General features: G+C 64.7%; 49 protein-coding genes and 1 tRNA gene (2 of these 50 only partly in view). 41 read left to right on the forward strand and 9 right to left on the reverse strand.

The features are described from left to right. The 11 genes from hisS to KHO22_RS00570 all read left to right on the forward strand — a co-directional run. Positions 1–212: the final stretch of a histidine--tRNA ligase gene (gene hisS / locus KHO22_RS00520; RefSeq protein WP_420839563.1), read on the forward strand. Its footprint begins 1,171 nt before the window's first position; only the last 212 of its 1,383 coding nucleotides appear in the window; its start codon lies off the left edge, out of view; it ends in the stop codon at positions 210–212. A 96-nt stretch (positions 213–308) separates the two neighbouring features. Continuing rightward, the gene (locus KHO22_RS00525; RefSeq protein WP_211945140.1) at positions 309–938 is read left to right on the forward strand and encodes a YfgM family protein; all 630 of its coding nucleotides are present in this window, start codon (positions 309–311) and stop codon (positions 936–938) included. Between the two features lie 58 nt (positions 939–996). Continuing rightward, positions 997–2,175 (forward strand): outer membrane protein assembly factor BamB, encoded by a 1,179-nt coding sequence (gene bamB / locus KHO22_RS00530; RefSeq protein WP_420839564.1) that lies wholly within the window; start codon positions 997–999, stop codon positions 2,173–2,175. Positions 2,176–2,399: 224 nt separating this feature from the next. Continuing rightward, positions 2,400–3,743, forward strand: coding sequence for a ribosome biogenesis GTPase Der (gene der, locus KHO22_RS00535; protein ID WP_211945141.1), 1,344 nt, complete (start codon positions 2,400–2,402; stop codon positions 3,741–3,743). Positions 3,744–3,952: 209 nt separating this feature from the next. After that, positions 3,953–4,192 (forward strand): RNA chaperone Hfq, encoded by a 240-nt coding sequence (hfq, locus tag KHO22_RS00540; protein ID WP_211945142.1) that lies wholly within the window; start codon positions 3,953–3,955, stop codon positions 4,190–4,192. Positions 4,193–4,446: 254 nt separating this feature from the next. Further along, positions 4,447–5,682, forward strand: a complete 1,236-nt coding sequence (gene hflX / locus KHO22_RS00545; protein WP_211945143.1) for a GTPase HflX — start codon at positions 4,447–4,449, stop codon at positions 5,680–5,682. 105 nt (positions 5,683–5,787) lie between these two features. Continuing rightward, positions 5,788–7,167, forward strand: a complete 1,380-nt coding sequence (gene hflK, locus KHO22_RS00550; RefSeq protein WP_211945144.1) for an FtsH protease activity modulator HflK — start codon at positions 5,788–5,790, stop codon at positions 7,165–7,167. A 10-nt stretch (positions 7,168–7,177) separates the two neighbouring features. Further along, entirely contained in the window at positions 7,178–8,089 is a 912-nt protein-coding gene (gene hflC / locus KHO22_RS00555; protein ID WP_211945145.1) for a protease modulator HflC, read from the forward strand. 172 nt (positions 8,090–8,261) lie between these two features. Further along, entirely contained in the window at positions 8,262–9,413 is a 1,152-nt protein-coding gene (locus KHO22_RS00560) for an ATP phosphoribosyltransferase regulatory subunit (RefSeq protein ID WP_211945146.1), read from the forward strand. Positions 9,414–9,499: 86 nt separating this feature from the next. Next, complete coding sequence (locus tag KHO22_RS00565) at positions 9,500–10,840, forward strand: adenylosuccinate synthase (RefSeq protein WP_211945147.1); 1,341 nt, start codon at positions 9,500–9,502, stop codon at positions 10,838–10,840. Between the two features lie 122 nt (positions 10,841–10,962). After that, on the forward strand, positions 10,963–11,526 hold the full coding sequence (locus KHO22_RS00570; protein WP_211945148.1) for a phosphoribosyltransferase: 564 nt from the start codon (positions 10,963–10,965) through the stop codon (positions 11,524–11,526). Positions 11,527–11,577: 51 nt separating this feature from the next. Here KHO22_RS00570 and KHO22_RS00575 read toward each other — a convergent pair whose 3' ends face one another. The 3 genes from KHO22_RS00575 to KHO22_RS00585 form a co-directional block, all read right to left on the reverse strand. After that, positions 11,578–12,189, reverse strand: coding sequence for an NAD(P)-dependent oxidoreductase (locus KHO22_RS00575; RefSeq protein ID WP_211945149.1), 612 nt, complete (start codon positions 12,187–12,189; stop codon positions 11,578–11,580). A 114-nt stretch (positions 12,190–12,303) separates the two neighbouring features. Beyond that, positions 12,304–12,738 carry an Rrf2 family transcriptional regulator gene (locus tag KHO22_RS00580; RefSeq protein ID WP_211945150.1) on the reverse strand — a complete coding sequence of 145 codons (435 nt, stop codon included), beginning with the start codon at positions 12,736–12,738 and terminating at the stop codon, positions 12,304–12,306. A gap of 323 nt (positions 12,739–13,061) precedes the next feature. Further along, positions 13,062–13,148 (reverse strand) — tRNA-Leu (locus KHO22_RS00585). Between the two features lie 70 nt (positions 13,149–13,218). Between KHO22_RS00585 and rnr the strand changes: the two genes are divergently transcribed. Beyond that, the gene (gene rnr / locus KHO22_RS00590; protein WP_211945151.1) at positions 13,219–15,807 is read left to right on the forward strand and encodes a ribonuclease R; all 2,589 of its coding nucleotides are present in this window, start codon (positions 13,219–13,221) and stop codon (positions 15,805–15,807) included. A 93-nt stretch (positions 15,808–15,900) separates the two neighbouring features. Beyond that, entirely contained in the window at positions 15,901–16,641 is a 741-nt protein-coding gene (gene rlmB / locus KHO22_RS00595; protein WP_211945152.1) for a 23S rRNA (guanosine(2251)-2'-O)-methyltransferase RlmB, read from the forward strand. Between the two features lie 74 nt (positions 16,642–16,715). Here the strand turns inward: rlmB and hmpA are convergent, their stop codons facing one another. Then, a complete protein-coding gene (gene hmpA, locus KHO22_RS00600; RefSeq protein WP_211945153.1) occupies positions 16,716–17,927 on the reverse strand; it encodes an NO-inducible flavohemoprotein in 1,212 nt (403 codons plus the stop codon). A 363-nt stretch (positions 17,928–18,290) separates the two neighbouring features. Between hmpA and KHO22_RS00605 the strand changes: the two genes are divergently transcribed. Beyond that, complete coding sequence (locus tag KHO22_RS00605) at positions 18,291–19,073, forward strand: SIR2 family NAD-dependent protein deacylase (protein WP_211945154.1); 783 nt, start codon at positions 18,291–18,293, stop codon at positions 19,071–19,073. Between the two features lie 10 nt (positions 19,074–19,083). Here KHO22_RS00605 and tal read toward each other — a convergent pair whose 3' ends face one another. After that, a complete protein-coding gene (gene tal / locus KHO22_RS00610; RefSeq protein WP_211945155.1) occupies positions 19,084–20,040 on the reverse strand; it encodes a transaldolase in 957 nt (318 codons plus the stop codon). A 158-nt stretch (positions 20,041–20,198) separates the two neighbouring features. Here tal and rpiA point away from each other — a divergent pair, with 158 nt between their 5' ends. Beyond that, positions 20,199–20,885 (forward strand): ribose-5-phosphate isomerase RpiA, encoded by a 687-nt coding sequence (gene rpiA / locus KHO22_RS00615; protein ID WP_211945156.1) that lies wholly within the window; start codon positions 20,199–20,201, stop codon positions 20,883–20,885. Between the two features lie 74 nt (positions 20,886–20,959). Here rpiA and KHO22_RS00620 read toward each other — a convergent pair whose 3' ends face one another. Both KHO22_RS00620 and argA read right to left on the reverse strand, forming a co-directional pair. Beyond that, the gene (locus KHO22_RS00620) at positions 20,960–21,232 is read right to left on the reverse strand and encodes an oxidative damage protection protein (RefSeq protein WP_211945157.1); all 273 of its coding nucleotides are present in this window, start codon (positions 21,230–21,232) and stop codon (positions 20,960–20,962) included. Positions 21,233–21,386: 154 nt separating this feature from the next. After that, positions 21,387–22,820 (reverse strand): amino-acid N-acetyltransferase, encoded by a 1,434-nt coding sequence (argA, locus tag KHO22_RS00625; protein ID WP_211945158.1) that lies wholly within the window; start codon positions 22,818–22,820, stop codon positions 21,387–21,389. A gap of 23 nt (positions 22,821–22,843) precedes the next feature. Between argA and hrpA the strand changes: the two genes are divergently transcribed. The 6 genes from hrpA (at position 22,844) to KHO22_RS00655 (ending at position 31,596) form a co-directional block, all read left to right on the forward strand. Next, the gene (gene hrpA, locus KHO22_RS00630) at positions 22,844–26,815 is read left to right on the forward strand and encodes an ATP-dependent RNA helicase HrpA (RefSeq protein ID WP_211945159.1); all 3,972 of its coding nucleotides are present in this window, start codon (positions 22,844–22,846) and stop codon (positions 26,813–26,815) included. Positions 26,816–26,963: 148 nt separating this feature from the next. Beyond that, entirely contained in the window at positions 26,964–27,950 is a 987-nt protein-coding gene (locus KHO22_RS00635) for a YVTN family beta-propeller repeat protein (protein ID WP_211945160.1), read from the forward strand. A gap of 23 nt (positions 27,951–27,973) precedes the next feature. Beyond that, entirely contained in the window at positions 27,974–28,819 is an 846-nt protein-coding gene (locus KHO22_RS00640; RefSeq protein WP_211945161.1) for a polysaccharide deacetylase family protein, read from the forward strand. After that, entirely contained in the window at positions 28,819–29,793 is a 975-nt protein-coding gene (locus KHO22_RS00645) for a sterol desaturase family protein (RefSeq protein ID WP_211945162.1), read from the forward strand. Before KHO22_RS00640 ends, KHO22_RS00645 begins: the two co-directional genes overlap by 1 nt. Before the next feature lie 90 nt (positions 29,794–29,883). Then, a complete protein-coding gene (locus KHO22_RS00650; RefSeq protein WP_211945163.1) occupies positions 29,884–30,762 on the forward strand; it encodes an EI24 domain-containing protein in 879 nt (292 codons plus the stop codon). Between the two features lie 12 nt (positions 30,763–30,774). After that, a complete protein-coding gene (locus KHO22_RS00655; protein WP_211945164.1) occupies positions 30,775–31,596 on the forward strand; it encodes a competence/damage-inducible protein A in 822 nt (273 codons plus the stop codon). Positions 31,597–31,655: 59 nt separating this feature from the next. On the opposite strand, the gene KHO22_RS00660 is transcribed toward KHO22_RS00655, so the two are convergent. After that, complete coding sequence (locus tag KHO22_RS00660; RefSeq protein WP_211945165.1) at positions 31,656–32,120, reverse strand: rhodanese-like domain-containing protein; 465 nt, start codon at positions 32,118–32,120, stop codon at positions 31,656–31,658. Between the two features lie 490 nt (positions 32,121–32,610). Between KHO22_RS00660 and KHO22_RS00665 the strand changes: the two genes are divergently transcribed. The 4 genes from KHO22_RS00665 (at position 32,611) to ntrC (ending at position 37,571) form a co-directional block, all read left to right on the forward strand. Then, a complete protein-coding gene (locus tag KHO22_RS00665) occupies positions 32,611–34,026 on the forward strand; it encodes a 3-hydroxylaminophenol mutase (protein WP_211945166.1) in 1,416 nt (471 codons plus the stop codon). A 127-nt stretch (positions 34,027–34,153) separates the two neighbouring features. Further along, positions 34,154–34,744: a DUF4124 domain-containing protein gene (locus KHO22_RS00670; RefSeq protein WP_211945167.1), complete on the forward strand. Its 591-nt coding sequence runs from the start codon at positions 34,154–34,156 to the stop codon at positions 34,742–34,744. 4 nt (positions 34,745–34,748) lie between these two features. Beyond that, a complete protein-coding gene (glnL, locus tag KHO22_RS00675; protein WP_211945168.1) occupies positions 34,749–35,930 on the forward strand; it encodes a nitrogen regulation protein NR(II) in 1,182 nt (393 codons plus the stop codon). 90 nt (positions 35,931–36,020) lie between these two features. Next, on the forward strand, positions 36,021–37,571 hold the full coding sequence (ntrC, locus tag KHO22_RS00680; protein WP_211945462.1) for a nitrogen regulation protein NR(I): 1,551 nt from the start codon (positions 36,021–36,023) through the stop codon (positions 37,569–37,571). 55 nt (positions 37,572–37,626) lie between these two features. Here ntrC and KHO22_RS00685 read toward each other — a convergent pair whose 3' ends face one another. Beyond that, positions 37,627–38,424 carry an HAD-IIB family hydrolase gene (locus KHO22_RS00685; protein ID WP_211945169.1) on the reverse strand — a complete coding sequence of 266 codons (798 nt, stop codon included), beginning with the start codon at positions 38,422–38,424 and terminating at the stop codon, positions 37,627–37,629. Between the two features lie 187 nt (positions 38,425–38,611). On the opposite strand from KHO22_RS00685, the gene ugpB reads away from it, so the two are divergent. The 16 genes from ugpB to ccoG all read left to right on the forward strand — a co-directional run. After that, entirely contained in the window at positions 38,612–39,928 is a 1,317-nt protein-coding gene (gene ugpB, locus KHO22_RS00690) for a sn-glycerol-3-phosphate ABC transporter substrate-binding protein UgpB (RefSeq protein WP_211945170.1), read from the forward strand. Between the two features lie 115 nt (positions 39,929–40,043). Beyond that, positions 40,044–40,925 (forward strand): sn-glycerol-3-phosphate ABC transporter permease UgpA, encoded by an 882-nt coding sequence (gene ugpA / locus KHO22_RS00695; protein ID WP_211945171.1) that lies wholly within the window; start codon positions 40,044–40,046, stop codon positions 40,923–40,925. Between the two features lie 15 nt (positions 40,926–40,940). Next, positions 40,941–41,789: a sn-glycerol-3-phosphate ABC transporter permease UgpE gene (gene ugpE, locus KHO22_RS00700; protein ID WP_211945172.1), complete on the forward strand. Its 849-nt coding sequence runs from the start codon at positions 40,941–40,943 to the stop codon at positions 41,787–41,789. A gap of 40 nt (positions 41,790–41,829) precedes the next feature. Continuing rightward, positions 41,830–42,936, forward strand: a complete 1,107-nt coding sequence (locus KHO22_RS00705; RefSeq protein ID WP_211945173.1) for a sn-glycerol-3-phosphate import ATP-binding protein UgpC — start codon at positions 41,830–41,832, stop codon at positions 42,934–42,936. A gap of 2 nt (positions 42,937–42,938) precedes the next feature. Beyond that, entirely contained in the window at positions 42,939–43,706 is a 768-nt protein-coding gene (gene ugpQ, locus KHO22_RS00710; RefSeq protein ID WP_211945174.1) for a glycerophosphodiester phosphodiesterase, read from the forward strand. A gap of 310 nt (positions 43,707–44,016) precedes the next feature. Next, a complete protein-coding gene (locus KHO22_RS00715) occupies positions 44,017–46,869 on the forward strand; it encodes a 2-oxoglutarate dehydrogenase E1 component (RefSeq protein WP_211945175.1) in 2,853 nt (950 codons plus the stop codon). An 86-nt stretch (positions 46,870–46,955) separates the two neighbouring features. Next, a complete protein-coding gene (gene odhB / locus KHO22_RS00720; RefSeq protein WP_211945176.1) occupies positions 46,956–48,212 on the forward strand; it encodes a 2-oxoglutarate dehydrogenase complex dihydrolipoyllysine-residue succinyltransferase in 1,257 nt (418 codons plus the stop codon). A 97-nt stretch (positions 48,213–48,309) separates the two neighbouring features. Continuing rightward, positions 48,310–49,734: a dihydrolipoyl dehydrogenase gene (gene lpdA, locus KHO22_RS00725; RefSeq protein ID WP_211945177.1), complete on the forward strand. Its 1,425-nt coding sequence runs from the start codon at positions 48,310–48,312 to the stop codon at positions 49,732–49,734. Between the two features lie 152 nt (positions 49,735–49,886). Beyond that, positions 49,887–50,984: a cell division protein ZapE gene (zapE, locus tag KHO22_RS00730; protein ID WP_211945178.1), complete on the forward strand. Its 1,098-nt coding sequence runs from the start codon at positions 49,887–49,889 to the stop codon at positions 50,982–50,984. Positions 50,985–51,088: 104 nt separating this feature from the next. Next, the gene (locus KHO22_RS00735; RefSeq protein WP_211945179.1) at positions 51,089–53,653 is read left to right on the forward strand and encodes a heavy metal translocating P-type ATPase; all 2,565 of its coding nucleotides are present in this window, start codon (positions 51,089–51,091) and stop codon (positions 53,651–53,653) included. Between the two features lie 2 nt (positions 53,654–53,655). Continuing rightward, positions 53,656–53,802 carry a cbb3-type cytochrome oxidase assembly protein CcoS gene (ccoS, locus tag KHO22_RS00740; protein ID WP_011298204.1) on the forward strand — a complete coding sequence of 49 codons (147 nt, stop codon included), beginning with the start codon at positions 53,656–53,658 and terminating at the stop codon, positions 53,800–53,802. Between the two features lie 137 nt (positions 53,803–53,939). Beyond that, on the forward strand, positions 53,940–55,388 hold the full coding sequence (gene ccoN, locus KHO22_RS00745) for a cytochrome-c oxidase, cbb3-type subunit I (RefSeq protein ID WP_211945180.1): 1,449 nt from the start codon (positions 53,940–53,942) through the stop codon (positions 55,386–55,388). Positions 55,389–55,406: 18 nt separating this feature from the next. Further along, the gene (gene ccoO, locus KHO22_RS00750; RefSeq protein WP_211945181.1) at positions 55,407–56,069 is read left to right on the forward strand and encodes a cytochrome-c oxidase, cbb3-type subunit II; all 663 of its coding nucleotides are present in this window, start codon (positions 55,407–55,409) and stop codon (positions 56,067–56,069) included. A gap of 3 nt (positions 56,070–56,072) precedes the next feature. After that, the gene (locus tag KHO22_RS00755) at positions 56,073–56,237 is read left to right on the forward strand and encodes a cbb3-type cytochrome oxidase subunit 3 (RefSeq protein ID WP_211945182.1); all 165 of its coding nucleotides are present in this window, start codon (positions 56,073–56,075) and stop codon (positions 56,235–56,237) included. 2 nt (positions 56,238–56,239) lie between these two features. Continuing rightward, on the forward strand, positions 56,240–57,154 hold the full coding sequence (gene ccoP, locus KHO22_RS00760; protein WP_211945183.1) for a cytochrome-c oxidase, cbb3-type subunit III: 915 nt from the start codon (positions 56,240–56,242) through the stop codon (positions 57,152–57,154). A gap of 49 nt (positions 57,155–57,203) precedes the next feature. Further along, a protein-coding gene (ccoG, locus tag KHO22_RS00765) for a cytochrome c oxidase accessory protein CcoG (RefSeq protein WP_211945184.1) crosses the window boundary here: on the forward strand, positions 57,204–57,671 show its 5' portion. Its footprint extends 1,005 nt past the window's final position; only the first 468 of its 1,473 coding nucleotides appear in the window; it begins with the start codon at positions 57,204–57,206; the stop codon falls past the right edge of the window.

Consider the following 57,671-nt stretch of genomic DNA (forward strand, 5'->3'; position numbering starts at 1 on the left):
GCGGCAGCTTCAAGTCGCAGATGAAGCGTGCTGACTCGAGCGGCGCGGCGTATGCCGTGATCATCGGCGACGATGAGGTCGCGGCCGGTGTGGTGCAGGTGAAGGAACTTCGCCAGGGCGCGCAGGCCGAAGGCGGTGGCCAGCAGGCACAGGTGCCTGCCGACGGCCTGGTCGACTACCTCATCGACGCGATGGTCGGCGCCAGCGAGTAACGCCGCGAGCCGCGGCCCGCGACATCTGCCGAGCAGGAAACGGAGGCCGCCCGGGCGGCCTTTGACCCCAACCCAAACGCAAGAGACTGCCTCGACATGGCATACGATCTGGAAGAGCAGGAACAGCTTGAAAACCTGAAGGCCTGGTGGCGTCAGTACGGCAATGCCCTGACGTGGCTCCTGATTGCCGCCCTGCTGGCGTTCGCCGCCTGGAGCGGCTGGAAGTACTGGGAACGCAAGCAGGCCTCCGAGGCGGCCGTGCTGTACGACCAGGTGGTCAAGGCCGCCGAAGGCCGCGATGCCGAGCGCGTCAAGCGCGCCGCCGGCGACCTCGAAGACAAGTTCGGCAAGACCGCTTATGGTCCGATGAGTGCCCTCGTGGCCGCCAAGGTGCTGTACGATGCGGGCGACCTCGCGACTGCCAAGGCGCAGTTGCAGTGGGCCATTGATCATGGCGACGGCGAGTACTCGCTGATCGCCCGTGTGCGCCTTGCCGGCGTGCTGCTCGACGAAAAGGCCTACGACCAGGGCCTGGCGCTGCTCAAGGACGAGCCGCCGGCGCCGTTCGTTGCCCTGTATGCCGACCGCAAGGGCGATCTGCTGGCCGCGCAGGACAAGCGCGACGAGGCGCGCGCTGCCTACCGCAAGGCGCTGGACAAGCTGGGTGCCGACGATCAGTCGCGCCAGATCATCCAGTTCAAGCTCGACGCGCTTGGCACGGCCTGAGCTTGCGCCGCGATACGTGAAGGACATCCGCCATAACCCAATCCAGGATCCGAACCCTATGACGTCAATGCTTTCCGGTGCCGAACAACAAGGCGAGTCGCGCCGCAAGATTGCCCGTGCGCTCGTCGCCGGCGCCTGCCTTGTGGCGCTGGGCGGTTGCTCGCTGTTCAGCAAGGAGAACAAGCATCCGCCGGCCGAACTGAAGCCGGTGTCGGCGACGCTGTCCGTGCGTCAGGCCTGGAAGGCGGACGTGGGCAAGAGCGGGCCGTATGCGCTGAAGCCGGCCGCGGCCGGCAGCAATGTGTACGTGTCGGCCAACAATGGCAACATCATGGCGCTCGACGGGGCCACCGGGCGGACGCTGTGGAAGGCCAAGACCGATGTCGACATTACAACCGGCCCGGGCAGTGACGGCTCCGTGACGGCGGTGGCGGGCGAGAAGGGCGCGGTGTACGCCTTCGATACCAGCGGCAAGCAGATCTGGAAAAAGCAGGTCAATGGCGAAGTCCTGTCGGCGCCTCTGGTCGGCAACGGCCTGGTGGTCGTGCGCACCACCGATACCCGGGTGCTCGCGCTGGACGCCCAGACCGGTGAACGGCGCTGGATCTACCAGCGTTCACAGACGCCGCTGAACCTGCGCGCCGCCCTGGGCATGGTGTTCGCCGGTGACGGCATCGTGATGGGTTTCCCCGGCGGCAAGCTGGGGGTCCTGACGCCGGGCAACGGCGTGCTTCGCTGGGAGAGCGCGGTTTCGTATCCCAAGGGTGTTTCGGAGATCGAGCGCCTGAACGATGTCACCGGCCAGCCCATGGTCAGTGGCCGCCAGGTTTGCGCCACGACCTTCCAGGGCCGTATCGCCTGCCTGGAACTGGCCAATGGCCAGCCGCAATGGGGCAAGGACTTCTCGTCGCCGACCGGCCCGGCGCAGGATGACATAGCCATCTATGCCAGCGACGAACAGTCCGTGGTGTTCGCGTTCGACCGCCAGAATGGCAACGAGCGCTGGAAGAACAACGAACTGCGCTATCGCCGCCTGGGCGCGCCGCTGGTGCTGGGCCGCTCGGTGGTGATGGGCGATTTCGAAGGCTATGTGCACTTCCTCTCGCGGGACGATGGCACCGTGCTGGCGCGCATGAAGACCGATGGCAGTGCCATCAGCGCCGCGCCGGTGGTGGCGGGACAGACCCTGGTCGTCCAGACCCGCGACGGCGACGTCTACGGCTACGTGCCGGACTGAGCCCTGATGGCAGCGCCGCCCGTACACCTGTCGGTACGGGCAGCGCCAATTCCGGTAGCATGATCCCTGGTCGTGCGGCGAAATGCGGAGCGGGCCCTGGTGCCACGCTCCACCCGACAGGAGAAGCGGCTGGCCATGCATATTTTGCATGAGGCGCCGTCGGATCAACTGACTCCGGAGTTCCAGGGGGACGGCAGGTGCCGGCCCCCGTTTCCGTTTATTGCATGAAACCAGTTATTGCACTTGTCGGCCGCCCGAACGTCGGGAAGTCGACGCTATTCAACCGCATGACGCGGTCGCGCGACGCCCTTGTCGCCGACCTGCCAGGCCTGACGCGCGACCGCCACTACGGCGAAGGGCGTATTGGCGAGCGGCCCTTCATTGCCATCGATACCGGCGGCTTCGAGCCGGTGGTCAAGGAAGGCATCGTCGCCGAGATGGCCAAGCAGACCAAGCAGGCCGTGGTCGAGGCGGACGTGGTCATCTTCATTGTCGACGGCAGGCTGGGCCTGGCGCCGCAGGACCGCGCCATTGCCGACTACCTGCGCAAGACCGGCCGGCGTGTGATGCTGGCCGTCAACAAGGCCGAGGGCATGAAGTACACCTCGGTCGCCGCCGACTTCTATGAACTCGGCATGGGCGATCCGTACGCGATTTCGGCGGCGCACGGCGATGGCGTTCGCGAACTCGTGGACGAAGCGCTGGAACTGGCTGTGCAGGAGCGTCCGGAGCTGGCCGAGGAAGAGGCCGACAACGGCAAAGGCGTGAAGATCGCCATCGTCGGGCGCCCGAACGTCGGGAAGTCGACGCTCGTGAATTCGCTGATCGGCGAGGAGCGCGTGATTGCGTTCGACATGCCCGGCACCACCCGCGACGCCATCTACGTGGAGTTCGAGCGCGGCGGCAAGCCCTACACGCTGATCGACACGGCGGGTCTGCGGCGTCGGGGCAAGGTATTCGAAGCGATCGAGAAGTTCTCGGTGGTCAAGACGCTGCAATCGATCGCCGACGCCAACGTCGTGATCCTGCTGCTCGACGCGCAGCAGGATATTTCCGAGCAGGATGCCCATATCGCGGGCTTTATCGTTGAGTCCGGCCGGGCTCTCGTGGTCGGCGTCAACAAGTGGGATGGCCTTGATGGCCATACCCGCGATCGCATCAAGCATGACCTCGAGCGCAAGCTGCAATTCCTGAGCTTCGCCAATTTCCACTTCGTGTCTGCGCGGGAACGCACAGGCATTGGCGCGCTGATGCGTTCGGTCGACGACGCGTTTGCCGCGGCCATGGTTAAACTGCCCACACCGCAGCTCACGCGGGTGCTGCAGGAAGCGGTGGAGTTCCAGCAGCCGAAGCGCGCCGGCGTATCGCGGCCGAAGCTGCGCTACGCGCACCAGGGTGGATCCAACCCGCCGATCATCGTGATCCACGGCAACGCTTTGTCGAGCGTTTCCGAGACCTACCGGCGCTACCTGGAAAACCGCTACCGGGCGGCATTCAAGTTGAAGGGCACCCCTCTTCGCATTGAATTTCGCACGAACAAAAACCCGTATGCGGACTCGAAAGACTGAGTTCCCGGCGGGTGCATGGCGAGGCAAGTTTTCGTTTGCGTTCGTTTGGAACTGCGGCTAAATTTGCGGTAGCAGGGGTTCTCTGCGCGCTGATGCCGCTTTGGTACCGTTTTTGATCTTTTTTCTGGCGCGAGCTTGCGCCGCTTGACTTGAACCGGGGACTTTCGTCCCCATTATTCACCACTAAACCTATAAATTTGGAGTGTGCCATGAGCAACAAAGGGCAACTGCTACAAGACCCGTTCCTGAACGCGCTGCGCAAAGAGCACGTGCCGGTTTCCATCTATCTCGTCAATGGCATCAAGCTGCAAGGCAACATCGAATCGTTCGATCAGTATGTCGTGCTGCTGCGTAACACCGTGACGCAGATGGTCTACAAGCATGCGATTTCCACTGTCGTCCCGGCTCGCGCGGTCAATTTCCGCGTGGATGAATCCACCGAGGCCTGATCTTCTGGAGGGCCGCAACAGCTTGCGGCCCTTGCCAGCTGGCATCGAGCACACGCCACCCGGCGTTGCGGCGGTGCCGGCCTCCGGCTCGCGCATGCGGCCGGCCTGCGGTGAACCGGACTGGCTGCCAGCCGTGCCGGTGTCTCGATCGCGCAAGGGAGCGCGTGCCTCTGCCGGCCCGCTCCCGTCCCTGATTCCGGCCAGTTCCGGTCGTCTCCCCAAAACCGTTTTTCTTCGCGCGTAGCGCCCCCCGCTTGGATCCCAGAGCTACTTCCAACACCGAACCGTCACGTGCCATTCTCGTCGGCGTGGATTTCGGCAAGCACGACTTTCAGGAAAGCCTGAGCGAACTTGCCCTGTTGACCACCACCGCGGGCTCCATGCCCGTGCATACGCTGACCGGCAAGCGCTCGCGGCCGGACCCTGCGCTGTTCATCGGCTCGGGCAAGGCCGAGGAGCTGAAGGAGGCCGCGGATGCGCTCGATGCCGACATCGTGGTGTTCAACCATGCCTTGAGCCCGGCACAGCAACGTAACCTGGAACGCTTTCTCCAGCGCCATGTGATCGACCGTACCGGCCTGATCCTGGATATCTTCGCGCAGCGCGCGCAGAGCCATGTGGGCAAGGTGCAGGTGGAGCTGGCGCAGGTCCAGTACCAGGCGTCGCGCCTGGTTCGTGCGTGGAGCCACCTGGAGCGGCAGAAGGGGGGTATCGGCATGCGGGGCGGCCCGGGCGAGCGCCAGCTGGAACTGGACCGTCGGATGCTCGATACCAGGGCCAAGCGGCTGAAGACCGACCTTGCCCGCCTGCAGCGGCAGCACAGCACGCAGCGGCGTGCCCGCGCGCGCAACGAGACCTTGAGCATTTCGCTGGTTGGCTATACCAACGCCGGCAAGTCGACGCTGTTCAATGCATTGACCAAGGCCGGCGCCTATGCGGCCGACCAGCTCTTCGCGACGCTGGATACCACGTCGCGCCGGATGTTCCTGGACGGGCTCGGCAACGTGGTGCTTTCGGATACGGTCGGCTTTATCCGCGACCTGCCTACGCAGCTCGTCGAGGCGTTCCGCGCGACGCTCGACGAAACCGTGCATGCCGACTTGCTGCTGCATGTCGTGGACGCCTCGAGCCCGGTGCGTCATGAACAGATCGAGCAGGTGAACCGGGTGCTGGCGGAAATCGAAGCCTCCGGCATTCCGCAGATCGTTGTGATGAACAAGATCGATGCCGCGCCGGAATTGCAGGAGCAGGGCGCCCGTGTCGAACGCGACGAAAGCGGCGTTCCGACGCGCGTATTTCTGAGCGCCCGCGAGGGCGTAGGCCTGGATGCACTGCGGGAGTCCATCGTTGAAGTCGCGCAGTGGCTGGCAAACCTGCCGCCCGAGCCCGCGCCGTTCGATCTGCGGCTGTCGGAGCAGGGCCCGCGCGCGGACGATGACGGAATCGACTGGGACGAGCGGCGCGATCCGGATGATCGCGTCCCGTCCTGATCCATATCGGCGGGATTCGCGGCCGGATTCCGCGATTTGGCCAAAAGTGGCGCAGATGACTGCTAGAATCCCCCTGTTACAAACTTCCCCGGACCCGTGCACTTCATGCCCCAGTTCTCCCGGAATCCTGAATCGAGCCTGACCCCGGGCGGCCGATTTCCGCTGCGTGCGGGATGGCAGCGCCTGCGCGCAATCTTCTCGCTGAACGATCCTCGCTGGGGACGCGACGGCCAGGATGAGGATGACAAGGACAGCCGCGCGAACGATCGTGACGGGAACCGTCAGCAGAACCAGCGGCCGCAGGACGGTCCGCCCGATCTCGACGAACTCTGGCGCGACTTCAACCGGCGGCTGAACGGACTGCTCGGACGCAAGGAGAACGGTGGCGGCGGCAACCAGGGCCTCGGCGGGCCGCGCGTGCCCGGCAAGGGCTCCGGCGTGGGTCTTGGCGTGGTGGTGGCCGCAGTGGTCGCCATCTGGCTGGCCAGCGGTTTTTTCATGGTGCAGGAAGGCCAGACCGCGGTGATCCTGCAGTTCGGCAAGTTCAAGTACTCGACGGGCCCTGGTATCAACTGGCGCCTGCCCTGGCCGATTCAATCGGCCGAGGTCGTCAACCTGTCGGGCGTGCGATCGGTGGAAGTGGGGCGCTCCACGTCGATCAAGGACAGCAACCTGAAGGACTCGTCGATGCTGACGCAGGACGAGAACATCATCGACGTCCGCTTCACGGTCCAGTACGACATCCAGGACGCCAGCGAATTCCTGTTCTTCAACAAGACCGATCGTGGCGGCGACGAGGAACTCGTGACGCAGGCCGCCGAAACCTCGGTGCGCGAGATCGTCGGCCGCAACAAGATGGACGCGGTGCTGTACGAGAACCGCGAGCAGATCGCGCAGGGGCTGGCCAAGTCGATCCAGTCGATCCTGACCGCATACAAGACCGGCATCCGCGTCATCTCGGTCAACGTGCAGAGCGTGCAGCCGCCCGAGCAGGTGCAGGCCGCGTTCGATGACGTGAACAAGGCCAGCCAGGATCGCGAGCGTGCGATCAGCGAAGGCCAGGCCTATGCAAACGACGTGATTCCGCGCGCCAAGGGTACGGCCGCGCGGCTGAAGGAGGAATCCGAAGCCTACCGCGCCCGCGTGGTGGCACAGGCCGAGGGTGATGCTTCGCGGTTCCGTTCGGTGCAGGGCGAATATGCCAAGGCACCGCAGGTGACGCGCGACCGCATCTATATCGAGACCATGCAGCAGATCTACGCCAATTCGACCAAGGTGCTCGTGGATGCGCGCCAGGGCAGCAACCTTCTGTATCTCCCGCTCGACAAGCTGATGGCGCAGGCCCAGGCCCAGGCCGATGGCCGCGGCACACCGTCGCCATCCCAGCCGGCCAGCGGTGCCGGCACGCAGGCACCGGCGCAGGATTCGGCCGCCGATATCCGGTCGCGCGAATCCCTGCGCAACCGTGACCGCGATTCGCGCTGAGGAGACCGTCATGAACCGACTGATTTCCTTCGCGATCGGCGCTTTCATCCTGCTGGCCGTGGCATCTTCGATGATGTTCGTGGTGGACCAGCGCCAGTACGCCGTGGTGTTCGCATTTGGCGAGATCAAGCAGATCGTGCGCGAGCCCGGCCTGCACTTCAAGCTGCCGCCGCCGCTGCAGAACGTGGTGTTCATGGACCGTCGCCTGCAGACCATTGACGTTGCCGCCAGCGAGCGCTTCCTGACTGCCGAGAAGAAGAGCATGGTGGTGGACTGGTTCGTCAAATGGCGCATTACGGAGCCGCGCAAGTTCTACGTGGCCTTTGGCGGTAATGTGCGCGGAGCCCAGGACCGCATGACCCAGCGTATCGATGCCGTGGCGCGCGAGGAATTCGGCAAGCGCACCGTGGCCGACGTTGTCGCCGGCGAGCGCGAGAAGGTCATGCAGAACATTCGCGCCGGCATGGCGGAGTACGCGCAGTCGGTCGGCGTCGAGATCCTCGACGTGCGGCTCAAGCGCGTGGACCTGCTGCCGGCCATCAGCGAGTCGGTGTACCGCCGCATGGAAGCCGAGCGCAAGCGCGTGGCCAACGAGCTGCGTTCGACCGGTGCTGCCGAGGGCGAGAAGATCCGCGCCGATGCCGACCGCCAGCGTGAGGTGGTGCTGGCGGAAGCCTATCGCGATGCGCAGGTGATCAAGGGTGAGGGCGATGCCAAGTCGTCGCAGATCTATGCTGATGCCTTTGGCAGGGATCCGCAGTTCGCGCAGTTCTGGCGCAGCATGGAAGCCTATCGCAATACCTTCCGCGACAAGCGCGACATCATGGTGCTGGAACCGAATTCGGACTTCTTCCGGTATATGCGCTCCAGCGGCGGTGCCGCGGCTCCGGCGACGGGCGGCGCGTCCGGAGGACGGCGCTAGCGAGACCGCTGAATTTGTGGCGAGGTGACAAAACCCCGGCTTGCCGGGGTTTTGTCCGGCTGGGGCTCGGCGCCTGAAGTGACGGCGCGGACGCGCGCCGGCCGTATCCGATTCGCCGGGTGTGCAGGCTGGTGCCTGCCCGCAAACGTGTCATACAGAGAAGAGATTCATCATGTCCAACCATTGGCTGCTGCCAGAAAACATTGCCGACGTCCTGCCGTCGGAGGCCCGCAAGATCGAGGAATTGCGCCGCCGCATGCTGGACCTGTTCCGCACCTACGGTTATGAGCTGGTCATGCCGCCGATGCTGGAATACCTGGAGTCGCTGCTGACCGGAACCGGGCATGACCTGGACCTGCGCACGCTCAAGCTGGTGGACCAGTTGTCCGGCCGCACGATGGGCCTGCGCGCCGATATCACGCCGCAGGTGGCGCGCATCGATGCCCATCTGCTGAACCGTCCCGGCGTGACGCGCCTGTGCTATGCGGGCAACGTCCTGCACGCGCGCCCGGCCGGGTTCCACGCCACCCGCGAGCCGATTCAGGTCGGTACCGAAATCTATGGCCATGCAGGCCTGGAGGCCGACGTCGAGATCCAGGAACTGATGCTGGCCGCGCTGCAGGCGGCGGGCCTGTCGGATATCCGCATCGACCTGTGCCATGCCGGCATCCTCGAGGCGTTGCTGGAAGGCCTGCCGTCGATCCGCCGGATCGAAGAGGCCCTGTTCGCGGCCCTGGAAACCAAGGATAGCTCTGCACTGCGCGAGATCACGCAAGGCATGCCTCAGACCGAGCGCGAAGCCCTGCTGGCGCTGCCGACGCTGTACGGCGGAGTCGAGGTTCTCGACCGCGCGCGTGCCACGCTGCCCGCCAGCCCGGCGATCGGGCGCGCACTGGATGAACTCGCGGCACTGGCGACGCAGGTGCGCGGCGCGAGCGTCAATATCGACCTGTCCGATCTGCGCGGCTACCATTATCACAGCGGTGTGATGTTTACGGCGTATGTGGCGGGGCTGCCGAACTACGTGGCGCGCGGGGGTCGGTATGACAAGGTTGGCGAGGCCTTTGGCCGCGCGCGTCCGGCCACCGGTTTCTCGCTGGATCTGCGTGAGGTGGCGGCACTGTCACCGATCGAAGTGCGCGCCCAGGCCGTTTTCGCACCCTGGGATGCCGATCCGGCGCTTCGTGCCGCCATCGTGGCGCTGCGGGCTGCGGGGGAGATCGTGATCCAGTCGCTGCCCGGGCATACCAATGAACTCGATGAGTTCAACTGCGACCGGCAACTCGTGCGCCAGGAAGCTGGCTGGGTTGTTGTGCCGCGATGAGCCTTGATACCGGTCATTTGCCCAAAAAGCAGGAATCGACCGGCAACGAGAGTAGAATACGTTTTTAACCTATTGACCAAAGCAATATGTCCGCATCCGCAGTAGGCCAGGGGCGCAATGTCGTCGTGATCGGCACCCAATGGGGTGACGAAGGCAAGGGAAAAATCGTCGATTGGCTTACCGACCATGCAAAGGGCGTGGTGCGGTTCCAGGGCGGCCACAACGCTGGCCATACCCTGATCATCGGCGGCAAGAAGACCATCCTGCGACTGATCCCGTCGGGAATCATGCGTGAAGGCACGGTCTGCTACATCGGAAACGGTGTGGTGCTGTCGCCCGAAGCCCTGTTCCGTGAAATCGAAGAACTTGAATCGGCTGGCCTGGAAGTGCAGAAACGCCTGCGCATCTCGGAAGCCGCGACGCTGATCCTGCCGTACCACGTGGCCATCGACAAGGCCCGCGAAGCGCGCCGCGGCGCTGCCAAGATCGGCACGACCGGCCGCGGCATCGGGCCGGCCTACGAAGACAAGGTGGCTCGCCGCGCGCTGCGCGTGCAGGATCTGTTCGACCCGAAGCAATTCGCCGAGCGCCTGCGCGAGAACCTGGACCTCCACAACTTCATGCTGACCCAGTACCTCGGCGCCGAAGCCGTGGACTATCAGCAGACGCTGGATGACGCGCTGGCCTTTGCGCCGCGCCTGGCGCCGATGGTCGCGGACGTGTCGGCCGAGCTCTACGCGGTCAATGCCGCCGGCGGCAACCTGATGTTCGAAGGCGCGCAAGGCACGCTGCTCGACGTGGACCACGGCACGTACCCGTTCGTGACCTCCAGCAACTGCGTGGCCGGTGCGGCTGCCGCAGGTGCCGGCGTGGGTCCGGGTCGCCTGAACTACATCCTGGGCATCACCAAGGCCTACTGCACGCGCGTTGGTGCCGGTCCGTTCCCGAGCGAACTGTACGACAACGACAATCCCGCTCGCCAGGATCCCGTCGGCGTGCGGCTGGCCAATGTCGGCAAGGAGTTCGGCTCGGTGACCGGTCGTCCGCGCCGCACCGGCTGGCTGGATGCCGCTGCGCTCAAGCGCTCGGTGCAGATCAACGGCGTGTCGGGCCTGTGCCTGACCAAGCTCGACGTGCTCGACGGCCTGGAAAGCATCAGCCTGTGCGTTGGCTACAAACTGGACGGCAAGACCGTGGACATCCTGCCGCGCGGTTCGGATGCCGTGGCGCGCTGCGAGCCGGTCTACGAGGAATTCCCCGGCTGGAACGAGTCGACGTTCGGCGTAAAGTCGTGGGACGCGCTGCCGGAAGCCGCGCGCACCTACCTCAAGCGCGTGGAAGAAGTGGTCGGCATTCCGATCGACATGATTTCGACCGGCCCGGATCGCGACGAGACAATCCTGCTGCGTCACCCGTACCTGGCCTGATCCGGTACACAGATTGCAAAGGCCGCGCGCCACAAGCGCGGCGGCCCCGCAAGAACAAAACGGCCCGCGCAAGCGGGCCGAGCCATATCGGTCAACCGACCAGAAGAAAGAAAGAGCAAATCATGAACCAGCCAACGAACGACGATGAGAACCTGTGGGTGTCCTGGGATGAGTACCATCGCCAGATCGCGCGTCTGTCGCTGAACGTGCATGAGTCGGGCTGGAAGTTCGACAAGATCCTGTGCCTGGCGCGCGGTGGCCTGCGCGTGGGCGACCAGATGTCGCGCATCTTCGACGTGCCGCTGGCCATCCTGGCCACCAGCAGTTACCGCGAAGCCGCGGGCACGCAGCAGGGCGATCTCGATATCGCCCAGTACATCACCATGACGCGTGGCGAGCTCACCGGCAAGATCCTGCTGGTGGATGATCTGGTCGATTCCGGGGTGACCCTGGAGCGCGTGGGGCGGCATCTGAAAGAGCGCTATCCCGCCGTGACGGAGGTCCGGTCCGCGGTGCTCTGGTACAAGGCCTGCTCCAAGGTCAAGCCGGACTATCACGAGACCTTCCTGCCGTCGAATCCCTGGATCCACCAGCCGTTCGAAGAATACGACACGCTGCGCCCGCACAACCTTGCGGCCTGGCTCAAGCGCGGCAAGCGCGCGCAGGAAGACGGCGTGCAAGGCTGAGGCGCTGTCGTAGAACTGCCGGCCCCGCCCCGGGGCCGCGCAACTCAGGCTTCAGTAACCGACCGTGAAGCGCTGGCGCGGATGCGCTGGCTTCTCGATCTCGTCGAGCATTGCGATCGCGTAGTCTTCCATCGAGATCCAGCTCTTGCCGGCAGCATCCGCCAGCAACGCATCCTGGCCCGCACGGTACCTGCCGGTGCGCTCGCCCGGCTCGAACAGGGCCGAGGGCGACAGGAACGTCCAGTCCAGATCCGACTCCCCGCGCAAGGCATCGAGAAAGTCGCGTCCGGCCAGCGCTTCGCCCTTGTAGGCGGCCGGGAATCCCGGCGTATCGACGAGTTGCGTGCCAGGCGCCACGAACAGGCTGCCTGCGCCGCCGACCACGAGCAGGCGCGCTACGCCGGCTGCCTTGACCGGCCCGACGACTTGCGGTGCCTTCAATTGCTCGAACCGCGCCGTGCTGATGGCCGCATCGTGGCCTGCCAGTGCGGCCGCCAGTGCCTGGCTGTCGGTCGCGTCAACGTCCCGCGTGATCAGGCCTTCGCGGGCAGGCAGGCTGCTGGCCGTGCGGGCCAGGGCGGTGACGCGATGACCGCGGCGCAGTGCTTCGTCGATCAGGCGGGTTCCCACGCGGCCGGTGGCGCCGATGATGGCAATATTCATGGTTGGTCCTTCTTTGTCAGGGTAAAGGGGTAAAGGTCGGTCAGGCAAATGCCACGTCCAGCGCGGCGGCGCTTGATATGAAACTGATGCGGTTACACATCAGGGCAAAAAAATTCAGCGCTTGCGGCGCTGGGCGGCATGTTCGACATCGGCGAGCATGCCGGCAATGGTGATCTCCGCTAGGGTAATGTCCATGGCGGACTGAGCCCGGTCCGCCACCAGCCGCAGGGCGCCGGTGATCTCCCTGCCTACCATGCAGGCCGGATTGGGTGCGCTCTGGTGCAGGGCAATCAGTGCCGTGGTCTCGACTGCCCGGAATACGTCGAGCAAGGTAATCCGTTCAGCGGGGCGCGCCAGCGCCGAGCCGCCGGTGCTGCCCATGGTGCTGGTGACCAGGCCGGCTTCGGCCAGTTGTCCGATCAGCCGCCGGATCAGTGCCGGGTTGGTGCCGACGCTGCCGGCGATCAGCGACGACGGCAACGGCTCGCTGGCGCTGGCCAGCAAGGTCAGGATATGGACGGCGACGGCGAACCGGCTGCTTGTGCTCATGGCGAAACCTTAATGTGAAACCATGATAGTTACAGATCGAGCAGCTTGTCAATCCGTCAGGGGGATCTCAGTTGTCGGGGCGTGACGACACGACGACTGTCGCGTTTTGTGTCGTAAGGGTGGCGGGAGAATGCCGGAATCGCCACTGAAACTGATACACTCGTCTGCAGTGCGGCCGTTTGGCTGCCGCAGATCAATAAATGGAATGCGGTCGAATCCGACCGCGAAGCGAGGAGTGCAAGTTGCCGGATCAGATGTGCGAGGCGAGGGCGGAAAACAAAAAACCCGCAGGCTTCAAAAGCGCTGCGGGTTTCTCGCTGATCTGGTGCCCAGGAGAGGACTCGAACCTCCACAGTGTTGCCACCGCTAGGACCTGAACCTAGTGCGTCTACCAATTCCGCCACCTGGGCAGGCGTCGAAACAACCGAAGCGCTCATTATAGAGAGCGCGGATTTTTTGTCAAATAGTTTTCAGAAAAAATTGAATCAAAACAACTATCCGATCCCCAGCCGGGAAGAAATCCTTGGCGTACTGAGAACCTCGGGGTCGCCCCAGTCGGCCGGCGATATTGCCAAGGCCCTGTCCGTCACGCGCAAGGAGCATGACGGATTCCAGAAACGCCTGGCCGCGATGGAACGCGACGGGCAGATCGAACTGAACCGCAAGGGCCGCTATGAACTGGCCCATCAACCCAATTTCGTTATCGGCCGTGTGCAGGGACACCGCGACGGCTTTGGCTTCCTGATTCGCGACGACGGCGAGGACGACATCTTCCTGCCGGAACGCGAGCTGCAGAAGGCCATGCACAATGACCGCGCGCAGGTGCGCGTGATCGGCTACGACCGGCGCGGCCGCCCGGAAGGGCAGATCGTGGAGATCATCGAGCGGGCCAACCGTTACGTGATCGGCCGCCTGCTCAACGAGGGCGGCGTGCTGGTCGTGGCGCCCGAGGACAAGCGCATCAGCCAGGACATCCTGATTCCGCCGAAGGCGCAGGGCAAGGCGCGCGTGGGGCAGGTGGTCAGCGTCGAACTGATCGAATATCCGGACCGCTATGTGCAGCCGGTCGGTCGCGTGGTGGAAGTGCTGGGCGATATCGATGATCCCGGCATGGAAATCGAGATCGCCGTGCGCAAGTACGGTGTGCCGCATGCTTTCTCGGAAGCGGCTGCCAAGGAAGCCTCGGCGCTGCCCGATGAAGTGCGGCAGGCCGACCTGGACCACCGCATCGACCTGCGCGATGTGGCGCTTGTCACGATCGACGGCGAGGACGCGCGCGACTTTGACGATGCCGTGTACTGCGAGCCCGTGAAGATCGGCCGCACCAAGGGCTGGCGCCTGGTCGTGGCCATTGCCGACGTATCGCACTACGTGCGGCCCGGCACGCCGCTGGATGCCGATGCGCTCGACCGTGCCACCTCCGTGTATTTCCCGCGCCGGGTGATCCCGATGCTGCCGGAGAAGCTGTCCAACGGCCTGTGCTCGCTCAACCCGCAGGTGGACCGCCTGTGCATGGTGTGCGACGCGGTGCTTACGGCCAAGGGCGAACTGAAGGGTTACCAGTTCTATCCGGCCGTCATGCACTCGGCGGCACGGCTGACCTACAACGAGGTCTGGTCGATCCTGTCGAACACCAAGGGGCCGGAAGCGCACAAGCGTGCTGATCTCGTGCCCCACCTGCAGAACCTGTATGAGCTGTTCCAGGTCTTGCTCAAGGCGCGGCGTGCGCGCGGCGCGATCGACTTCGATACCACCGAGACGTATATCGTCTGCAATGCGCAGGGCAAGATCGAGCAGATCCTGCCGCGCACGCGCAACGACGCGCACCGCCTGATCGAGGAGTGCATGCTGACGGCCAACGTCTGCGCGGCCGATTTCATCGAGCGCTTCAAGCACCCGGCGCTATATCGGATCCACGCGGGCCCGAGCGAGGAAAAGCTGAAGAACCTGCGCGAGTTCCTGAGGACCTCGGGGCTGTCGCTGGGTGGCGGGGACAAGCCGCAGGCGTCCGATTACGCCGAGGTGATGGACAAGATCAAGTCGCGGCCCGACGCGCCGATGCTGCAGACCATGCTGCTGCGCTCCATGCAGCAGGCGGTCTACAGCCCCGACAATATCGGCCACTTCGGTCTGGCCTACGAGGCCTACGCGCATTTCACCAGCCCGATCCGCCGCTATCCGGACTTGCTGGTGCACCGCGCGATCAAGGCAATCCTGGCGCATACCAAGTATCAGCCGGCCTTCGCGCACGGCACCGAGTTCAATACCGCGGTTTCGCCCAAGGCGCGGCGCCTGCAGGCCAAGGACGCCGAGCAGAAGGCCGAGCTGACCGCGGCACGTGCGCGGCGCAATGAAGCCATCTGGGACGAGCTGGGGCTGCATTGCTCGGCCAATGAGCGCCGCGCCGACGAGGCCTCGCGTGATGTCGAAGCCTGGCTCAAGTGCTATTTCATGCGCGACAAGCTGGGCAGCGACTTCGCCGGCACCATCAGCGCCGTGACGTCGTTCGGCATCTTCGTGCAGTTGGACGAGTTGTACGTGGAGGGCCTGGTGCACGTCACCGAACTCGGCAGCGACTACTTCCAGTACGACGAAGCCCGCAACGAACTGCGTGGCGAACGTACCGGCATCCGCTATCGCCTGACTGACCGCGTGCGTGTGCAAGTTTCACGCGTGGATCTCGACGCGCGCAAGATCGACTTCCGCCTGGTGCAGGAGCCGTCGGCCAAGACCCTGCGCGCTCGCGCCGGCGTGAGCGAACCGCCGCGCGTGCCGGCCGCGCATGCGGTGCCGGCACGCCAGAAGGGGCGGCAACTGGCGGCCCTGCTGGGCGGTACCTCCAAGCCGGAGGAGTCGTTCGACGAGACGCTGGATCGCGTGATCGAAGAGCAGCCAGTGTTCGAGGCGGTGATCACGCCGCTGCGGCCGCACGTCAAGACCGGTGGCAAGCCGGCCAAGCACGCTGCCAAGCCCAAGCCGAGCCATCTGGACAAGCCGCGCAAGCCGGCTTCGAAGACGCACGCGGCCAAGACCGCTGGCAAGACGTCGCGCCCCCCGCGCAAGCATTAAGCCGGGGCTTTCCGGGGCGCCGCGGCATGGGCGTTCCCGGATGGCGCGCACGAAGCGCGCTGGCGGGCCGGGCAGGGCGAGTACAATCGCGCCATGGCTAAACAAAAACTTCTGATCGGCTTTCACGCCGTGACCGCGCGCTTGCGCCAGGACGCCAAGGGCGTCACCGATGTCTATGTCGAGGCTTCGCGCCGCGACCGTCGCATGCAGGACTTCATCCGCCTGGCCGAAGGCCTGGGCGTGCGCCTGCACCCCGTGGACGCCGAGCGTCTGCGCGGCATGGCCGGTACCGATCGTCACCAGGGCGTGGTGGCGCGCGCCGAAGACGTGGCGCTGGCGCTGAACCTCGACGAATTGCTCGATGGCATTGAAGGCACCCCGCTGCTGCTGGTGCTCGATGGCGTGACCGATCCTCATAACCTAGGCGCCTGCCTGCGCGTGGCGGACGGCGCCGGTGCGCACGCCGTGATCGCGCCCAAGGACCGCAGCGTCGGGCTGAACACCACGGTGGCGAAGGTGGCCAGCGGTGCGGCCGAGACCGTGCCCTATATCACCGTGACCAATCTTGCCCGCACCCTGCGCGAACTGCAGGAACGCGGCATCTGGGTGGTCGGTACCGCCGACGACACCGAGAAGACGCTCTACGACATTGACCTGAAGGGTCCGATGGCCATCGTGATGGGCGCCGAAGGCGAGGGCATGCGACGCCTCACGCGCGAGACCTGCGACGAACTGGTCGGCATCCCGATGCTTGGCGGCGTCGAGAGCCTCAATGTGTCGGTGGCCAGCGGTGTCTGTCTGTACGAGGCCGTGCGACAGCGGCGCGTGAAGTAAGCTTCAGAAACCAACGCGCCGCTATAACGCGGCGCGCACCGTTCGGCAGGCGGCGTCGATTCCGCCGCCTGCCGCTACTCTGCAAACAAGTCCGGGCCAAACACCTCATAGTGGATACGCGCCTCACGGACGCCGAGATCCTTCAGTGCGTCATGCTGGATGCGCATGAACGGAATCGGCCCGCAGATATAGTAGTCGGCATCCGGCAGCAGGACAGTGTCCTTGATCGACCTGACGTCGACGAGCCCGGCGCGATCATAGTCCCTGCCCGCGACATCCTGCGGCAGCGGGTCATCGTAGAAAACCATCAGGCTGAAATTGGCATACATCCGGGCGGCTTCACGCAGCCGGTCGCGCATCGCGTGGACAGCGCCGTTGCGTGCGCCGTGGATGAAGACAACTTGCCGCTGTGGATCTTGTATGGCCCGCTTGAGCATACTGATCATCGGGGTCAGCCCGACGCCGCCGCTGATCAGGATAATGGGCGTCTTCGCGTTGACGTCAATATGGAAACTGCCATAGGGTGCCGCCAGCCTGACGGTGTCCCCGACATTGACATGCTCATGCAGCAGGCTTGAGACGTAGCCGGCCGGCTGCGGGCCGCCGTCTTCGCGCTTCACGGAGATGCGGTAGCTGTGCCCGTTCGGCATGTCCGACAGGCTGTACTGGCGGATCTGTTGCAGGCCCAGTGCCGGCACCTCGACGGCGATGCTGATGTACTGGCCCGGTTCGAAATTCATCACCGCGTCGCCATCGGCCGGCTCAAGGACGAACGATGTGATCACACTGCTCTCCGGCGTCTTCTCGCGGACGACAAAGCTGCGCCAGCCGGACCAGCCGCCCGGTTGTGCGGCGGAGCGCTCGTACAGTTCGCTTTCCATGCCCATGAGGACGTCGGCCAGATTTCCGTACGCCTGCGCCCAGGCAGAAATGATGTCGTCGGTAGCGGCGGCGCCCAGGACTTCCTTGATGGCGCCCAGCAGGTGTTCTTCGACGATCGGGTATTGCTCGGCGCGCACGCCGAGACTCGCGTGCTTGTTGGCAATGTTCTTCAATACGGCCATCAGACTGCCCGGGTCTTCGATATTCTCGGCATAGGCGTAGACCGCGCGCGCCAGTGCCTGTTGCTGCTGCCCCTGTTCCTGGTGAGCCATGTTGAAGATGTTCTTCAACTCCGGGTGGGCTTCGAACATGCGCTTGTAAAAGCACTTGATGATGTCATAGCCGTGTTCGGCCAGCACGGGCGCGGTGGCTTTCACGATGTCCTTCGTCTTCTGCGTCAGCATGATCGGTCTCCTTTGCGGGGCACGAGTGCGCCAGAGCGGCACAGGTGCGACGGCGGCCTGGCTCGTCGCGTTGCTTGCTCTCCAGTCTAGAGGTTGATCAGCGCGGCAGAGGGGGACGAGGCACGCTCGGTGGCGACGCCCTGGTGCTACGTGGTGTGAGGTTCCGGTAAGGGGCTAGAATCTGCGTCAAGCGTGACGCCCGGCTGCGCCGGCAGCGCGTGCAAGCGCCAGCCGTCGTGGCCGAGCCGTCCGTGTCCGAATTCTTGATAAAGGTTGCCATGTCAGTGCCCTGCCGTTGTCCCGCAAGCCCAGCCGGCGTGTGGGGAATGAACCATTGCACCAGCCTTGCGCAGCGCTGACAGCATGAGCAATGATCCCCTGATCCCCACGTCGTCGCCATGGCCCGGCCTGGAAGAAGCCCGGGACCTGATCGCGCAAGCGCGCAGCGTGTTCGTGCTGACCGGCGCGGGCATTTCCGCCGAATCGGGTGTGCCGACGTTTCGCGATGCGCTGACCGGGCTTTGGGCGCAGTTCGATCCGGAAGAACTGGCAAGCGAGGATGCCTACCGCCGCCAGCCCGCACTCGTGTGGGAGTGGTATCAGCACCGGCGCGCACTGGTCGCGGCCGCCCGTCCGAATCCGGCGCACTACGCGCTGGCTGCGCTGGCCGCACAGAAGCCGGTGACGCTGGTTACGCAGAACGTCGACGGCCTGCACCAGCGCGCAGGCAGCGAGCATGTCATCGAACTGCACGGAAACCTGTTTGCCAACAAATGGCTGAACGGGTGCGGGCGCTGTGACGAGGCCACAGCCATTCCCGGCGATCCGCCGTGCTGCAGCCTGTGCGGCGCGCTGATGCGGCCCGGTGTGGTGTGGTTCGGAGAGGACCTGCCGCGCGTGGCGCGCTTCCGTGCCGAGCATGCGGCCGAGACTGCCGACCTGTGCCTGGTCGTGGGGACGTCGGGGCTGGTGTATCCGGCGGCCGGGCTGCCTGGCCTGGCGAGGGATCATGGCGCACGGGTCGTCGTGGTGAATCCGCAGCCTTCGGCGCTGGACCAGACCGCCGACGTGGTGCTGCCCGCAGCGGCGGGTGCATGCCTGCCGCTGCTATGGCCGCAATCCGGCACCGAGACGGAGCCGGACTAGACGAGGGGCTTCAGCCGGCGATTTCCGCGACCAGCTTTTCCAGCTTGATCGCGTCCGCGGCAAACTGGCGGATGCCTTCGGCCAGCTTCTCGGTGGCCATGGCATCTTCGTTCAGCTGCCAGCGGAAAGCAGGCTCGTCCGCGGGGATGCGCGCGATGTTTCCGGCCTGCGCCAGGTCGACCGACAGCTTGCGTTCCAACGTGCCTTCCGCGCTGGCCAGCTGCTCGAGCAGGTCGGGGCTGATGGTGAGCAGGTCGCTGCCGGCCAGGGCGACGATCTGCGCGGGGCTGCGGAAGCTCGCGCCCATCACTTCGGTGGAGTAGCCGAACTTCTTGTAGTAGTCGTAGATCTGGCGCACCGAACGCACGCCGGGATCGTTGTCGCCGGCATTGGCCGCCGCGTCCCACTGGTCGCCGGCCTGCTTCTTGTACCAGTCGAGAATTCGGCCGACAAACGGCGAGATCAGTTGCGCGCCGGCCTCGGCACAGGCGACGGCCTGCACCAAGGAGAACAGCAGCGTCATATTGCAGCGGATGCCTTCGCGCTGCAGGACCTCCGCCGCACGGATGCCTTCCCACGTCGATGCAATCTTGATCAGCACGCGCTCGCGGGCCACGCCGCGCTGCTCGTACAGGCGGATCAGGTGCCGGGCTTTCTCGATGGTCGCGTCGGTGTCGAACGACAAGCGGGCATCGACTTCGGTCGACACGCGCCCTGGCACGATGGCAAGGATCTCGCAGCCGAACGCGATCAGCACGCCGTCCATCACGGCATCGACACCGCCTTCATCGTGATAATCGTACACCGCCTTTTCCAGCAGCCCGCGGTACTCGGGCTTCTGCACCGCCTTGAGGATCAGCGACGGATTGGTGGTGGCGTCCTGGGGGGTGTACTGCTTCATCAGCTGGAAGTCGCCGGTATCGGCCACGACCGTGGTGAACTGCTTGAGTTGTTCGAGCTGGTTCATGATCGGTATGTCGTTGCAGTCGTCATGTTGAGGCGGGGAGGGCGGCCGTTCGGCAGGGCCGTGCGTGCCTTGCGGCTCATTGTACCGTCGCGCGCAGGCCGGGCCGTCGCAATCCGCTACACTACGCGTTTTCTTCCCCAAGCCATCTGGCTGTTGTCATGACTCAGGATGAACTCAAGGCGCTGGTGGCGCAAGCCGCGGCCGACTACGTGAAGCAGGAAGTCCCGGAGGGCGCGGTGCTTGGCGTCGGTACCGGTTCCACTGCCAATCTTTTCATTGACGCCGTGGCGGCGTTCAAGGAACGCTTCGCGGGTGCGGTATCCAGCTCAGAGGCCTCCACGCGTCGGCTGCAGCAGCATGGTTTCAAGGTGCTCGACCTGAACGAAGTCGACGATATCCCCGTTTATGTCGACGGTGCCGATGAGGTTGACGCCAGCGGTGCCATGATCAAGGGCGGCGGCGGCGCGCTGACGCGCGAGAAGATCGTGGCATCGGTCGCGGGCCGTTTCGTGTGCATCGCGGATGGCAGCAAGCTGGTGGAAACCATGGGCGCCTTCCCGTTGCCCGTCGAAGTGATTCCGATGGCACGCGCCGCGGTGGCGCGCCAGCTGGCCGCGCTCGGTGGCCAGCCGCGCCTGCGCATGAACAAGGACGGTGGCATCTACAAGACCGACAACGGCAATGTGATCCTGGATGTGGCCGGTCTGAAGATCAGCGACCCGCGCGGGCTGGAACAGTCCGTCAACCAGATCCCCGGCGTTGTGACGGTAGGTCTGTTTGCCCTGCGTGGCGCGAACGTGCTGCTGCTCGGCACGGGGGATGGCGTCCGGCGCACCGACTACTGAGCCACCGGCGCGGGATGCGCCATGGCAAAAAGGGGTGCCGCCGGCACCCCTTTTCATTTTGCTGGCCGTGGAACTCAGGCCTGCGGCGGAACGTAGCCCTGAGCCTGGTCCGCGCCTTCGCCGAAGAAGTACTTCTCCGTCTGCTTGAGCAGGTACTGACGCGCGCGCGCGTCAGCCATGTTCAGGCGGTTCTCATTGATCAGCATGGTCTGGTGCTTGAGCCAGCCGGCCCAGGCTTCCTTCGAGACGCTCTGCCAGATCTTCTTGCCGAGTTCGCCGGGCAGGGGCGGGAGATCGAGCCCTTCGGCTTCCTTGTTCAGCTTGATGCAGTGGACCATGCGGGCCATGGGAACTCCTTGTGTATGTTGGCGGGAGCGGGGCGGCACAAAGCCATGCCGCGCGCCGTGCGCTCCCGATTGTGTGATTCAGTGGACGGCTGGTGCGCTATTGTAGCCAAGCAGGGCGTGGCGCCGCCGCCTGGCGGCATTGCCCCTACGGTGACTACAGCTTTTTCATGAGCACCATCGACTTGCGCTGCCAGTTGTAGAGCTTGCGCTTGTCTTCGGGCAGGTCATCCACCGTGGCGTGGACGAAGCCGCGCTTGAGGAACCAGTGTTCCGTGCGCGTGGTGAGCACGAACAGCCGCTCCAGGCCCAGCGAGCGTGCGCGCCGTTCGATGCGCTTGAGCAGGCGCTCGCCGTCGCCGGTACCTTGTGCTTCGGACGATACCGTCAGGCAGGCCATCTCGCCCATGTTCTCGCGCGGGTAGTCGTACAGCGCGGCGCAACCGAACAGCACGCCATCGTGCTCGATCACCGAGAAGTTGGCGATGTCGCGCTCGATCAGGTGCCGGCCGCGCGGAACCAATGTGCCGTCCTGCTCGAGCGGAGCGATCAGCTGCAGGATGCCGCCGACATCATCCAGCGTGGCTTCACGCAGGCTTTCCAGGTCCGTGTCGGAGATCATGGTGCCGACGCCGTCGTGCAGGAACAGCTCCAGCAGCACCGAACCGTCCAGCGAATAGGGGATCAGGTGCGCGCGCGGCACGCCGCCCTTGAGCGCCTTGACCAGGTGCTGCAGGTAGTAGCCGATGTCGGGCGGCAGGTGGTTGTTCTGCAGGCGCTCCACGGCGGTGCGCAGCGACATCTCCTTCATCAGCTTGCCGACCGGGTCGAGCACGCCCGGCACTTCGGTGATGAAGACGAGCTTGTCGGCCTTCAGCGCGGTGGCCGTGGCGCTGGCCACGTCTTCCATGGACAGGTTGAAAGCCTGGCCCGTCGGCGAGAAACCCAGCGGCGAGAACAACACGATCTTGCCGTGCGACAGCGACATGCGCACCGATTCGCCGTCGATCTTGCGCACCAGGCCGGTGTGCTGGTAGTCCACGCCGTTGACGATGCCCACCGGCCGGGCCGTGACGAAGTTGCCCGAGATCACCGACAGCTGGGCGCCCGCCATCGGCGTGTTCGGCAGCCCCTGGCTGAAGGCCGCCTCGATATCCAGGCGCAGTTCGCCCGAGGCTTCCTTGGCGCATTCCAGCGCGGCGTTGTCGGTGATGCGCACGCCATCGGCGAACTGGGACTCCACATGGCGCAGCCCCAGCTGCTCTTCCACCTGCGGGCGCGAGCCGTGTACCAGCACGATCTGCATGCCCATGGCATGCAGCAGTGCCACATCGTTGACCAGCGCGTTGAGCACGCCAGCCTTGACCAGTTCGCCACCGAAGGCGATCACGAAGGTCTTGCCGCGGAACGCGTGGATGTAGGGCGCGACCGTGCGCAGCCAGTCGACGAACTGCTGGTGGTCCGGCGCGCCGCGCTCGACGGCCTCGGTCTGGGGCGCGCCCGTGGCGGGCTGCGATTCGGTGGCAGGCTGGGGCTCGGCCGGCTCGGAAGGAGCCGGTGCCTGCGGTGGCGTGTCGGTTCTGGCATTCATGCCGCGGATTATAATCCCGGCCAATGTCAGAACAACGTCCCGCCAAGCCTTCTTCGCCACGCCAGCCAGCCGCTGGCGCCCGGCCAGCCCTCCGAACCGACGGCCGCCCCGAGCAGCGCCCGCCATCCCGCCCCGGCCCGCGGCCCGAGACCGCGTCCGGCGGCGAGGCGCAGGCCGGGCGCCGGCGCGCGCCCGGTACGCCCCGAGCGCCGCGCCAGGCCAACCCGCTGCCGCCCATCACGTTTCCCGAAGCGCTGCCCGTCTCGGCCCGCCGCGACGAGATCGCGGCCGCGCTGCAGGCCAATCAGGTCGTCATCGTGTCCGGCGAGACGGGTTCGGGCAAGACCACGCAGCTGCCCAAGATCTGCCTGTCGATCGGGCGCGGGCCCGGGCGCGAAGGCGGCGGCCTGATCGGCCACACCCAGCCGCGGCGCATTGCCGCCACTTCGACGGCCAAGCGCATTGCGCAGGAGCTGGGTTCGCCGGTGGGCGAGCACGTGGGCTACCAGGTGCGCTTCAATGACGCGCTCTCGGCAGGCGCCTCGGTCAAGCTGATGACCGACGGCATCTTGCTGGCCGAAACGCAGAATGATCCGCTGCTGCGCGCGTACGACACCATCATCATCGACGAGGCGCACGAACGCAGCCTGAACATCGACTTCCTGATCGGCTACCTGAGGCAGATCCTGCCGAAGCGCCCCGATCTCAAGGTCATCATCACGTCGGCGACCATCGACGCGCAGCGCTTCGCGACGCATTTTTCGGTCAATGGCAAGCCGGCCCCCGTCATCGAGGTAAGCGGGCGGCTGTACCCGGTGGAAATCCGCTACCGGCCGATCCGGCAGGATGCACCTGCCGACAGCCCGCCGAAGAGCGCCCAGGCCCGCGAGCGCGACCTGTACGACGGCATCGTCGATGCGGTAGACGAGCTGTCCCGCCTGGGCCCCGGCGACGTGCTGGTGTTCCTGCCGGGCGAGCGCGAGATCCGCGAGGCCGCCGAGGCGCTGCGCAAGCATCATCCGCCGCACACGGAAATCCTGCCGCTGTTCGCGCGCCTGTCGGTGCAGGAGCAGGAGCGCGTGTTCAAGCCGTCCAATGCGCGCCGCATCGTGCTGGCGACCAACGTCGCGGAGACGTCGCTGACGGTGCCGGGCATCCGCTACGTGGTGGATACGGGGCTCGCGCGCGTCAAGCGCTATTCCTATCGCAACAAGGTCGAACAGCTTCAGATCGAGTCGATTTCGCAGGCTGCCGCCAACCAGCGCGCCGGCCGCTGCGGTCGCGTGGCCGATGGGGTTTGCATCCGGCTCTATGAGGAATCGGATTTCGTCGGCCGCGTGCGCTTCACGGATCCGGAGATCCTGCGTTCCTCGCTGGCCGCGGTGATCCTGCGCATGAAGGCGCTGCGGCTGACGGATATCGAAGCGTTCCCGTTCATCGAGCCGCCGCTGGGCCGGGCTGTCGCCGACGGCTACCAGTTGCTGCAGGAACTCGGCGCGGTGGACGATGCCAACCAGCTCACCGGGACCGGGCGCCAGCTCGCCAAGTTGCCGCTGGACCCGCGCGTGGCGCGCATGATCCTGGCCGCGCGCGAGCAGCACTGCCTGCGCGAGGTGCTGGTCATTGCCAGCGCGCTGTCGGTGCAGGACCCGCGCGAGCGTCCGCAGGAAGCGCAGGAGGCGGCCGACCAGGCCCACCGCAAGTTCATGGACGAGAAGTCCGAGTTCCTGGGCTGGGTCCGGCTGTGGAAATGGTTCGAAGAGGCCGTGGCGCACAAGAAATCCAACCGGCAGCTGCAGGACCTGTGCCGCGCGAGCTTCCTGTCGCATGTGCGGTTGCGCGAGTGGCGCGACGTGCATTCGCAGTTGCTGACCACGGTGACCGAGCAAGGCTGGCGCCTGAACGACAGCGAGCCGACCTATGAACAGCTGCACAAGGCGTTGCTGACCGGCCTGCTCGGCAACGTCGGCTGCCGGATCGAGGATAGCGACGGCAAGGGGCGCGAGTACCTTGGCGCACGCGGCATCAAGTTCCACCTGTGGCCGGGTTCGCTGATTGCGCGCAAGGTGGGCCGCTGGGTCATGGCGGCCGAACTGGTCGAGACCAGCCGGCTGTTCGCGCGCACGCTCGCGCGCATCGAGCCGGAGTGGCTGGAACAGGTCGGGCGCCACTTGCTCAAGGTGAGCTGGAGCGACCCGCACTGGGAAAAGAAAGCCGGGCAGGTGCTGGCGCTGGAGCGCGCCACGCTGTACGGGCTGGTGGTGTACCAGCACCGCCGCGTGCACTACGGGCCGATGAACCCCAAGGAAGCGCGCGAGATATTTATCCGCCGCGGCCTGGTCGAGGGCGAGTTCGACACGCGACTGCCGTTCTATGCGCACAACCAGCGGCTCGTGCGCGAGATCGAGAACCTCGAACACAAGTCCCGCCGCCAGGACGTACTGGTCGATGACGAGCTGATCTACGCGTTCTATGACCGCGCAATTCCGGCCGATATCTGCCAGCAGACGACATTCGAGCAGTGGTACCAGGCCGACAGCGCAAAGGACCGCAAGCTGCTCTACCTCAACCGCGAGGAGCTGATGCGGCACGAGGCGGCCGGCATCACCACGGACCTGTTCCCCAAGACCCTGTCCGTGGCCGGCGTCGACATGGGCCTGACCTATCATTTCGAACCCGGCAGCCACCGCGACGGCGTCACGCTGGCCGTGCCGCTCTACGCGCTCAACCAGTTGCGCCCGGAGCGGGCGGAGTGGCTGGTGCCGGGCATGATCAAGGAAAAGGTCCACCTGCTGCTCAAGTCGCTGCCGCAGAAGCTGCGCCGCCACTGCGTGCCGCTGCCGGACTATGCTGCCAGCTTCGTGATGCGGCATCCGTTTGGCGAAGGCGAACTGATCGACGTACTGATCGCGGACATCCGCGAACAGACCGGTACGGTGGTGAGGCGTGCCGATTTCAAGCCGGAAACGCTGTCCGCGCACCACTTCATGAATTTCAAGGTGGTCGACGAACACGGCCGCCAGCTCGACATGGGGCGCAACCTGGCGCAGTTGCGCGCGGAACTCGGCGGCCAGGCGCAGCAGTCGTTCCAGAACATTGCGGCGCGCGACGTGCCGGCAGCCGAGGCGGGCCAGTATGAGGGTTTGACGTCCTGGTCATTCGGTGAACTGCCCGATCTGCTGGAAATCCGCAAGGGCAGCCAGACGCTGTTCGGCTACCCGGCACTGGTCGACAAGGGCACGCATTGCGACGTGGAAGTCTTCGACGATCCGCAGGAGGCCGAGCGCATCCACCATGCGGGCCTGCGCCGGCTGTTCGCGCTGCAGTTGCGCGAACCGGTCAAGTTCATCGAGAAGAACATCCCTGGCCTGCAGCAGATGGCCATGCAGTACATGACCCTGGGCACGCAGGAGATGCTGCGCGAGCAGATCGTGTTGCTGGCGCTCGAGCGTGCCTGCCTGCAGGCGCCGCTGCCGCGCAACGACGCCGAGTTCAGCGTCCGCAAGGACGAGGGGCGGGCCAGGCTGTCGCTGCTGGCGCAGGAGATCGCGCGGCTGGCGGGCACCATCCTGGCCGAGTACGCGGGTCTGCCGCGCAAGCTGCTGCAGGCGAAATCTTTCGGCACGGCCTATGCCGATATGGAAGGGCAACTGGGCCGGCTGGTGGGCAAGCAGTTTCTCATCGATACGCCGTACGCCCAACTCGTGCATTTCCCGCGCTACCTGAAGGGCATCGCCATGCGCGTGGACAAGCTCAAGGGCGACCCGGCGCGCGATACGCAGCGCATGCAGGAGATGGCGCCGCTGCTGCAGCAGTGGCAGCGCGCGGAGAAGCAACTGCGGACGCAGGGCAAGGGGGCGGCGGACGCCAGGCTGGATGAGTTCCGATGGATGCTAGAAGAATTGCGCATCGCACTATTTGCCCAGGAACTTCGCACGCCGGTGCCGATGTCCATCAAGCGCCTGCAGAAGGTCTGGGAAGCCATGCAGCGATAAATGGCGGCCTTGCCGGGCGATTGAGACCGAAAGCGCCAGAGATGTGTAACCAATTGTGAAAGTCTTGTCCGCGATCAGTTGGGCGGTCATCTTGGCGCCCCTGCGAAACGTTAGAATGTGCGATTCCGCCCTTTGATTGACTGGACTTATGCTCGTGTTGCGTCGTGTTGTTGCTGGTGTGTTGACGGTCGGCTCTCTCGCCCTGGGGCTGATGGCGTCGCCGGCCTCGGCGGAAGTCGTGGTGGTGCTTAATTCGGGTGATGCAACCGTCACGCTGATCGACAAGGACACACAGAAGGTGCTGGAAACCTTCCCGGTCGGCAAGGAGCCCCATCACCTGATCGCCACGCCGGACGAAAAGTCGCTGATCGTGGCGAATGCCGTGGGCAATGACCTGGTCTTCCTCGACCCGGTGACCGGCAAGGTCCAGCAGCGCGTGCCCGGCATCGACGATCCCTACCAGGTCGGTTTTTCGCCGGACCAAAAGTGGTTCATCACCACCGGCAACCGGCTCGACCGTGTCGACCTCTACCGCTGGGACGGCAAGGCTCTGAAGATGGCCAAGCAGTTTCCGCTGGCCAAGACGCCCAGCCATATCGCCTACACCGCCGACAGCCGTATTGCATTCATTACGCTGCAGGATTCCAATGAGGTGGTGGCCATCGACCTGGCCACGCAGAACGTGATGTGGCGCATGGACGCGGGCTCGGCACCGGCGGGTATCTGGGTCACGCCTGACCAGCGCTACCTGCTGGTCGGCATGACGGGCGCCGACTACGTGGCCGTGATCGACTGGCGCACCCGTACCATAGTGAAGCAGATCCAGACCGGCAAGGGCGCGCACAATTTCCGCGCGGTGGGCGACAAGCGCCACCTGTTCCTGAGCAACCGCGTGACCGGCAGCATCAGCATCATCGACCAGCAGACCCTGACCAAGGTGGGCGACATTACCGGCCTGCCGCCGGGTCCGGACGATATGGAGCTGACCGCCGATGGCAAGACGCTGTGGGTGACGTTCCGCTGGGCACGTGCGGTCGGCCTGATCGACGTGGCCAATCGCAAGCTGGTCAAGACCATCCGTGTAGGCCGTTCGCCCCACGGAATCTATTTCCGCACCCGGGCGCCGCTTTACTGACGTCGACAGGGCAGGGAAGGATCATGCGCAAATCCGTCGCGCCTCGCTTGAAATCGCTGCTGGCCGCCCTGGCTGCCACGGTCGCGCCACTGACGGGGCTGCACGCGGCTGACGCGGCTGCGCCGGCCGGAAAGGCCTGCCCGGCGGGAACGCTGTATCTCACATTCGATACGGGCAGCATGAGCCAGGCCCAGCTGATCGCCGATACACTGCGCCGCCACCATATCAAGGCCACGTTCTTCCTGGCCAACGAGCCGACCGTCAACAAGGACAGCTCGCTCGAGCCCGGCTGGGCACCATATTGGAAGTTGCTGGCGGCGGACGGCCATGCCTTTGGCACGCATACCTACGACCACGTCTACCTGCGCAGCGTACGCGACGGCAAGGTGACCATGCGCCCGCAATTCGGGGCGCAGGCCGGCAAGGACGTGAGCATGGACGCCGACGGCTTTTGCCGCGAACTGCAACGCAGCGCGCAGGCGCTGCGCGGCATGACTGGCGTCGACATGGTGCCGCTGTGGCGCGCGCCGGGCGGGCGCACCGCTGCGCAAACGCTGCAGTGGGCCGAGCAATGCGGTTTCCGGCATGTAGGCTGGGCGCCGGCCGGATTCCTGGGCGACGAGTTGTCGTCGGAGCGTTACCCGAACCAGGCGCTGCTGGCCCGCGCGCTGCGTGACCTGCACGATGGCGACATCGCTATGGCGCATCTCGGCATCTGGTCGCGCAAGGACCCATGGGCGCCCGGCGTGCTGGAGCCGCTGATTTCCGGGCTGGAGCGCAAGGGCTTCTGCTTTGCCACGCTGCGCGAACATCCGGCTTACCGGGACTGGATCGCGACGGCCGGGCAGCGCAAGGAGGGCAAGCGCTGATGCTTGAGACGCTCAACGGCTGGATTGCACAGTTGGAAGGCACGCTGTTCCAGGACGTGGTCCTGCCGGCGGTCTACAACCTGGGCTTCGGCGGCTACGCGGAAGACGCGTTCACCGGCACCGAGTGGCTGCTGGTGGGCCTGGTGCAGATTGCCGTGATGGTGCTGATCCTGGGGCCGCTGGAAAAGCTGCGCCCGGTCGAGCCGGTCACGGATCGCGCCGGTGTCCGCACGGACATCTTCTATACCCTGATCCATCGGCTCGGACTGTTCCGGCTGGCGATGTTCTTCGTGCTGGCGCCGCTGACCGATGCGCTGGAAGGGCACCTGCGGATGTTCGGCTGGCAGCGCGTGAACGTGGAAGACTGGTGGCCGGCCGTGACGTCGATCCCGCTGGTCAGCTTCTTCCTGTACCTGCTGTTGTTCGACCTGCTCGACTACTGGTACCACCGCCTGTCGCACACCTACCGCTGGTGGTGGAGCCTGCATTCAGTGCACCACAGCCAGCGCCAGATGACGCTGTGGAGCGACAACCGCAATCACCTGCTCGACGACATGCTGCGCGACCTCGTGTTTGCCGTCGCCGCCATTGCCGTCGGGGTGGAGCCGTCCCAGTACGTGCTGCTGGTCGCGCTGTCGCAGTTGCTGCAAAGCCTGCAGCACGCTAACCTGCGGCTGCATTTCGGCGCGATCGGCGAACGCCTGCTGATCTCCCCGCGATTCCACCGCACGCACCACGCCGTCGGGCTCGGGCATGAAGCGGCTGGCGTGCCGGCGCGCCTCGGTGGTTGCAACTATGGCGTGATCTTCCCGTGGTGGGACATGCTGTTCGGCACGGCGGTCTTCACGCCGGCCTACCATCCCACCGGCATCCGCGACCAGATGCCGCCGCCGGCGGGCAAGGGCCGCGACTATGGCGCGGGACTGCTGGCCCAGCAGTGGTACGGCATCAAGCGCCTGCTGCGCCTCGGCTGAACCGACACGTCGCGATCTGGCGGCGTATGCTAGTGTTTCGGTGCGCGTGCATTTACCGGCGCATTGCACTGTTCCATTCTGACATCCTGCATGAACGACATTTTTCGCTCGTTTGGCCGAGCGCTCGTGAGCCAGTTGCATCCGCGCATGCTGATGTTGACGGTCCTGCCTTTCGTCCTTGCCACGGCACTCTGGGGAGGCCTGTTCTGGTGGGGCTGGGACCCGATCATGGGCGCGATGCGGTCTTTCCTGGAGGCTTCGGTCCTGACCAGCTGGATCTACAGCGCGCTGGACTGGTTCGGCCTGCAGTCGATGCGAGCCGTGGTCGCGCCACTGTTCGTGGCCGCGCTGGCGGTGCCGCTGGTCATTGCCTCGATGCTGCTGTTCATCAGCCTGTTTTCGGTGCCCGCGGTGGTACGCCATCTTGAGCGCAGCTACCCGGACCTGGCCAAGGAACGCGGTGGCAGCATCGTCGGCAGCGTGTTCCAGTCGCTCGGCAGTACGGTGGTGTTCCTGGTGCTGGTGCTGGTGACGTTGCCGCTGTGGCTGCTGCCGCTGTTCTTTGCATTGGTCCCGCCCGTCCTGTGGGGCTGGCTGACCTACCGCGTGATGACCTATGACGCGCTGGCCGACCACGCATCCGCCGAGGAGCGCAAGACCCTGATGCGGCGCCATCGTGTCCCGCTGCTGACGATGGGTGTCGTCGTGGGACTGCTCGGTTCGGCGCCGACGCTGCTGTGGGTGTCGTCGGCTGCGGTCATTTTCCTGTTTCCATTCGTGCTGGCGGGCATGCTGTGGCTCTATGTGCTGATCTTCATTTTCTCGGCGCTGTGGTTCGGACACTTCTGCCTGCGCGCGCTGGCGCAACTGCGTGCCGAGCGGGCCTCGGCCGCGCCGCCGCCATCGGCGCCGGCCGGTGACGTGATTGATCTGGCGCCGTCGGACGTGCGCCGCATTGAACATTCCTGAAGCGGGGGCATCATGGGTTTCGGCCTGATCGTCATTGGCGACGAAATACTTTCCGGGCGGCGAGAAGACAAGCACCTGCGCCGCGCCATCGAACTGCTGGGCGCGCGTGGGCTGAAGCTGGACTGGGCCCAGTATGTCGGCGATGACCGCGACAGCATCACGGCAACGCTGCGCCGCACGCTGGCGGGCACGGACATCGTGTTTTGCACGGGCGGCATCGGCGCGACGCCGGACGACCACACGCGCCAGTGTGCAGCCGCCGCGCTCGGCGTGCCGCTGGTGCTGCATCCCGAGGCGCGCGAGCAGATCGCGCTGCGGATCGCGGAAACGGCGCAAGGAGATCCGGTCAAGGGCGACCTCAACCTGCCCGAGAACCAGCATCGCTTCAAGATGGGGGAATTTCCGCAAGGCGCGCGCATCATCCCGAACAGCTACAACCGGATTCCCGGTTTCTCGGTGGCTGACCACCATTTCATGCCCGGGTTTCCCGTCATGGCGTGGCCGATGATGGAATGGGTGCTGGATCACGACTATGCCCACCTGTTCCACCAGGCTGGTCAGCAGGAACGAGCGTTCTACGTGTTCGAGGCGCCGGAATCGACGTTGACGCCGCTGATGGAGCGAGTCGAGGCGGCCTACCCGGGCATTCGGGTGTTCAGCCTGCCATCCGTGGGGGACGCGCAGCGCGGCGACCAGCTTGCGCGGCGCCATATCGACCTGGGCGTGAAAGGCCCGGCGGAGCAGGTCGGGCCGGCCTATGCGATGCTGCTCGAAGGCGTGCGCGGCATGGGCTTCGAAACGATGGAGCAGGCGGCCTCGGGGGCTGCCGGCTGAGTCGGGCCGAAAAGAAACAGGGGCCGGTCAGGCCCCTGTTTCTTTTGCGTGCCGCGGTGTCAGGCGCCGTGCCACGGCAGGCCGCGCACACACCAGCCTTCCACAGTCTTGCGGTGGTGGTTATCGTCGCGGTTGCCTTCGAAGCCTTCCAGCACGTCCATGGCGAACTGGTAGCCGGCTTCGGTGGCCACGCGGGCAGCGTGCTTGGAGCGCGCAGCGCTGCGGCACAGGAACAGAACCGGCGCGTCGGCCGGCACGCGGGCCTTCAGTTCTTCGAGGAAGCGCGGGTTCTGCGCGCCGCCGGGATAGGACATCCATTCGACGTGGGCGAACTGGGCGTCGGGCAGGTCGACGCCGCCCACCCAGTCGAGTTCGGCCTGCGTGCGCACGTCCACCAGCACGGCAGACGGATCGCCCTGCAGCAGCGCGAAGGCTTCCACGGGCGACAGGGCGCCGAAATAGGGAAGCTGGTTCTGTTGCTGGCGCACTTGCGCAGCCTTGAGGAGTTCGTCTCGGGTAGTCATCTGGGTGACAAGATTGATAGATGGAATAGCGGATGCCAGTCCGCTATTCTATAGCGCGCCCCGGCAATGACCATCATTCCTCGCCGGTCAGGAGAGGATTCTGGGCGATTGCAGTGCAGGCATATCCGATTTGGTGCATAGGCACTAATGCGGTGCCACAACTTGATGCGTGCACCGTTATGGTGTTTCATGGATGGGGCGTTCGCCGGCCGCCTTGTAGCGTTGGCGTCACGTGCTGACGGCAGCTAGTTCGGCCGTCTGGCGGGTGAACCCCGGTATGGTGCGCCGGCCTTGGCTGGCCACTTTTTTCGGGACGGTGGGGATGGGGCCGGAGTTAACTTGGCATGCTTTCTGCTAACATTCCTCGTCCCTTTTTAAGGGCAAGGAATCGCGCGGGCGCAGTGGCTCGGGACCACCGCACTTCGCACCGGCGCGATGACCGGCCCACGAATGGCTTTCTAGACTTCAGCCGAATTTCCAGGAGATTGGCATGGCCCAAAGCGTTGCAGATGTGATGAAGCTTGTGAAAGAAAACGACGTCAAGTTCGTCGATTTCCGCTTCACGGATACCAAAGGCAAGGAGCAGCACGTTTCGGTTCCGACGTCGCACTTCGACGATGACAAGTTCGAAAGCGGCCACGCCTTCGACGGCTCGTCCATCGCTGGCTGGAAGGGTATCGAGGCTTCGGACATGCTGCTGATGCCGGATCCGAACACCGCGATCATCGACCCGTTCTACGAAGAGCCGACGCTGGTCCTGACCTGCGACGTGGTCGAACCGTCGGACGGCAAGGGCTATGATCGTGACCCGCGTTCGATCGCCAAGCGCGCTGAAGCCTACCTGAAGAGCACGGGCCTGGGCGACACCGCCTTCTTCGGTCCGGAACCCGAATTCTTCATCTTCGACGGCGTGACCTGGAACGTCGACATGCAAGGCTGCTTCGTGAAGATTCATTCCGAAGAAGCCCCGTGGTCGTCGGGCAAGGAATTCGAGCACGGCAATTCGGGCCACCGTCCGGGCAAGAAGGGCGGCTACTTCCCGGTCGCCCCGATCGACACGTTCCAGGACATGCGTTCGGAAATGTGCCTGATCCTGGAATCGCTGGGCATTCCGGTTGAAGTGCACCACCATGAAGTGGCTGGCCAGGGCCAGAACGAAATCGGCACCCGCTTCAGCACGCTGGTGCAGCGCGCCGACTGGACCCAGCTGCAGAAGTACGTGATCCAGAACGTCGCCCACACCTACGGCAAGACCGCCACGTTCATGCCGAAGCCCATCGTCGGCGACAACGGCTCGGGCATGCACGTGCACCAGTCGATCTGGAAGGATGGCCAGAACCTGTTCGCGGGCAACGGCTACGCCGGCCTGTCGGAATTCGCCCTGTACTACATCGGCGGCATCATCAAGCACGCTCGCGCGCTGAACGCCATCACCAACCCGGGCACGAACTCGTACAAGCGCCTGGTGCCGGGCTTCGAAGCCCCGGTGAAGCTGGCCTACTCGGCCCGTAACCGTTCGGCCTCGATCCGCATTCCGTACGTGGCCAACCCGAAGGGCCGCCGTATCGAGACCCGCTTCCCGGATCCGCTGATGAACCCGTACCTGGGCTTCTCGGCGCTGATGATGGCCGGCCTGGACGGCGTGATGAACAAGATCCACCCGGGCGAAGCTGCCGACAAGAACCTGTACGACCTGCCGCCGGAAGAGGATGCAAAGATCCCGACCGTCTGCAACAGCCTCGACCAGGCCCTGGAATACCTCGACAACGACCGTGAGTTCCTGACCCGCGGCGGCGTGTTCTCCAACTCCATGCTCGACGCCTACATCGAGCTGAAGATGGAAGAAGTCACCCGCTTCCGCATGACCACTCATCCGGTTGAGTTCGAAATGTATTACTCGCTGTAAGCGGGATGTTGCCCGGCGATGACGTCAGGTTGTGGTCGGGCAACAGTTGCACCAGCAAGGGGCGGCTTTGGCTGCCCCTTTTTCTTTTGATGGCTAGAATGGGGCTTTCCGTTCAACCCTCTCGCTGATGTTCATGAACGCGTTCCCGCCCATGGCCAGGCCGGCCAAGTCGTTGCACCTGTTCCGTGTACGACTCCCCATTCTGGTGTCTGCCGCATTGCTGGTGGCCTCCGCGTTGAGCCAGTCGGCCCAGGCGCAGTCTTCTGACGTCTATGTCTGTGTCGGGCCCAATGGGGTGCCGGAGTATCGCAACGGTAGCGCGGGCAAAGGGTGCAAGCGACTGAACCTGCCCGATGTGGTCACGGTGCAGGGCGGACGTACCGCGGCGCCGGCCAAGGCCGCGGGGACTTCAGGCGGCACAGCAGGCGGCACAGCAGGCGGGACAGCGGCCACCAGCGGTTTTCCGCGCGTGGACAGCGCCACGCAGAAGAGCCGCGACAGCGAGCGGCGCACCGTGCTGGAGCAGGAGCTGCAGGCCGAGGACGCCAAGCTGGCGGCGCTGCGTGCCGAGTACAACAACGGCCAGCCCGAGCGGCAGGGCAATGAACGCAATTATCAGAGGTACCTGGATCGTACGGCAGGGCTGCGCGATGACATCGGCCGCAGCGAGGCCAATGCGGCGTCGCTGCGCCGCGAGCTTTCCAACCTGAAGGACTAGTCTTATGCGTCGCCTGATTCGCAGTGTGTCGCGCAGGGGCGGCGGCGCCGACGGCGCCCGTGGCGACACTGCCGGCCAGACTCAACCGGTCAATGGTCCGGACAGCGGTCAGGTGTCGCCGCTTGGGGCGGTTGTGCTGCATTCGGGCCTGGATGTCGTGGCCAATCCCGTCCTGCTGGTCAGGCAGCCGGGTCTGCGCGTGGCCTATGCCAATCCGGCTGCCGAATCGACTTTCGCGGTGTCGCGCAAGGCCATGGTGGAACTGTCTCTGCCGGACCTGTTCGGACAGTCGGAAGAGCTGCAGGGCATGATCGATACGGTGGTCACGCGCCAGTTCGACGTACGACGCCAGGACCTGGTGCTGCGTCCGCCGTTGCAGGAGCCGATCCATGCGCATGTGGTCATCGGCGCGCTGGAGGCGTTCGGCGATACCGTGCTGGTGGAGATCCTGCTCAACGAGCAGAAGGTCCGCAGCGAACGGGAGGAGCGCATCCTGGACCTGACTGCCGCCAACAAGGAACTGATCCGCAATCTGGCGCACGAGATCAAGAATCCGCTGGGCGGCATCCGCGGCGCGGCGCAGTTGCTGGAATTCGAACTGCCCGAGCGCTCGCTGCGCGAGTACACCCAGGTCATCATCAAGGAATCGGACCGGCTGCAGACGCTGGTGGATCGGCTGCTGGAGCCGCACCGCCACCCGCATATCGTGTCGAGCCTGAATATCCACGAAGTGCTGGAGCGCGTGCGCTCGGTCGTGCTGGCCGAGTTCCCCAACGGCCTGGACATCGTGCGCGACTACGATGCCAGCCTGCCCGAGTTGCACGGCGATATGGAACAACTGATCCAGGCGGTTCTGAATATCGTCCACAACGCCGCGCAGGCTCTGGCCGAACGCATGGCGCGTGGCGATGCGCAGATCGTCTTGCGGACCCGGGTCGCGCGCCAGGTCACGATCGCCAAGCGTCTGTTCAAGCTGGCATTGGACTTGCATGTGATCGACAACGGCCCGGGAATTCCCGAGGACATCCGCGAACGCATCTTCTATCCGCTGGTTTCGGGCAGGGATGGCGGCAGCGGTCTCGGTCTCACACTCGCTCAAACCTTCGTGCAGCAGCACGAGGGCTTGATCGAATGCGAGAGCAGGCCGGGTTGTACCGACTTCCGCATCCTGCTGCCGCTGCACTAGCTGTCCCGCCGGCATCCGCGATCGATCGTTGCACTGTCGCCAGGCGGGCATGCGGAAGACCAAATGACACCGAGCAGACAAGCGACGCACATGAAGCCGATCTGGATAGTCGACGACGATCAATCAATCCGCTGGGTACTTGAAAAGGCCCTGGCCCGTGAAAGCCTGCTCTCCCGCAGCTTTACCAACGTCCGCGACGTGCTCGCGGCATTGGAAGACGATGTCCCGCAAGTCCTGATATCGGATATCCGCATGCCCGGAGGATCGGGCCTGGACCTGCTGCAGGCCATCAAGGCCAAGCACCCGGGCCTGCCCGTCATCATCATGACGGCCTACTCGGACCTCGACAGCGCGGTCGCGGCGTTCCAGGGCGGGGCCTTCGAATACCTGGCCAAGCCGTTCGATGTCGACAAGGCCGTCGAGCTGATCCGCCGTGCGCTGGAGGAGAGCCTGCGCGAGGAGGAGATGGATGACCGGCTGGTCGATGCGCCCGAGATCCTGGGCCAGGCGCCCGCGATGCAGGATGTCTTCCGCGCCATCGGAAGGCTGTCGCAGTCCAACGTCACGGTGATGATCACCGGCGAATCCGGCACCGGCAAGGAACTGGTCGCGCGCGCCCTGCACAAGCACAGCCCCCGCGCCAACGGCCCGTTCATCGCGCTCAACACGGCCGCCATTCCGAAGGATCTGCTCGAATCCGAGCTGTTCGGGCACGAACGCGGGGCCTTCACGGGCGCGCAAACCATGCGCCGCGGTCGCTTCGAGCAGGCTGAGGGAGGCACGCTGTTCCTTGACGAAATCGGCGACATGCCGTTCGACCTGCAGACCCGGTTGTTGCGCGTGCTGTCCGATGGCAACTTCTATCGCGTGGGCGGACACAATCCGCTGCGCGCCAATGTGCGGGTCATTGCGGCCACGCACCAGAACCTGGAGGTGCGCGTCAAGGAAGGCCTGTTCCGCGAGGACTTGTTTCATCGCCTGAACGTGATCCGCCTGCGGCTGCCGCCGCTGCGCGAACGGCCGGAAGACATCACGCTGCTGGCCCGGCATTTCCTGCAGAAGAGCGCGAAGGAGCTGGGCGTGGAGCCCAAGCGCATGTCCGACGAGGCGCTGACCTATGTCAGCACCTTGCCGTTCCCGGGCAATGTGCGACAGCTCGAGAACCTCTGCAATTGGCTGACCGTGATGGCCCCGGCCCAGACCATCGAGGTCAAGGACCTGCCGCGCGAAATGATCGGGACCGGCAGTGCCGAAGGCGCGCCGGCCGTGCATCGTGCCGCCGAGCCGCGCCTGCCATCCGCCGAGATCGCCGGCGGCCATGACCTGTCGGACTACGGCGGCCTGGCCATGCCGGTTGCCGAGTCGGAGACCATGACGGCGGTGCGGCCTGTCACCGCATCGGCAGCCTCCGCGCTGGCATCGTCGACGGCCGGATGGGAAAACCTGCTCGCCGGCGAGGCGCGTGCGATGCTGGAATCCGGGCAGACCGAAGTGATGGACGTGCTGACCCGGCGCTTTGAAAAGGCCGTGCTCGAAGCGGCGCTGGGCGTCACGCGTGGCCGTCGCGTGGAAGCCGCCACGCGGCTGGGTATCGGGCGCAATACCATTACGCGCAAGCTGCAGGAGCTGGGATTCGACTGAGCCCGACCGCGACGTTCAGTGAAAATAGAAAAGGCCGGGTTTGCCCCGGCCTTTCCTATTGTTGGCCGCGCGCCGCAAGCAGTTGTCCGGCCATTTCCGCAAATCCTTCGCCACCGCTGGCCTCGGTCACATAGGCCGGCGCGACTGGCAGCTGTGGCAGGATCTCGCGTACGTTGGCCACCCCGACCGACAGCGGGAAATGCGCGAACATGCTGGCATCGTTTGCGGAGTCGCCGATGAACAGCCATTCGTCGCGCCGCGCGTCGAGGTCTTCGCCAAGCAGTTCGGTCACGCACAACCGGCTCATGCTCAGCTTGTCGTGCCGGCCGAACCAGCCGTTGACGTGAATGGAGCTGACGGTGGCGGTCATTCCGGCATCCTGCATGAGCCGGACGATGTGGACCACGGCATCGGCTGGCAGCGGCGTGACGTCTTCCGCATGGTCGATGGCCAGGTCGGCCGCATGCCAGGCCTGGTCGGAAGCGAGCGCGCTGCCGGGCACCTCGCGCCGGATGCGCTCGCCCAGGGCGCGGATGCGCTCCAGGTTGCGCGCGCGAGTCGGGGCATCATCGAGGAAGCGGGTCAGCAGCCGGCCATGGCGCAGATGGGAATAGAACGCACCGTTCTCGCCGATGATGGCGTCCACAGGCCAGAGCCGGACCAGGATCTCGGCCCAGGCGATGCAGCGCCCGGTGACCGGGATGACATGCAGGCCGGCCTGCGTGAGCTGTTCGAGGGCCAGTACCGCGCGCGCGGGCAGCCTGCCGCCCGTGGTAAGGGTGCCGTCGATATCGGTCAGGATGCCGCGCACGCGGCGCAGGGCAGGGGCGGGGAGGTTTCGCAGCGGTTGCATGGCTTTGCATTCTACTGACGGCGTGGCCCAGCCTGCTGACGTTGCATTGCAGCATGTTGCGAACTCGTGGTTTTGCTGAATTGATCCTCTAGGTGCGACAGGCGTAACATGCCGCTGTCACAAAAAGCACATAGATTCGCTCGATTCCCGATCCAGCGGACAAAACCGACTCAGGAGAGACTCACCCATGTCCTTTTCCCGTAGTGTGCTGAAGATCGCCGCGCTGGCCGCCCTTGCAGGGTCCGGCAGCGCCCAGGCAGCGGTCGAGATCCAGTGGTGGCATTCCATGGAAGGCGCCTTGAACGACAAGGTGAATGCCATTGCCGGCCAGTTCAATGCCAGCCAGTCCGACTACAAGATCGTGCCCGTCTACAAGGGCCAGTATGACGAGTCGCTGGCGGCCGGTATCGCGGCGTTCCGCTCAGGCAACGCGCCAGCCATCCTGCAGGTATTCGAAGTGGGCACGGCCACCATGATGAATGCCAAGGGCGCCATCAAGCCCGTAGCTACGGTCATGAAGGAGGCGGGCGAGAAGTTCGACCCCAAGGCGTATATTCCCGCTGTGGCTGGCTACTACACGTCGAACAAGGGCGAGATGATGTCGTTCCCGTTCAACAGCTCGACCACGGTGATGTACTACAACAAGGATGCATTCAAGAAGGCCGGGCTCGATCCCAACAAGCCGCCTGCAACGTGGCAGGAGGTGGCGACCGACTCGGCCAAGCTGAAGGCAGCCGGCGTTTCGTGCGGCTATACCACTGACTGGCAATCGTGGGTGCACCTCGAGAGCTTCTCTGCCTGGCACAACACGCTCTTCGCCACGGAGAACAATGGCTTCGGCGGACCGGGCGCACGCCTGGTGTTCAACTCGCCGCTGCACGTCAAGCACATCGCCAATCTGCTCGACATGTCGCAGAAGGGCTACTTCGTCTACGGCGGTCGCAAGGACGAGCCGAAGGCCAAGTTCATCGCCGGGCAATGCGCGATGCTGACAGGCTCGTCGGCGGCGCTTGCCAATATCCGCAAGAATGCCAAGTTCGATTTCACGGTGGCGCCGCTGCCGTACGAGCAGGGCGTGCCAGGCGCACCGCAGAACACGATTATCGGCGGTGCATCGCTGTGGGTGATGGGTGGCCGCAAGCCCGAGGAGTACAAGGGTGTGGCCAAGTTCTTCTCGTACCTGTCGCGCCCGGACGTCCAGGCGGACTGGCATCAGTCGACGGGCTACCTGCCGGTGACGGTGGCCGCCTATGAACTCACCAAGAAGTCCGGCTACTACGACAAGAACCCGGGTGCGGACGTGGCGGTCAAGCAGATGATCGTCAAGACCACGGAGAAGTCGCGCGGTATCCGCCTGGGCAACTTCCCGCAGATCCGCAGCGTGATCGACGAAGAGCTCGAGGCAGTCTGGTCGGGCAAGAAGCAGCCCAAGGAGGCGCTTGATGCCGCCGTGGCGCGTGGCAACGAACTTCTGGAGCGTTTCCAGAAGACCGTGCGCGAGTAATCTTCGCCGGTTCGTGTGGCGGGGCAAGGCTACGGCGGCCGCAACCGCGGCTGCCCGGCCTTTGCCCGTTGTTCATGCAAGGCGGCGCCGTGGCCGCCGCGGCACGAGATGCCTTATGGAAAAACGCGTTGTCTTCCGTTCATCCTGGCTGCCCTATCTGCTGGTGTTGCCGCAGATGGCGGTCACGCTGATCTTTTTCTTCCTGCCTGCCGGGCAAGCGCTGTACCAGTCGGTGTTCCAGCAAGACGCATTCGGCATCGATCTGCAATTCGTCGGGCTGGATAATTTCCGGGCGCTGGCAAATGACGGCGAATACCTGCACTCGTTGCAGGTCACCGCAGTGTTTGCGGTGGGCGTGACGCTGCTGGGTTTGTCCGTCTCATTGCTGCTGGCCTACTTCGCCGACCGCGTCGTGCGCGGCGCGACGGGGTACAAGACGCTGCTGATCTGGCCTTATGCTGTGGCGCCGGCCGTGGCAGGCGTGCTGTGGATGTTCCTCTTCAATCCTACGCTGGGCGTCGTGTCCTACGCGCTGCATGCTGCCGGCGTGAACTGGAACTTCCTGCTCAATGCCAACCAGGCCATGGTGCTGGTGGTCATCATCGCCGCGTGGAAGCAGATCAGCTACAACTTCCTGTTCTTCCTGGCGGGCTTGCAGAGCATTCCCAAGTCGCTGATCGAGGCGGCGGCGATCGATGGCGCCGGACCCTGGAGGCGCTTCTGGTCGATCGTCTTTCCGCTGCTGTCGCCGACCACTTTCTTCCTGATGGTGGTCAATGTGGTGTACGCCTTTTTCGACACCTTTGCGATCATCGACGCAGTGACGCATGGCGGGCCGGTCAATGCCACCAATACGCTGGTGTACAAGGTCTACCACGACGGATTCCGCGGACTGGATATCGGCGGCTCGGCAGCGCAGTCAGTGGTGCTGATGGGGATCGTGATCGCGCTGACGGTCGTGCAGTTCCAGTACGTGGAACGCAAGGTGCAATACTAGGAGGCGGGCTGCAAGATGGTGGAACGACGACCTTTGCTCGATGTACTGTCGCATTTGATGCTGCTCCTTGGCGTGGGCATCGTGGCCTTTCCGGTCTATGTGACCTTTGTCGCTTCGACGCTGACGGCGGATGAAGTGTTGCAGGCGCCCATGACGTTGCTGCCCGGTGGCCACTTGCTGGAAAACTACAGGACGGTCCTGGCGGATGGTGTCGGCAATGCGGCGTCGCCCGTGTCCACGATGATGAAGAACAGTCTCATCATGGCGCTGGGCATCGCGCTGGGCAAGATCGCAATCTCGATCATTTCCGCGTTTGCCATCGTCTATTTCCGTTTCCCGCTGCGCAAGACGTTCTTCTGGCTGATCTTCATCACGCTGATGCTGCCGGTGGAGGTCCGCATCCTGCCGACCTACAAGGTGGTGTCCGACCTCGGCATGCTGGACACATACTTCGGCCTGACGATTCCTATCATCGCCTCGGCCACGGCCACCTTCCTGTTCCGGCAATTCTTCCTGACCATTCCCGATGAGTTGGCCGAGGCCGCGCGCATCGACGGGGCCGGACCGTTGCGCTTTTTCTGGGACGTAGTGCTGCCGCTGTCGCGCACGAGCATCGCGGCGCTGTTTGTGATCCAGTTCATCTATGGCTGGAATCAATACCTCTGGCCACTGCTGATCACCACGCAGAAGTCGATGACGCCGGTGGTCGTAGGCGTGACGCAGATGATTTCGCGCTCGGGCGATGCCGCGACGGACTGGAACCTGGTGATGGCTACCGTGATGCTGGCCATGATCCCGCCCGCCGTGGTGGTGGTGCTGATGCAGAAGTGGTTCGTGAAGGGACTGGTCGAAACCGAGAAGTGAGCGCGTGACCGGGTCACGCAAGCTGTACAGGAACAGGACAATGGCAAAACTGTCGCTTCGCAATGTTCAGAAGACCTATGCCGGCAACGTCAAGGTCGTGCACGGTATCGACATGGAGATCGCCGATGGCGAGTTCATCGTCATCGTGGGGCCGTCCGGCTGTGGCAAGTCGACGCTGCTGCGCATGGTGGCGGGGCTGGAGACCATTACCGGTGGCGACATCCATATCGGTGACAGGATCGTCAACCAGCTGGAGCCGGCGGAGCGGGATATCGCCATGGTGTTCCAGAACTACGCGCTGTACCCGCATATGACCGTGTACGACAACATGGCATACGGGCTGAAGATACGCGGCATGGCCAGGGCCGAGATCGAGCAGCGCGTCAGGCACGCGGCGGGCATCCTGGAGCTGGCGCCGCTGCTGGAGCGCAGGCCCCGGCAGCTGTCCGGCGGACAGCGGCAGCGCGTGGCGATGGGGCGTGCCATCGTGCGCGAGCCATCGGTGTTCCTGTTCGACGAGCCGCTGTCGAACCTCGATGCCAAGCTGCGCGTGCAGATGCGCCTGGAGCTCAAGGAGCTGCATCGGCGCCTGGGAACCACCAGCCTGTACGTGACGCATGACCAGGTGGAGGCCATGACGCTGGCGGACCGCATGATGGTGCTCAACGGCGGCCGCGTGGAGCAGATCGGCACGCCGCTCGAGGTCTATACCCGCCCGGCGAGCACCTTCGTGGCCGGCTTCATCGGTTCGCCGCCGATGAACCTGGTTCCGGTCGTGCGCAACGGCGAGGCCGGCGGTGCGGACGGGGCGCAGATGCGGGTCGTCGGCAAGGAGGGCAATGCCAGCGGCGCAACACTGGGTCACCTGCCCATGGGGCTGCATCTGCCTGCGGAGGCGCTGCTGGGCCTGCGGCCCGAGCACATCGAGCCCTGTGCCGTGCATGAGGCGATTGCCGAAGTGGACGTGCGCGTGGTCGAGGCGCTGGGCGCCGACTCCTTTGCTTATGGCTCGCTGGGCGGCCAGCCCATCGTCGTGCGTCTGGACAGCCATGCGCGGGTGCGCGCCGGTGACAAGCTGCCGGTGACGTCGTCGGCAGACCATCTGCATTTCTTCGACTCGCAGTCGGGCAAGCGCATCGAGGCCTGAGCATGAACGCACCCAAATCTCCAGCAGTCACGGCGGCCAACTGGCCATACCCGCGCTTCATCGCCCATCGTGGCGCCGGCAAGCTCGCGCCGGAAAATACACTGGCGGCATTTCGCCTCGGAGCATCGTTCGGCTACCGCATGTTCGAGTTCGATGTGAAGCTCAGTGCGGACGGCAAGCCGATCCTGATGCACGATGCCACGCTGGACCGGACGACCTCCGGTGCCGGCCGCGTCGACGGGCTGACCTTGGGCGAGCTGGCGCAGCTCGACGCCGGTGCCTGGCACAGCCCGGGCTACGCCGGCGAGGCGGTTGCGACGCTGGCCGCCATTGCGCGCTATACGCAAGCCAACGGGTTGCACAGCAATATCGAGATCAAGCCGGTGCCGGGGCGGGAAGCGCAGACCGGCGCCGCGGTCGCGCTGGATGCTCAGGTCCTGTGGCGCGATGCCGCGGTACCGCCGCTGCTCTCGTCATTCTCTGAGGAGGCTCTGGCCGCGGCGCGCCAGGCCGTTCCCGACCTGCCGCGCGCGCTGCTGGTTGACGCGTTGCCGGTTGACTGGCTTGAGCGTGCCCGGGCGCTCGGCTGCGTGGCGCTGGACGCCAATTACCGCGTCCTGGACGCGCAGCTTATCGCCGCGGCGCATGCCGCCGGACTGAGGGTCCTGAGCTACACGGTCAATGATCCCGAACGTGCCGCACAACTGCTCGGGTGGGGGCTGGATGGACTGATCACGGACGGTATCGATGTCATCGCGCCGGTCGAATGATTATTGCGGATATGTTGTTTGCGAAGCGAATTGATGCATTGCGCAATTCCGCATCGCGAAAAGTCCACATTGCGTATAAGCAAACATGCTATTCTTACGCCCGTGAAGACTTAGGTCCTTCCCCGCACAACTTGCCCTTTCGGGCCTTGTGACGGCACTTTCACTCCGGCGCCCTCGTGGTGCCGTTTGTCCAAGGGCCGTCCGTTGGGCTCCCAAGAGTTGTTTGCAATCCGCTAACCGGTCAAGCCGTGTCGCGGAAGGTTGAATAACCCGCTGAACTCCGGCATTCCCGGAGAATAGTGAGCGTCCCATGATGCAACAGTATCAGAGCAATTCGTATCTCTTCGGCGGCAACGCCCCGTACGTTGAAGAGCTGTACGAAGCCTATCTCCAGAACCCGACTTCGGTTCCCGACAACTGGCGCGCGTATTTCGACGCGATGCAGAATGTCCCCGCCGTGGACGGTTCCAATTCGCGTGACGTTCCGCACGCTCCCATCGTCGCCTCGTTTGCCGAGCGCGCCAAAGCTGGCCCCATCAAGACCATTGTTGCCTCGGCCGATTCCGACATGGGCCGCAAGCGCGTCGCTGCCACCCAGCTGATCGCCGCCTACCGCAACATCGGTACCCATTGGGCCGACCTGGACCCGCTCAAGCGCCAGGAGCGTCCGCCCCTGCCGGATCTGGACCCGGCTTTCTACGGCTTCTCCGAAGCTGATCTCGACATCGTCTTCAATGCCAGCAACACCTATTTTGGCAAGGAGTCGATGAGCCTGCGCGAGTTGCTGAACAACCTGCGCGAAACCTACTGCGGCACCATCGGCGCCGAATTCATGTACGTGAGCGACCAGGCGCAGAAGCGCTGGTGGCAGGAGCGCCTGGAATCCACGCGTTCCAAGCCGGTCTTCACGCTGGAAAAGAAGAAGCACATCCTCGACCGCCTGACGGCGGCCGAAGGCCTGGAGCGCTTCCTCCACACCAAGTACGTTGGCCAGAAGCGCTTCTCGCTGGAAGGTGGCGAAAGCTTCATCGCCGCGATGGACGAGCTGATCCAGGAAGCGGGCAGCAAGGGTGTGCAGGAAATCGTGATCGGCATGGCCCACCGCGGCCGCCTGAACGTGCTGGTCAATACGCTGGGCAAGATGCCGGCTGACCTGTTCGCCGAATTCGAAGGCAAGCACGTCGATGACCTGCCGGCCGGTGACGTCAAGTACCACAAGGGCTTCTCGAGCGATGTCTCGACCCCCGGCGGCCCGGTTCACCTGTCGCTCGCATTCAACCCGTCGCACCTGGAAATCGTCAACCCGGTGGTGGAAGGCTCGTCCAAGGCGCGCCAGGAACGCCGCGGCGACGCCGGCCACAAGGAAGTGCTGCCGGTGCAGGTGCACGGCGACGCGGCCTTTGCCGGCCAGGGCGTGGTCATGGAAACGCTGAACCTCGCGCAGACCCGCGGCTACGGCACGGGCGGCTCGATGCACATCGTGATCAACAACCAGATCGGCTTCACCACTTCCGATCCGCGCGACGCCCGTTCGACGCTGTACTGCACGGACGTGGTCAAGATGATCGAGGCGCCGGTGCTGCACGTGAACGGCGACGATCCCGAAGCCGTGGTGTACGCCATGCAGCTGGCTGTGGACTTCCGCATGGAGTTCAACAAGGATGTCGTGGTCGACATCATCTGCTTCCGCAAGCTGGGCCACAACGAGCAGGACACTCCGGCTGTCACGCAGCCGCTGATGTACAAGAAGATCGGCCAGCATCCGGGCACGCGCAAGCTGTACGCCGACAAGCTGGTTGCGCAGAACCTGGTCCCGGCCGAGTTCGGCGACGAGAAGGTCAAGGAATACCGCGCCGCAATGGACGCCGGCAAGCACACCGCCGACCCGGTCCTGTCGAACTTCAAGAACAAGTTCGCCGTCGACTGGATGCCGTTCCTGAACCGCAAGTGGACCGACGCCGCCGACACTGCCGTGCCGGTGACTGAACTGAAGCGCCTGGCCGAACGCATCACCACCACGCCTGAAACGCTGAAGCTGCACCCGTTGGTGGAGAAGGTCGTCAAGGACCGCGCCAATATGGGTCGGGGCGAACAGCCGCTGGACTGGGGCATGGGTGAGCACCTGGCCTTCGCTTCGCTGGTGTCGTCGGGCTATCCGGTGCGTATCACCGGCCAGGACGCCGGTCGCGGCACCTTCACCCACCGTCACGCCGTGCTGCACGACCAGGCCCGTGAACGCTGGGACGCCGGCTCGTATGTGCCGCTGCAGAACGTGTCCGAAAACCAGGCACCGTTCACGGTGATCGACTCGGTGCTGTCGGAAGAAGCCGTGCTCGGCTTCGAATACGGCTACTCGGCCGCAGAGCCAAACGCGATGGTGATCTGGGAAGCCCAGTTCGGCGACTTCGTCAACGGCGCCCAGGTGGTGATCGACCAGTTCATCTCGTCGGGTGAAGTGAAGTGGGGCCGTGCCTCGGGCCTGACCCTGATGCTGCCGCACGGCTACGAAGGCCAGGGTCCGGAACACAGCTCGGCCCGTATCGAGCGTTTCCTGCAGCTCTGCGCGGACCACAATATGCAGGTCTGCCAGCCGACCACGCCGGCACAGATCTTCCACCTGCTGCGCCGCCAGATGATCCGTCTGTTCCGCAAGCCGCTGGTGATCATGACGCCGAAGTCGCTGCTGCGTAACAAGGAAGCCGTCTCGCCGCTGTCCGACCTGGCCAAGGGTCACTTCGAAACGGTCATCCCCGACCACGAAGAACTGAACGCCAGCAAGGTCAAGCGCGTGATCATGTGCTCGGGCAAGGTCTACTACGACCTGGTCAACACGCGCAAGGAACGCGAGGCGAATGACGCCGCCGTCATCCGCCTGGAGCAGCTGTATCCGTTCCCGCACAAGGCAGTTGCTGCGGAACTCAAGAAGTACCCGAACGCCACCGAAATCGTGTGGTGCCAGGACGAGCCGCAGAACCAGGGGGCCTGGTTCTTCGTGCAGCACTACATCATGGAAAACATGACGGATGGCCAGAAGCTCGGTTATGCCGGTCGTCCCGCTTCCGCTTCGCCGGCAGTGGGCTACTACGCAAAGCACAACGAGCAACAGAAGGCGCTGCTGGACGCTGCTTTCGCCAAGCTCAAGGGCTTTGTCCTGACCAAGTAATTGTGGCAGCACGGCGGCGCTCGCAGGTGACCGCCGTGTCTTTCCTGCCTGAAGAACAAAACGCATACATCGAGGAATTCACAACCATGGCTATTGTTGACGTCAAGGTTCCGCAACTGTCCGAATCGGTCGCCGAAGCGACCATGCTGAACTGGAAGAAGAAGCCTGGCGAAGCTGTCGCTCAGGACGAGATCCTGATCGAGATCGAGACCGACAAGGTCGTGCTCGAAGTGCCGGCCCCGTCCGCCGGCGTGCTGTCGCAGATCATCAAGAACGACGGCGACACCGTCGTGGCCGAAGAGATCATCGCCAAGATCGATACCGAAGCCACTGCTGGCGCGACGGCTCCCGCAGCCGCCGCTCCGGCGCCTGCCGCGGCCGCACCGGCTCCTGCAGCCGCCGCCGCAACGGCCAACCCCGGCGCCGTCGCCATGCCTTCGGCTGCAAAGCTGATGGCCGAAGGCGGCCTGTCGGCCAGCCAGGTTGCCGGTACCGGCAAGGATGGCCGCATCACCAAGGGCGACGTGCTGGGTGCCGCCGCTGCGCCCGCGCCGGCCGCCAAGGCTGCCCCGGCTCCCGCTGCCGCCGCCAAGCCGGCCCTGCAGCAAGTCGCCGCCAACGTGGACTTCGCCACACTGGGCGACCGCCCGGAAGAACGCGTGCCGATGAGCCGCCTGCGCGCACGTATCGCCGAGCGCCTGCTGCAGTCGCAAGCCACCAACGCCATCCTCACCACGTTCAATGAAGTGAACATGAAGCCGGTGATGGACCTGCGCAACAAGTACAAGGACCGCTTCGAGAAGGAACACGGCGTGAAGCTGGGCTTCATGTCGTTCTTCGTCAAGGCCGCGGTCCACGCGCTGAAGAAGTTCCCGCTGATCAACGCCTCGATCGACGGCAACGACATCGTCTACCACGGCTACTTCGACATCGGCATCGCCGTGGGCTCGCCGCGTGGCCTGGTGGTGCCCATCCTGCGCAATGCCGACCAGATGACCCTGGCCGACATCGAGAAGAAGATTGCCGAGTTCGGCGTCAAGGCCCGTGACGGCAAGCTGTCGCTGGAAGAACTCACCGGCGGTACCTTCTCGATCTCGAACGGCGGCGTGTTCGGCTCGATGCTGTCGACCCCGATCATCAACCCGCCGCAATCGGCCATCCTGGGCGTGCACGCGACCAAGGACCGCCCGGTGGTGGAAGACGGCCAGATCGTGATCCGCCCGATGAACTACCTGGCCATGTCCTACGACCACCGCATCATCGACGGCCGCGAAGCCGTGCTGGGCCTGGTCGCCATGAAGGACGCGCTGGAAGATCCGGCCCGCCTGCTGCTGGACCTGTAAGAACCGGTCCCCCCGCGCGCCTGGCGCGCGGGGTGCGCTCCCCGTGTTGACGGCGCGCCCGGCACATGCTGCCGCCGGCGCCCACAAAGGAATTTCCATGAGCAAACAATTCGACGTGCTGGTGATCGGCGCCGGCCCCGGCGGCTATATCGCCGCCATCCGCGCTGGTCAGCTCGGCCTGAACGTGGCCTGCTGCGAAGGCAACGCCTACGACGACCCCAAGAACGAAACGCGCCTGGGCGGCACCTGCCTGAACGTGGGTTGCATTCCCTCGAAGGCGCTGCTGGCCTCCTCGGAAGAATTCGAGAACGTCCAGCATCACCTGGCCGACCACGGCATCACCGTGGGCGACGTCAAGGTCGACGTTGCCAAGATGCTCAAGCGCAAGGACGATATCGTCGGCAAGATGACCAAGGGCATCGAGTTCCTGTTCCGCAAGAACAAGGTCACGCTGCTCAAGGGCTACGGCAAGTTCGTCGGCAAGACCGCCGAGGGCTTCCAGGTCGAGATCGCCGGTGAAGTCGTGACCGCCAAGCAGGTCATCATCGCTACCGGTTCCAAGGCTCGCCACCTGCCGGGCATCAAGGTCGACAACGACCTCGTCAGCGATAACGAGGGTGCGCTCAAGTTCCCCACCGTGCCGAAGAAGCTGGGCGTGATCGGTGCCGGCGTGATCGGCCTCGAGCTGGGCTCGGTATGGCGCCGCCTCGGTGCCGAGGTGACCGTGCTGGAAGCGCTGCCCGCTTTCCTGGGCGCCGCCGACGAAGGCGTGGCCAAGGAAGCCCAGAAGCAGCTGACCAAGCAGGGCCTGAAGTTCAGCCTGGGCGTGAACGTGAACGAAGTCACGACCGGCAAGAACGGCGTGACCGTCAAGTACACCGACAAGGACGGCGCTGCCCAGACCCTGGAAGTCGACCGCCTGATCGTGTCGGTCGGCCGCGTGCCCAACACCGACAACCTGGGCCTTGACGCTGTCGGCCTGGCCGCCGACCAGCGCGGCTTCATCGAGGTGGACGACCACTGCGCCACCAAGGTGCCTGGCCTGTGGGCGATCGGCGACGTGGTGCGCGGCCCGATGCTCGCGCACAAGGCCGAGGACGAAGGCGTGGCCGTGGCCGAGCGCATCGCCGGCCAGAAGCCGCACATCGACTACAACTGCGTTCCGTGGGTGATCTACACCTTCCCGGAAATCGCATGGGTCGGCAAGACCGAAGCCCAGCTCAAGGCCGAAGGCCGCGAGTTCAAGGCCGGCCAGTTCCCGTTCATGGCCAACGGCCGTGCGCTGGGCATGGGCCATCCGGAAGGCTTCGTCAAGATGCTGGCCGACGCCAAGACCGACGAGATCCTGGGCGTGCACATCGTGGCTGCCAATGCATCGGACCTGATTGCCGAAGCCGTCGTGGCGATGGAGTTCAAGGCCGCGAGCGAAGATATCGGCCGTGTCTGCCATCCGCACCCGTCGATGTCGGAAGTCATGCGCGAAGCCGCGCTGGCCGTCGACAAGCGTCAGCTCAACATGTAAGGCATCTGTCCGCATTTGCCTGAGCACCGGCGCGCCGCAACAGCGGCGCGCCGTTTTCACTTGCAAACCATGCCGGATCCAATCGATTCCGGGCATGGCCGAGGAGGGTGCGGCCGCACTTTCCGCGCGCAGTCCAGAACGAAACAGCCAGCATGAACGTCAGCGAGTACTACGAGAAGGAACTGAAGGAACGCGGCTACCATTCCGACGAGGCGCAACTGCGCGCCGTGGCTCGCCTGCAGCAATGCTACGACGAGTGGGTGGCCTACAAGAGCCGCCGCAGCAATGCCATCCGCAAGCTGCTGGTGCACCCGGAGGTGCCCAAGGGCGTGTACTTGTGGGGCGGGGTGGGGCGCGGGAAGTCCTTCCTGATGGACAGCTTCTATACGTGCGTCCCGGTGGTGCGCAAGACGCGCCTGCACTTCCACGAGTTCATGCGCGAAGTGCATCGCCAGCTGGAAGAACTGCGCGGACGCCCCGATCCACTGGATGAACTGGCCAAGCGGATTGCCCGGCGCTACCGCCTGATCTGCTTCGATGAGTTCCACGTCAATGACGTCGCTGACGCCATGATGCTGCACCGGCTGCTGCAACAGCTGTTCGAGAACGGCGTGCAGTTTGTGATGACGTCCAACTACCGGCCCGACCTGCTTTACCCGGACGGCTTGCACCGCGACCGTGTGCTGCCCGCGATCGCGTTGCTCCAGCAGAAGCTCGACGTGCTCAATGTCGATGCCGGGATCGACTATCGCAAGCGCGCGCTGGAACAGGTGGAGGCGTACCACACGCCGCTCGACGCCAAGGCCAATTCGGCGCTCCGCGATGCCTTTACCACCATCGCCGGCGTAGCGGACGAGTCGCCGCTCCTGCATATCGAGCACCGCGAACTGCGCGCACTTCGCAAGGCCAATGGCGTGGTCTGGTTCGACTTTGCCACGTTGTGCGGCGGCCCGCGCTCGCAGAATGACTACCTGGAGCTGGCCTCCCAGTTTCATACGGTGATCTTGTCCGATGTTCCTCGCATGACGCCGAGAATGTCGTCGGAAGCGCGCCGTTTCACGTGGCTGATCGATGTGTTCTACGACCACAAGGTCAAGCTGCTGATGTCGGCCGAAGTCCCGGCGGATGAGCTTTACGTCGAGGGCCAGATGGCCAATGAATTCCACCGCACGGTGTCGCGCATCATCGAGATGCAGTCCCGGGAGTACCTGGAAGCCGAGCGCCGGACCGCGGACACCTCGCTTACCTGAGCGCTGCGTGCCCGTTTTGGGAAACCGGCCCGGCCGCTATTGACCTATATCAAGGCCGATATGGGGATCGCCATATACCCTCCAACGGGTAAAAAAAGATCTCCATGCCCGCCCCCCACGCCAGCCTTCTTGCCGACGCCCCGTCGTCCGCATTCCAGCCAGCTCCCGCCAGTCGCACAGCGCCTGTGATGGCGCAGCATGCCGCGCAGCCGGCATGTTTCCATTGCGGCCAACCCGTGACTGACGGCCAGGAACTGTCCGAGGAGATGGACGGCCATCGGCGCGCCTTCTGCTGTGGTGGTTGCCAGACGCTGGCACGCACGTTGCACTCGGCTGGCTTTGCCCACCTCTACGGTGACGAGGCGCGCTTTGCCAGGCCTATCGACGACGCCGAAAGGCGGGAATCGGAGCCCGTATGGGCGGCCTACGATACCCCGGAGTTGCGCAGCCAGTTCGTGCGGCCGCTCGACGGCGGTCGTGCCGAGATCACGCTGGCGCCTGAGAATATCCGCTGCGCGGCGTGTGCCTGGCTGATCGAGCAGCACCTGGGCCGCCTGCCTGGCGTGGATTCCACGATCGCGAATGTGGCGACGCGCCGCGTCGTGGTGCGCTGGCGCGAGGCGGACCAGACGGTTTCCGGCCTGCTCGCCGCGCTTGCCGATATCGGTTACGTGGCCTGGCCATTCGAAGTCTCCCGCAGCGACCAGGCCGACCGCCGCGCCCGGCGCAGCCTGCTGATGCGCATGGCCGTGGCCATGCTCGGCATGATGCAGGTGATGATGTACGCGTGGCCCATCTACACCCATGAGGCCACCATCGACCCCGGTCAGTTGCAGTTGATGCGCTGGGCCAGCCTGGCCCTGACGCTGCCGGTGGTCTTCTATTCCGCGTCGCCGATTTTCTCCGGTGCCTGGCGCAGCCTGCGCCAGCGGCACATGGGCATGGATGTGCCGGTGGCGCTCGGCGTCGCCGCAGGGTTTATCGCCAGCACGGTGGCGACGGTCCGCGGAGTCGGGGAGGTGTACTTCGACTCGGTGACGATGTTCGTCGCCTTCCTGCTGGCTGCCCGCTATCTCGAGCTGCGTGTGCGGCAAGCCTCGCGCAGCGGCGCGGAAATGCTGGCGCGGCAGTTGCCGGCTACATGTGAGCGGCTTGGCGCGGACGATTTGGCCACGGAACGCGTACCGGTCGCGCGTCTGCGGCAGGGAGACCGTATCCGCGTCAGGGCGGGCGAGATCATCCCGGCGGATGGCACCATCGTTGCAGGTGCCAGCGAACTCGATGAATCCATGCTGACCGGTGAAAGCCGGCCCGTACACCGCAGCGTGGGGCATGCGGCGCTGGCCGGCTGCTACAACACTTCCAGCCCGCTTGAAATCGCCGTGGACCGCGTGGGCGCGGGCACGCGCCTGGCCGAAATCGTCGCGGTGCTGGACCGCGCACTGGCGGAAAAGCCGCGGCTGGCGGCACTGGCTGACCGCGTTGCGGGATGGTTTGTCGCGACGCTGCTGGCGCTGGCGGCATTGACTGGCACGGTGTGGGCGCTCTGGATCGATCCGTCACGGGCCCTGCTGGTCACAGTCGCGGTACTTGTCGTCAGCTGCCCGTGCGCGCTCTCGCTTGCCACGCCGGCGGCGTTGGCCGCGGCGGGCGCGGCGCTGTCGCGGCGCGGCCTGCTGCTGACGCGGTCGCATGCGCTGGAGACGCTCGCGCGCGTGACCGATGTCGTGTTGGACAAGACCGGCACCCTGACCGAAGGCTGTTTTGTCCTGACCGGACAGCAGACGCTCGGCGTCATGCCAGCCGGCCAATGCCTGGCACTGGCGGCGGCCCTGGAAGCGGGTAGCGAACATCCGATCGGAAGGGCGCTGGTCGGCGCGGCCGCGGAGGCGGGTGTCGTTGGAGGCGGCCAGCCGGTGGCCGCCGTGGTCAATGTGCCGGGGCGGGGCGTACGGGCCGAAATTGGGGGCAAGCGATTCCGCCTGGGGCGTGCCGCCTTTGTGGCCGAGATCGGCAAGTCATGTGTCAAGGCGTCGGCACGGGACGCGGACGCCGCTCGAATTCCTGGCGCCACGCAAGTCTGGCTCGGTTCGGAAGACGGCGTGCTGGCCGTGTTCGAACTGTCCGACCAGGCCCGTGAATCGACGCCGCAGCTGCTTGAAGCGCTGCGCCGGCATGGTGCGCGTTGCCATTTGGTCAGCGGCGACAGCGTCGAGACCGTGCAGTGGTGGGCTTCGCACTTTGGCATGGAGCGCGCCCGCGGCGCCGTATCCCCCGAAGGCAAGCGCGAATATGTCGCGCAGCTCCAGCGTGAAGGCGCCGTGGTGCTGGCCGTGGGGGATGGCATCAACGACGCGCCGGTGCTGGCGCAGGCGCAGGTATCCGTTGCCATCGGCAGCGGCGCCCCGCTTGCGCAAGCGGGGGCCGACGCTGTCCTGACGCACGGAAATGTAGCGGAGATCGCCCAGGCAATCGCGCTGGCGCGGCAGACCCGCCGCGTGGTGCGGCAGAACCTTGGCTGGGCCTTCTTCTACAACGTGGTTGCCATCCCGCTGGCAGCCACGGGCTTTGTCACGGCATGGATGGCCGGCATCGGCATGTCGGTGTCCTCGCTGCTGGTGGTGGCGAACGCCTGGCGCTTGCTGCGTGCAGGCAGAAACGGAGTCTAGGAATGGAAACGCTGTACCTGCTGGTGCCCATGAGCCTGGTACTTGTCGTCGTCATCGCCGGTGCCCTCTGGTGGGCGCTGCATGCCGGGCAGTACGACGATCTCGACCGACCAGGAGAGGCCATCCTGCTGGACAACGACAAGCCCTGAAAGGTCGTCCTCGACTTGTGATGCGAAGATCAGTTCATAGGGCTTTTGTGCAACTTGATAAAGATCAACGCACCAAGCGCGCTGGTTTCATAAAGTCACAACGTCAATCGGTTTATCTTTTTTCTGTGGGGGTCTGAATGGATGTCTCAGCCGCGTCTTCACGCGTCGACACCTTCAATTACGGCGTCGTAAGGCAGTTCGCTGTCATGACGGTAGTCTGGGGGATCGTCGGCATGGCCGTCGGCGTGCTACTGGCAGCACAGCTGATCTGGCCTGAACTCAACTTCAACACACCGTGGCTGTCGTTCGGCCGCTTGCGTCCGCTGCATACCAATGCGGTGATCTTTGCGTTCGGCGGCAGTGCGCTGTTCGCAACCTCGTACTACGTGGTCCAGCGCACCTGCCAGGCCCGCCTGTTCTGCGGCCCGCTCGCAGCCTTTACGTTCTGGGGCTGGCAACTGGTGATTGTCGCGGCTGCCATCACGCTGCCACTTGGCATCACCAGTTCGAAGGAATACGCCGAACTGGAATGGCCGATCGACCTGTTGATCACCGCCGTCTGGGTGGCCTATGCGGTGGTCTTCTTCGGCACGATCGTCAAACGCAAGACCCGGCACATCTATGTTGCCAACTGGTTCTTCGGCGCGTACATCCTGACCATCGCCATCCTGCACATCGTCAACAACATTGAAATGCCGGTGTCGATGTGGAAGTCCTATTCCGCCTATGCCGGCGTGCAGGACGCCATGATCCAGTGGTGGTACGGCCATAACGCCGTGGGCTTCTTCCTGACCACCAGCTTCCTGGGCATGATGTATTACTTCATCCCCAAGCAGGCGGAACGGCCCATCTATTCGTATCGCCTGTCGATCGTCCACTTCTGGGCGCTGAACTTCACGTACATGTGGGCGGGCCCGCACCACCTGCAGTACACAGCGCTGCCTGACTGGGCGCAGTCGCTGGGCATGGTGTTCTCGCTGATCCTGCTGGCGCCGTCCTGGGGCGGCATGATCAACGGCATCATGACGCTGTCTGGCGCCTGGCACAAGCTGCGCACCGACCCGATCCTGAAGTTCCTGGTGGTGGCACTGTCGTTCTACGGCATGGCCACATTCGAAGGCTCGATGATGTCGATCAAGACCGTCAACGCGCTCTCGCACTACACGGACTGGACCATCGGCCACGTGCACTCGGGTGCCCTTGGCTGGGTGGCGATGATTTCCATCGGCTCGCTTTATTACCTGATTCCGCGCCTGTTCGGCGAGAAGCAGATGTACAGCGTGCGGCTGATCGAGTGGCATTTCTGGATCGCCACCATCGGCGTGGTGCTCTATATCGCCTCGATGTGGATCGCCGGTGTGATGGAAGGGCTGATGTGGCGCGCTACGCAGCCGGACGGCACGCTGACCTACGCCTTCGTTGAAGCGGTCAAGGCCAAGTATCCGTTCTACCTGATCCGTCTGCTTGGCGGCATCTGCTTCCTGTCCGGCATGCTGCTGATGGCCTACAACGTCGCGAAGACCATCATCGGCAAGCGCGCGGTGGATGCACCGATCCCGGCCAGCATTCCTGCCTCCGCCCATTGATCCATCAGGATAGAAACGATGTCCGAAAAACAAAGCTTCTTTTCCCACGAAACGCTGGAGAAGAACATCGGCTGGCTGATCATCTGCACGATCCTGGTGGTCAGCATTGCCGGCCTGGTGCAGATCGTGCCGTTGTTCTTCCAGCATTCCACCACCAAGCCCGATGTAGGGATCAAGCCGTATTCGCCGCTCCGGCTGATGGGCCGCGATATCTACATCCGCGAAGGCTGTGTCGGTTGCCATTCGCAGCAGGTCCGTACGCTTCAGGCCGAGACCGAACGCTATGGCCATTTCTCGACAGCGGGTGAATCGGTCTACGACCATCCGTTCCTGTGGGGCTCCAAGCGTACCGGGCCCGACCTGGCGCGCGTTGGCGGCCGCTACTCCGACGACTGGCAACGCATTCACCTGCGCAATCCGCGCGATGTCGTGCCGGAATCGGTGATGCCGTCGTATCCATGGCTCGAAAAGGCCCAACTGCCGACCAACGACGTCCAGGCCCGCATGCGCGCGCTGGTGCGACTGGGCGTGCCATACACCGAGGCGGAGATCGCCAAGGCGCCTGAAGAACTCAAGGGCAAGAGCGAAGAGGACGCGCTGGTCGCCTACCTGCAGGAGCTCGGCACCAACCGTCGCAATGTGCGTGTGGACGCGGCCGCAGCCGCGCCTGCGAAGGAGTAAGTCATGGCGATGCTGACTGCCTTTGCCACGGTCGTGTCGATGGTCGTATTCCTCGGGATCTGCTGGTGGGCCTGGTCGAATGGCCGGCAGGCCGCCAACCAGGAGTCCGCCATGCTGCCGTTCGCACTGCCTGACGAGACCCACACAACATCGAGCCGGAATACCTAGTCATGAGCGATTTCTTTTCCGATTTCTGGAGCTACTACATCGCTGCCATCGCGCTCGTCGGCATCGTCTGGTGCGTGTGGCTGCTGTTTTCCCAACGCAAGGTCACGAAGGTCGCCAACGCCAGCGATGACACCGGCCATGTCTGGGACGGGGATCTGCGCGAGCTGAACAACCCGCTGCCACGCTGGTGGATGTGGATGTTCCTGCTGGCCTGCATCTTTGGCCTGGCTTACCTGGTCCTCTACCCGGGGCTGGGTTCCTATGCCGGTGTGCTGAAGTTCTCCACGCAAGGGGAGCTGGCCGCGCATCAGCAGGCGCAGGAGAAGCTGCAGCACGATATCTACGCCAAGTACCTGAGCATGGATATCAAGCAGGTGGCGGCAGACCCGCAGGCCCGCGAGATCGGCCAGCGCCTGTTCCTGAACTACTGCGCGCAATGCCATGGCTCGGACGCACGCGGCAGCCGCGGCTTTCCCAACCTGACGGACCATGACTGGCTCTATGGCGGAGAACCCGAGACGATCCAGCAGACCATCACCAAGGGCCGCAATGGCGTGATGCCGCCGTTTGCCTCGACCATCGACGGCAAGCTTGCAGCGGATGTGGCCCAGTATGTGCGGTCACTGTCGGGCCTGTCGTCTGACCCGATCCGTGCATCGCGCGGCGAGAGCACGTTCAAGTCCACCTGTGCGGCATGCCATGGTGCGACCGGCAAGGGCAACCAGGCGCTCGGCGCGCCGAACCTGTCCGACAACGTGTGGCTGTACGGCAGTTCGGAGGGCAGCATTGTCGAAGCCATCCTGAAGGGCCACAACAACCACATGCCGGCGCACGAAGAGATCCTGACTCCGGAGCGCATCCGCATGCTGACCGGCTACGTCTGGGGGCTTTCCAATACCGGAGGCTCCGGGCAATGACCACCGACTCAGGACCGGGGTGCGCTATGGCGCTTGAAGGAGCGCACCCATGAACGCACCCGGGACAGAATCACTGGCCCGCTCGGCCGGCCCGCAAGGGCCGGCGTCGTCGCCTGTCGAAACCTCCGACGAAACGCTCTACGAGGTTCGACGCAAGATATACCCGCGCTCGGTGACGGGCGCGTTCTCAAGTTGGCGGGTCTGGATGGTGCTCCTGACCCAGTTCATCTACTACGGCACGCCCTGGCTGCAATGGAATGGCAGGCAGGCCGTGCTGTTCGACCTTGGCGCGCGCAAGTTCTATATCTTCGGACTGGTGCTCTGGCCGCAGGATGTCATCTATCTCGCGGTTCTGCTGGTGATCTCCGCGCTGGCGCTGTTTCTGTTCACGGCTATTGCCGGGCGGCTCTTCTGCGGCTACGCGTGTCCGCAGACGGTCTACACCGAAATATTCATGTGGATCGAGCGGCATGTCGAAGGCGACCGCTTCGCGCGGATCCGCCTGGACGGCGATCCA

Source organism: Cupriavidus yeoncheonensis (genome assembly GCF_905397275.1).
Classification (GTDB): domain Bacteria; phylum Pseudomonadota; class Gammaproteobacteria; order Burkholderiales; family Burkholderiaceae; genus Cupriavidus; species Cupriavidus yeoncheonensis.

Excerpts from the sequence above, each read along its gene's own strand:
- KHO22_RS00525 (WP_211945140.1), top strand. The coding sequence starts at position 309 with ATGGCATACGATCTGGAAGAGCAGGAACAGCTTGAAAACCTGAAGGCC.
- bamB (WP_420839564.1), top strand. The coding sequence starts at position 997 with ATGACGTCAATGCTTTCCGGTGCCGAACAACAAGGCGAGTCGCGCCGC.
- der (WP_211945141.1), top strand. The coding sequence starts at position 2,400 with ATGAAACCAGTTATTGCACTTGTCGGCCGCCCGAACGTCGGGAAGTCG.
- hfq (WP_211945142.1), top strand. The coding sequence starts at position 3,953 with ATGAGCAACAAAGGGCAACTGCTACAAGACCCGTTCCTGAACGCGCTG.
- hflK (WP_211945144.1), top strand. The coding sequence starts at position 5,788 with ATGCCCCAGTTCTCCCGGAATCCTGAATCGAGCCTGACCCCGGGCGGC.
- hflC (WP_211945145.1), top strand. The coding sequence starts at position 7,178 with ATGAACCGACTGATTTCCTTCGCGATCGGCGCTTTCATCCTGCTGGCC.
- KHO22_RS00560 (WP_211945146.1), top strand. The coding sequence starts at position 8,262 with ATGTCCAACCATTGGCTGCTGCCAGAAAACATTGCCGACGTCCTGCCG.
- KHO22_RS00565 (WP_211945147.1), top strand. The coding sequence starts at position 9,500 with ATGTCCGCATCCGCAGTAGGCCAGGGGCGCAATGTCGTCGTGATCGGC.
- KHO22_RS00570 (WP_211945148.1), top strand. The coding sequence starts at position 10,963 with ATGAACCAGCCAACGAACGACGATGAGAACCTGTGGGTGTCCTGGGAT.
- KHO22_RS00575 (WP_211945149.1), bottom strand. The coding sequence starts at position 12,189 with ATGAATATTGCCATCATCGGCGCCACCGGCCGCGTGGGAACCCGCCTG.
- KHO22_RS00580 (WP_211945150.1), bottom strand. The coding sequence starts at position 12,738 with ATGAGCACAAGCAGCCGGTTCGCCGTCGCCGTCCATATCCTGACCTTG.
- rlmB (WP_211945152.1), top strand. The coding sequence starts at position 15,901 with ATGGCTAAACAAAAACTTCTGATCGGCTTTCACGCCGTGACCGCGCGC.
- hmpA (WP_211945153.1), bottom strand. The coding sequence starts at position 17,927 with ATGCTGACGCAGAAGACGAAGGACATCGTGAAAGCCACCGCGCCCGTG.
- KHO22_RS00605 (WP_211945154.1), top strand. The coding sequence starts at position 18,291 with ATGAGCAATGATCCCCTGATCCCCACGTCGTCGCCATGGCCCGGCCTG.
- tal (WP_211945155.1), bottom strand. The coding sequence starts at position 20,040 with ATGAACCAGCTCGAACAACTCAAGCAGTTCACCACGGTCGTGGCCGAT.
- rpiA (WP_211945156.1), top strand. The coding sequence starts at position 20,199 with ATGACTCAGGATGAACTCAAGGCGCTGGTGGCGCAAGCCGCGGCCGAC.
- KHO22_RS00620 (WP_211945157.1), bottom strand. The coding sequence starts at position 21,232 with ATGGCCCGCATGGTCCACTGCATCAAGCTGAACAAGGAAGCCGAAGGG.
- argA (WP_211945158.1), bottom strand. The coding sequence starts at position 22,820 with ATGAATGCCAGAACCGACACGCCACCGCAGGCACCGGCTCCTTCCGAG.
- hrpA (WP_211945159.1), top strand. The coding sequence starts at position 22,844 with ATGTCAGAACAACGTCCCGCCAAGCCTTCTTCGCCACGCCAGCCAGCC.
- KHO22_RS00635 (WP_211945160.1), top strand. The coding sequence starts at position 26,964 with ATGCTCGTGTTGCGTCGTGTTGTTGCTGGTGTGTTGACGGTCGGCTCT.
- KHO22_RS00640 (WP_211945161.1), top strand. The coding sequence starts at position 27,974 with ATGCGCAAATCCGTCGCGCCTCGCTTGAAATCGCTGCTGGCCGCCCTG.
- KHO22_RS00645 (WP_211945162.1), top strand. The coding sequence starts at position 28,819 with ATGCTTGAGACGCTCAACGGCTGGATTGCACAGTTGGAAGGCACGCTG.
- KHO22_RS00650 (WP_211945163.1), top strand. The coding sequence starts at position 29,884 with ATGAACGACATTTTTCGCTCGTTTGGCCGAGCGCTCGTGAGCCAGTTG.
- KHO22_RS00655 (WP_211945164.1), top strand. The coding sequence starts at position 30,775 with ATGGGTTTCGGCCTGATCGTCATTGGCGACGAAATACTTTCCGGGCGG.
- KHO22_RS00660 (WP_211945165.1), bottom strand. The coding sequence starts at position 32,120 with ATGACTACCCGAGACGAACTCCTCAAGGCTGCGCAAGTGCGCCAGCAA.
- KHO22_RS00665 (WP_211945166.1), top strand. The coding sequence starts at position 32,611 with ATGGCCCAAAGCGTTGCAGATGTGATGAAGCTTGTGAAAGAAAACGAC.
- KHO22_RS00670 (WP_211945167.1), top strand. The coding sequence starts at position 34,154 with ATGTTCATGAACGCGTTCCCGCCCATGGCCAGGCCGGCCAAGTCGTTG.
- glnL (WP_211945168.1), top strand. The coding sequence starts at position 34,749 with ATGCGTCGCCTGATTCGCAGTGTGTCGCGCAGGGGCGGCGGCGCCGAC.
- ntrC (WP_211945462.1), top strand. The coding sequence starts at position 36,021 with ATGAAGCCGATCTGGATAGTCGACGACGATCAATCAATCCGCTGGGTA.
- KHO22_RS00685 (WP_211945169.1), bottom strand. The coding sequence starts at position 38,424 with ATGCAACCGCTGCGAAACCTCCCCGCCCCTGCCCTGCGCCGCGTGCGC.
- ugpB (WP_211945170.1), top strand. The coding sequence starts at position 38,612 with ATGTCCTTTTCCCGTAGTGTGCTGAAGATCGCCGCGCTGGCCGCCCTT.
- ugpA (WP_211945171.1), top strand. The coding sequence starts at position 40,044 with ATGGAAAAACGCGTTGTCTTCCGTTCATCCTGGCTGCCCTATCTGCTG.
- ugpE (WP_211945172.1), top strand. The coding sequence starts at position 40,941 with ATGGTGGAACGACGACCTTTGCTCGATGTACTGTCGCATTTGATGCTG.
- KHO22_RS00705 (WP_211945173.1), top strand. The coding sequence starts at position 41,830 with ATGGCAAAACTGTCGCTTCGCAATGTTCAGAAGACCTATGCCGGCAAC.
- ugpQ (WP_211945174.1), top strand. The coding sequence starts at position 42,939 with ATGAACGCACCCAAATCTCCAGCAGTCACGGCGGCCAACTGGCCATAC.
- KHO22_RS00715 (WP_211945175.1), top strand. The coding sequence starts at position 44,017 with ATGATGCAACAGTATCAGAGCAATTCGTATCTCTTCGGCGGCAACGCC.
- odhB (WP_211945176.1), top strand. The coding sequence starts at position 46,956 with ATGGCTATTGTTGACGTCAAGGTTCCGCAACTGTCCGAATCGGTCGCC.
- lpdA (WP_211945177.1), top strand. The coding sequence starts at position 48,310 with ATGAGCAAACAATTCGACGTGCTGGTGATCGGCGCCGGCCCCGGCGGC.
- zapE (WP_211945178.1), top strand. The coding sequence starts at position 49,887 with ATGAACGTCAGCGAGTACTACGAGAAGGAACTGAAGGAACGCGGCTAC.
- KHO22_RS00735 (WP_211945179.1), top strand. The coding sequence starts at position 51,089 with ATGCCCGCCCCCCACGCCAGCCTTCTTGCCGACGCCCCGTCGTCCGCA.
- ccoS (WP_011298204.1), top strand. The coding sequence starts at position 53,656 with ATGGAAACGCTGTACCTGCTGGTGCCCATGAGCCTGGTACTTGTCGTC.
- ccoN (WP_211945180.1), top strand. The coding sequence starts at position 53,940 with ATGGATGTCTCAGCCGCGTCTTCACGCGTCGACACCTTCAATTACGGC.
- ccoO (WP_211945181.1), top strand. The coding sequence starts at position 55,407 with ATGTCCGAAAAACAAAGCTTCTTTTCCCACGAAACGCTGGAGAAGAAC.
- KHO22_RS00755 (WP_211945182.1), top strand. The coding sequence starts at position 56,073 with ATGGCGATGCTGACTGCCTTTGCCACGGTCGTGTCGATGGTCGTATTC.
- ccoP (WP_211945183.1), top strand. The coding sequence starts at position 56,240 with ATGAGCGATTTCTTTTCCGATTTCTGGAGCTACTACATCGCTGCCATC.